This window comes from Pseudomonas sp. D5(2026), assembly GCF_057766845.1.
The window spans coordinates 1,936,246-1,993,916 of the sequence record NZ_CM173421.1; the positions used below are offsets into that span (position 1 = coordinate 1,936,246).

Consider the following 57,671-nt stretch of genomic DNA (forward strand, 5'->3'; position numbering starts at 1 on the left):
TGCCGGTTACCTGACCAAGGGTGCGGGCCTTGACGAAATGGTCCAAGCCATTCGTCTGGCCTTTGCCGGCCAGCGCTATATCAGCCCGCAGATCGCCCAGCAGCTGGCGCTGAAACCGTTCCAGCCGCAGGGCTCTCCGTTCGACGCGTTGTCCGAACGGGAAATCCAGATTGCCCTGATGATCGTCGGCTGCCAGAAGGTGCAGATCATCTCCGACAAGTTGTGCCTCTCGCCCAAGACCGTCAATACTTACCGTTATCGGATCTTTGAAAAACTCTCGGTCACCAGTGACGTCGAATTGACCTTGCTGGCCGTTCGCCACGGTATGGTTGACGCAAGCCTGTAAAACCTCATGTCCCAAGTCTTTGATGCCAGCGCATTCCTGGCGACCTGCAGCGGTCGCCCGGGCGTTTACCGGATGTTCGACGGCGAAGCCCGGCTGCTTTACGTGGGCAAGGCCAAGAACCTGAAGAAGCGCCTGGCCAGCTATTTCCGCAAGACTGGCCTTGCGCCCAAGACCGCCGCGCTGGTTGCGCGCATCGCCCAGGTTGAAACCACCATCACCGCCAACGAAACCGAGGCGTTGCTGCTGGAGCAGAACCTGATCAAGGAATGGCGGCCGCCGTACAACATCCTGCTGCGCGACGATAAGTCCTACCCCTACGTGTTTCTGTCCGATGGCGAGTTTCCGCGCCTGGGCATTCACCGAGGGGCAAAGAAGGCCAAGGGCCGTTATTTTGGCCCGTACCCCAGCGCCGGGGCCATTCGCGAAAGCCTCAGCCTGCTGCAAAAGGCTTTTTCAGTGCGTCAGTGCGAAGATAGCTATTACGCCAACCGCACCCGACCCTGCCTGCAATACCAGATAAAACGTTGCAAAGGGCCCTGCACCGACCTGGTGACTGCCGAGGAATACGCAGAGGACGTGCGCCATTCGGTGATGTTTCTGGAAGGGCGTAGCCAGCAACTGGGCAATGAGTTGAACGCCGAGATGGAGAAGGCCGCCATGGCCCTCGATTTCGAAAAAGCCGCCGAGCTGCGCGACCAGATCGCCCTGTTGCGCCGCGTGCAGGACCAGCAGTACATCGAGGGCGGCAGCGGTGATGTCGACGTCATCGCCGCCTTCGTCAACCCGGGTGGCGCCTGTGTGCACCTGATCAGCGTGCGCGGCGGGCGAGTACTGGGCAGCAAGAACTTCTTCCCGCAGGTGGGCATCGAGGAGGAGGTGGCCGAGGTCATGGCCGCATTCCTGTCCCAGTACTACTTGGGCAACGCAGAGCGCGAGCTGCCCGGCGAGTTGATCGTCAATGTTGTGCACGAAGACTTCAATGCCATCACCGAAGCACTGCACACGCTGCGTGGCCGCGAACTGACCATTAGCCACCGGGTGCGTGGTACCCGCGCCCGCTGGCAACAACTGGCAGTGACCAATGCCGAGCAGGCGCTGAATGCCCGCCTGGCCAACCGCCAGCACATGGCTGCGCGCTTCGAGGCCCTGGCCGAAGTGCTGGGCCTGGATGAAGTGCCGCAACGCCTGGAATGCTACGACATCAGCCACTCCAGTGGTGAAGCTACCGTGGCCAGTTGCGTGGTGTTCGGCCCTGAAGGGCCGATCAAGTCCGACTACCGCCGCTTCAACATCGAAGGCGTCACCGCAGGTGACGATTACGCGGCCATGCATCAGGCCCTGACCCGTCGCTATGGGCGCATCAAGGACGGTGAGGGCAAGTTGCCCGACGTGCTGCTGGTGGACGGTGGCAAGGGTCAGCTGAACATGGCCCGCGATGTGATGCAGGAGCTGGGCTTCACCGACCTGACCCTGCTCGGTGTGGCCAAGGGCGTCACACGCAAGGCGGGTTTCGAAACCCTGTACCTGAACGATGTGCATCACGAATTCACCCTCAAGGGCGATTCATCGGCCTTGCACCTGATCCAGCAGATCCGCGACGAAGCCCACCGCTTCGCTATCACCGGCCACCGTGCCCGCCGTGGCAAGGCCCGTCGAGTCTCCAGCCTTGAAGATGTGGCTGGGGTAGGGCCCAAGCGCCGCCGCGATCTGCTGAAACATTTCGGCGGCTTGCAGGAGCTCAACCGCGCCAGTATCGATGAAATCGCCAAAGCCCCCGGCATCAGTAAAAAGCTTGCCGAATCAATTTATGCCAGCCTGCATAGCGAGTAGAATGCCGGGCTCAACTTGCGGCCAGTCGTACCGATGAATATTCCAAACCTGCTCACCGTTCTACGCGTCCTGCTCATTCCGTGCTTCATTCTGCTCTTCTATATGCCCTATGAGTGGAGCTACATGGCTGCCAGCAGCGTATTCGCGGTTGCCGCCGCCACCGATTGGCTGGACGGCTACCTGGCGCGTCGACTGCAGCAGAGCACGCCGTTCGGCGCCTTCCTCGACCCGGTGGCTGACAAGCTGATGGTGGCAGTGGCTCTGGTGCTGCTGGTGCAGACCCACGCCAACTTCTGGCTGACCCTGCCGGCGGCGGTCATCATCGGTCGCGAGATCGTGGTGTCTGCGCTGCGCGAGTGGATGGCTGAGCTAGGGGCGCGAGCACATGTGGCGGTGTCCAACCTCGGTAAGTGGAAGACTGCGGCGCAGATGCTGGCGCTGGTGATCCTGCTGGGCAACCCGCCAGCGGTAACGTTCTGGGTGATCCTGGGCTACGGGCTGCTGCTGGTGGCAGCGGGGCTGACGCTTTGGTCGATGGTGCACTACCTGTTGGCCGCCTGGCCGCACCTGCGCGAAGGTTCGGAAAAAAAATAAAAGTTTTTTGAATCAAGGGGTTGACGCTGTTTTAGAAATCGCTAGAATGGCACCCATCACGACGCGGGAATAGCTCAGTTGGTAGAGCACGACCTTGCCAAGGTCGGGGTCGCGAGTTCGAGTCTCGTTTCCCGCTCCAAATTCGATCCTCAGTGTGTCGCTGGGATCAAAAAGAAGAGGCCTTCAAGGCCTCTTTTTTTATGCCTGAATTTTATATCTCGGCTATTGCCCCGGTTTCGACCAAACGGTCGCTGGGGGCGTAGCGAAATTGCAGGGTTTTCTGGGCAGGGTCGACGTAGCGCGTCAGTTGACCAGCGACATCAATTTCATAGCGGTCAATGCGACCGCCTGGACGTTCGCTTTCGACCAGATAACCACGTGCGTCGTAGCGGAAGTGGGTGTGTTTACCCCGGGCATTGATGCTTTTGAGGTCGTAGCCGTACCTGATCATCAGCTGCGTGCAGAACATCTCGAGGTTGCAACTGGTCACCGCCCAACCCGTCGATGCCAGCCGAGTGCAGGTACGGTTGCTAGGGGAGCGGGGCGCTACTGTACCCACACCGTGGCAAGTGATGGAAAACGGCCAAGTGCTCGACGCCGGCAGAGGCTTGCCGGGTATCGAGCAGATCAGGCAATTGATCGGGGCCCATCGCATTCACGTAGAGAGCGACAACCCTGCCGTTGATGGACTCGTTTTTGACGCTCAGGGGTTGGACCCGCTTATCGACGAGGCTCGCAAGACATGTCGCTGGTAGCTGAGGTCGAGGCGCAAGAAGTCACACGGTTGCTCGCACCCATCGATACCCAGGTGCCGGCGGGACTGTTCGATGTGGAAGACGAAACCTACCAGGCCATTGACCAGGAGATGGTCAAGCTGGGTGGGCTGCAGGAAGCGTCTATCGACTGGAACTACATCGAGGAGGCCTCTGCTCAGTACCTGGAGCGACAGTGCAAGCATCTGCGGATCGTCGCGCACTTGAGCGTTGCGTGGCTGCGCAGTGGCTGTTGGGAGCGCTGGGGGTTCACCTTGGCGTTGCTGGGCGGAATGATCGACAACTATTGGGAAACCGCTCATCCAACGCCTGGCCCGAAAGGCTTCCTGACCAAGCGCAAGATCGTTGGCCTGTTGTTCAATCGCTTGATCGATGCGCTGCCGCGCCTTGATCGTTTCACGTACACCGCGGCTCACGCCGCAGCGGCGAAGCGTGCATTGGCCCGTTTGATGTGTCAGCAGCAAGCTGCCCAGCTTGACCCGGCTGTTCTGGGTGAGCTGGAGCGCCTGTTGCACAAACACACGGCGCTTGCCAATGGTATTGGCGAGCGCGATGCGCCCAAGGCGCCGGTGGAGAGCCCGCAACCTGCGCCGCAGGCTGATGTCATCGCCACGCCAAAACCCCGCATGTCGATCGGTAACGAGCGCGAGACGCGCCGAGCCATGTTGAGCATGGCCGAGCTGATCAACCAGCAGGACCCGTACGACCCTACCGGCTATCAACTGCGCCGCTTCGGCCTGTGGGCCCACATTCAGGCCGCACCGCAAACCCGGCAGGGCAGCCGTACAGAGTTGATGGCAGTACCACGGGATATTGCCAGTGACTACGAGGATGCCATCGCCGGCACCGTAATCGACGCGGCGTTGCTCCAGCGAGTTGAAAAAAGTGTGACGGCTTCTCCCTTCTGGATTCGCGGCAGCTTTCTTGCCGCGACCGCCGCGTCGCGGCTGGCGATGGGCGAAGTGGCTGAGGCCATCCGTGCGGCGACCGCTCGTTTCGTGCTGCGCATGCCAGCGCTGCAGCAGCTGTGCTTCAGCGACGGTCAGGTGTTTGTCGACGACCAATGCCTGGCCTGGCTCAAAAGGGCAGACGGGCAGTCCGAGCAAGCGGCAGCCTCCCAAGAGTTCGCCAGCCTTCGCGAAGAACTGGTCAGCCAGCTGGAAAGCGGCGGCGTAGAACCGGTGTTGCTAAGGCTGCAGGGGATGCAGGCAGATTTTCGAGCCCCTCGCGAGCGCTGTCATACCACCGTCATCGCAGCTGATCTGTTGGCCGCACGAGGCGTGTCCTGGTTAGCCCAGGACCTGTGCGCCGGGGTCGCGCGAACGATGCAGCAAACCACCGCCAGCGACTGGGAGCCCGAGGTATTCCAGCGGCTTCAACAATACGCGTCCTCCCACGTGCTGGCCGATCGGAACAAGGAGCAGGAGCCTCGATGAATCAACTCTGGAAGTACCTCAAACGTTGGGGCTGGCCGCTCATGACCCGTATCGGTCTGGCAATGCCGCTGCTACTTGGGCTTGGTGCTGTGCTGATGCTGGTTGCCATCTGGTGGCTCGGCCCGCAATGGACGTGGCGCGATCAGCAGCCGTTGGCCAGTGTGGTGCATCGTAGTGTGGCCAGCCTGGTGCTCTTGTTGATGGTGCTGTTGTGCTGGTTGGTCGTGTTGAGAACGCGCTTTCGCCGCTTGCAAGCAGAGCGTCAGCAGGCAATGGACGCCGAGGCGGACCCGGCGCTACCGTTCGTTCACGCACAAGAGAAGGGGTTGAGCCAAGCGCTCGCACGCTATCTGGACAATGCCGGTGGGCGTCGCGCGCTGTACCGATTGCCGTGGTACCTCGTGCTGGGCGCCAGGCAGGCCGGCAAGAGCAGCTTTATTGACTGCACCGATCAAAGTTTCTCGTTGACCCGCATCGACAAGGCCCAGGCACGAGGCCGGCCTGCGCAGGCGCTCGCCTACCCCGTGGGATGGTGGATCAGCAATGATGCGGTGATCATCGACCCGCCCGGTGCCTTTATCAGCCAGAACGGTCCCGTAGATTCGCTGAGCAGTGGCTCCAGTGACGCTGAGTCCTCGGTACCGCCTGGAACCCAAGCCAACTTGTGGCAGCATCTGCTGGATTGGCTGCAGCGCAATCGAAGCCAGAGAGCCCTCAACGGCCTGGTGCTGGTTGTCGACCTGCCTGCGCTACTGCACGGTACCGTCGAGCAACGCACGGCCCTTGCCCACCTGCTGCGCACACGTCTTTACGAGGTGAGCAGCCAGTTGGGCTCGCGCTTGCCGCTTTATGTCGTGTTGAGCAAATTCGATCTGCTGGACGGCTTCGACCAATTCTACAGCAAGCTTTCGGCCGCCAAGCGCAACAGCCTGTTTGGATTCACGTTCAAGCTGGATGCGGTCGATACCTTCGACGCTTGGCTAGGCGAGTATGGCGAACATTACGATCGGTTGCTGGAGCAGCTGTTCGAGCAGGTGATCGATCAGCTGGACGTGCCGGGTAGCCCTGCGTTGCGTTCACGTCTCTACTCACTGCATAGGCAGTTGCTCGGGTTGCGCCCAGTACTGTTGGGCTTTCTGCGCGAGACCTTGGCAAGTGACCGTTTCACCACCCCGGCGCTGGTGCGCGGTGTGTATTGGTCGTCAGTCGTCCAGCACGGTGACGTGCGCAACGCCTTTGTCCGTGAGGCGGCGCAGCCTTACAAGACCAGCCTCCCCTTGGTTGAGGGCAAGACGCAGGGCAAGGCGTTGGCCTACTTCATTCAACAGGCCTTTGGACGGGTCATCTACAAAGAGGCCGGCCTTGCCGGCGATAACGTCAGGGTGGCTCGGCGCAAGCGCCAACTGCTGTGGGTGGGTTCTTCTGTAGGCGTTCTGGCCTTCTGCGTCGCCATCGCCAGCTGGCATCGTTACTTCGACATCAATGGCGTCAAGGCCGCCAGCGTGCTGGCCAAGAGCCGGGAGTACAGCCATCACGAAGTGGATCAGCGTCTGGACCCGACCGGGCGCAACTTGCTGGAGCCGCTGGACCAGATCCGCGATGCGGTAGCAGTGTTTGGCGACTACCGCGCTGCGTGGCCGGGTGTTGCTGATCTGGGGCTGTACCAGGGCCGTACCATCGGGCCGACCGTGGATGAGGCGTACCTCAGCTTGTTGTCCAGGCGCTTCTTGCCTGCGTTGGCCAGCGGCGTGATCGAGGCCATGGATGCGGCGCCCCCCGGCAGCGAGCAGCAAATGACCGCGCTCCGGGTTTACCGGATGCTTGAGGATCGCCGGAACCGTCGAGCGGAATGGGTCGAGGACTGGATGGCGCAACAATGGCAACAGGCCTTCCCCGGCCAGGGGCAGCTGCAACGAGACCTCATGCGGCACCTGAAGTATGCGCTGGCCTACGCGGATACCGACCTGCCGCAGTATCGCCAGCGTGTCAGCCACGTGCAGCAGACATTGCGTAAGGTGCCGTTGCCACAACGCGTGTATGCGGGCCTGAAGCAGCAGGCCCAGGAACAGTTGCATACCGGTCTGGACCTGCGTCATCAGGTGGGGCCTGCGTTCGATGTCGTTTACCAGCTGTCTTCCGGCTCGAGCCAGGGCGACAATGGTGTTTTGCTGGCGCCAATGCTCACCGCCAAAGGCTTCAAGGAGTACTTTGAACCGCGTAGTCAGCGCTTTACGGAAATGGCCATGATCGACCAGTGGGTACTGGGGGAACGTGCTCAACTGGATTACTCCGATGCCGACCAGGCTGCGCTGAACGAGCGCCTGCGCAACCTGTACAGCGCCGACTACATCGACAGCTGGCGCCGCGCCTTGAACGCATTCTCCGTGGCGGATTTTCGAGACCTGGATCATGGCGTCACGATCCTTGAACAGTTGGCTGGGCCAGCGGCGCCGTTGCACCGATTGCTGGAGACGGTTCGCGACAACAGTTCGCTGTTATCACCGGTTAATGTTGGCGTGGCGGATGAGGCCCCTTCGCCAGTTTCGGTCAACAGCAAGCCTGAGCAACAACAGGCGCTGGTCATCCAGCGGGCGTTTGCAGGCTTGAGCGCCATGTTGCACGCTGCAGGCGAAAAACCGAGCTACTACGATGAAACCCACGCAGCCATAGTCGCCGTCCACGACTATGCCAAGGCGGTACAGGGTAGCCCAGACCGAGGCAAGGCTGCGCTGCACGCAGTGCATCAACGCTTTTCAATGACCGGGCACGACCCCATCGGCACCTTGCAACGCGTTGCCACTGGCTTGCCGGAGCCAATCAATCATCACGTTAGAAAGGTGGCAGATCAAACGGCGCAGGTGCTGAACGTTGAAGCGTTGCGCGAGTTGGAGCGGCGATGGGATGCTGAAGTCTACAGCTTCTTCCAGCAGCGCCTGGCAGAGCGCTACCCTTTCGTAGTCAGGGCACCCGACGCTTCGCTGGAAGACTTTGAGGCGTTCTTCGGGCCGAAGGGGCGACTGCAGCAGTTCCAGGATCAATATCTGAAGCTTTTCCTCAAGGACAATCTGGAAGCCTTGCAGGATGGTTTGCAGGGGCGATCCCTGATCCGTACCGATGTGATCGAGCAGCTGGAACGGGCCGATCGCATCCGCGAAACGTTCTTTGATCAGCGCGGTAACCTCAGCGTGCAGTTCAGTATCGAGCCGTTGGGGCTTAGTGCAAATCAACGCACCAGCCTGCTGGATCTGGATGGCCAGCTGATTTCCTACACCCACGGCCCAAGCCAGATCACCGGTATTGTCTGGCCCAATACCTTGGGGCAACACGTGCGCAGCAACCTGACCCTGCTCAGGCAGAACGGCAATAGCAGCAGCCTGGAGTATCGAGGGCCTTGGTCGATGTTTCGCCTGCTGAGCCGCGGTGCGCTCAATGGGCGTACGGCAACCAGCGTGGACCTGAGCTTCAAAACAGGTGATGGTGTGATGCGCTACAGGCTGAACGCGGAAAAGGCCTTCAACCCAATTACTCAACAACCGTTCAAAGGTTTTCGGTTGCCCCGAGGGTTGTTGCAACAGCCAGTCAGGGTGGCGTTGGCCGAACAGGCGGATGTGCCTGTCATGTAGGCAGGAGGCGGTGCAAAACGAAGAGCGAGCCCAGGCACGGCATGTCTGTACCCAGGCTATCGAGCAACTGAAGTCGGGCATGCGCACGGTGCATGCTCAGGGGCAGGGACGTACAGGCATGCTGAAGCGCTGATCACGCCCAGAACCCAACCAGCACCAACGCCGCCACGCCCAGCCCGACCGCAACCGAGCAGCCGCCCAGCGACAGCGCCGCCCGGCCTTGCCGATACCAGCCGTCATGGCCCAATTGCCGTGCCGGCGCCAGCAGGCTGCGCCACCGCAGTTCCGTATCGTGAAACGCCTGCAAGTTCGCCGTATCGGCATCCAGCCAGCGGCGGAAGTCGATACGCTCGCACGCCGTCACTTGCGGACTCTGCAAGCGCACATACCATTGCCCGGCCACGCTCGTCAGCACATCCCGGCGCGAGCGGCCAGCCTGCAGCGCCTGGCCCATGTTGCGCTCGATACTCGCCAGTGGCAGGTCAAGGCGCACAGCGATGCTGGCGAAGTCCAGCCGATCGAGGCGGTTGAGCAGGAATACTTGCTGTACGCGCCGTGGTAGCCGCTTCAGTGCATGCAGCAGGGCGTCGTCGGCATCATGCTCGGCAGCAGGAGTGGGGTGTTCAAGGGGCAGCAGCAGACGGGTCATGGACAGCTCCTTGCTCTATAAAGGGGAGGAGGGGGCATCTTCCGTGATGCGTGATCAGCGTAGATTAAACGAGATTGATTCTCAAGTGCTGATTCCGCAAAGTTTTGTAACGAGCGTTCACGCCCTGAAACACCTTTGTTATCATGCGCGCCATCATGATCTTCATTAGCCTGAAGAGCCAAAAAAAAGACCCGGCAAAAAGCCGGGTCAAAAACCGTGATTAGCCTGATGAGGAGATAATCTGAGAGCGACCTAAGCTTTCAGGTTATCCAGCGGATCTCGCGATCAGCTGAGTGCAATAATAATCGTTATCATTTGCCAGTCAAATGAATTTTCGCTAATCCGGTAAAAAAGTTTTACCGGCGCGCTTCCTTGTCCCGGCAATCGGGGCCTTTGCCGTTACCTGGCTATCACGTTTTCTCCCTTCTCTCTTGTCTGTAAACCCGGTCACTCGGTGCGTTTGTGCTCCAGCAGTGCGCGAGCCATGTCCATCATGTGCATCAACGCGAAGGTCAGTTCGCGCTGGCTGCCGTGCTGGTGTGTAGCGGTTTCCTGGGCGGTGGCCGCAGCGCAGCGCAGCAGGGCGATGGCGTGTTCCTGGGCCTGGTCGCCGGTTACGCCCTCGTGCAGGGTCCAGATCCTGTTGTCCAGGGTAGGCCGCGGCGGGTTGGGGTTGAGGTAGTAGTCGAGCGCGCGGCGTGCGGCTTCGCTGTCGAGATCTGTTTCGTCGTTTTTCGATGGTTTCATGGCAATACCTGCTGATTTCCCTTCAAGCACACTGGAATCACAGAATAGGTCAAGCTGTACTATGTAGTTCCAAATAAATAATTCAGATTGTGTATTGCAGCGGTTAATACAGTCCGTATTGTTGCCGCTCATGGAAAACTGGAACGCATTTCTCAAGCGCTACAAGCGCGAACATAACCTCAGTCAGCTCCAACTGGCCGAGCGCCTGGGCATGACGCAGGGGGGCGTGGGGCATTGGCTGCGTGGCACGCGTCGGCCGACGCTGGAAACCATCAATGAAAAGCTGGAGAAGCTTGGGCTGGTGTTTCTGGAAGCCCAGGTCATGGTGGTCGAGCGCGACATCGTGCGTGAGGCGCAAGGGCTCTATACGGCCGAGCAGCCGGTTTCAGCCGAGGCGCTGCTCTATGCCAGCTTCCGCTTCCCGGTGCTGAGTTGGGCTGACCTGCAGGGGCCATTGCCTGAAACGAGCACGTCCCATGAGCAGACGGACTATATGCCCGCTGGCAATGCGTTCTGGCTGGTGGTTGAAAACGACTCGATGAATGCGGCCAGTGGTAAGAGCGTGCCCGAGGGCATGCGCGTGCTGGTGGATACCGGGCTGGAGGCACAGCCCGGCAGGTTGGTCATTGCACGGCAGCCGGGGCGCCCGGCGGTATTGCGGCAGTTGGTCGAAGAGGGTGGAGACAAGATGCTCAGGCCACTGAATACGCGCTATCCGACGGTTTTGTGTGAAGAAGGCTGCGCGTTTCTGGGAGTGGTGGTGCGGGTACATGGGGCCTTTTGAAAGGGTTTGAGTTGTTGGTGGGGCTGGTGGGGGCAAGTCTTGGTTTTTAGGGCACCCGCGCGATCGAGCGCCGCCCGCGCGGCGCATCGCGAGCTGCGCTCGCTCCTACGTTTGTTTTTGGCCAGTAACGCCTGTTGCAGGCGCGCGCGACCGCTTTGTTTGTACGACGCGATATCGAGCCATGCGCCAAGGCGTACGCGCGCAGATCCCACAGGAATGACTGGCCCGAAACAAACGTAGGAGCGAGCGCAGCTCGCGATGCGCCGCGCGGGCGGCGCTCGGTCTCCCAGGCGACGCACCTCTACCGCCATACCCTCAAGGCCACACCGCCTGGCATGACGTTGCGCAATGGCCGGGTGTGTTTGCCGTGGGTTTTAGGGGGTGGCAGAAATCGAGCGCCGCCCGCGCGGCGCATCGCGAGCTGCGCTCGCTCCTACGTTTGTTTTTGGCCAGTAACGCCTGTTGCAGGCGCGCGCGACCGCTTTGTTTGTACGACGCGATATCGAGCCATGCGCCAAGGCGTACGCGCGCAGATCCCACAGGAATGACTGGCCCGAAACAAACGTAGGAGCGAGCGCAGCTCGCGATGCGCCGCGCGGGCGGCGCTCGGTCTCCCAGGCGACGCACCTCTACCGCCATACCCTCAAGGCCACACCGCCTGGCATGACGTTGCGCAATGGCCGGGTGTGTTTGCCGTGGGTTTTAGGGGGTGGCAGAAATCGAGCGCCGCCCGCGCGGCGCATCGCGAGCTGCGCTCGCTCCTACGTTTGTTTCGGGCCAGTAACGCCTGTGGCAGACGCGCGCGACCGTTTTGTTTGTACGACGCGATATCAAGCCATGCGCCAAGGCGTACGCGCGCAAATCCCACAGGAATGACTGGCCCGAAACAAACGTAGGAGCGAGCGCAGCTCGCGATGCGCCGCGCGGGCGGCGCTCGATCTCGAAGGCACCCCAGAACTCAAGCCAAGCGCCCCCGCCTCACTCACCCAGCTCGACCAGCACAGTCCCTTCGCTGACCATGTCCCCCTCCAGGCAGAACAGCGCCTTCACCGTGCCGGCATGCGGCGCACGAATGCTGTGCTCCATCTTCATGGCCTCCAGTACCACCAGCGCAGTACCGGCTTCCACCACCTGCCCAGGTTCGACCAGCACCCGCACGATACTGCCGTTCATGGGCGCACCCAGCCCACCCTGATGGCTGTGGCTGGCTTCGGCCTCGGCAATCGGGTCGAAGGCTTCGATGGCATGCATTTCGCCATCCCAGTGCAGGTACAGCGTGCCACCCCGACGGGTTGCCAGATGCTGGCGACGCACGCCGTTCTGGTCATGCACCAACTGCTCACCTTGCAGCTGCCAGGTAGAAGCAGCGCTACGTTCCAAGGCCACTGCCTGATCTTGTCCGGCGCTTACCAGATGCAAGCTACTGCGTGCCGGCAGGCCCAAGCGCAGGCCGTTACGCCCGCTCCAAGGCGAATGGCAATCGTCATCGCGCTGATGCCCCGCCTGGCCCTGCAGCCAGGCTTCGGCTGCCGCCTCCCAAAAGCCAGCAGGCAGCGCACGTGGCGCCGGTAGCAGCACATCCTGGTGGCGGGGAATGAAGCCGGTGTCCAGCTCTGCCGCCGCGAACGCAGGGTGCGCGAGAATGCGGCGCAGGAAGGCGATGTTGGTCTTCAGCCCGCCAATGGCAAACTCGTCGAGCATGGCCAGCAAGCGCAGGCGTGCCTGTTCGCGGTTTTCACCCCAGGCAATCAGCTTGCCCAGCATCGGGTCGTAGAACGGCGACACCACATCGCCTTCGCTGACCCCGCTGTCCACCCGGCGGCCTTCGCCAGGCGCCGATTCACGGTACAGCGCCAATTTACCGGTCGCGGGTAAAAAATCGTTGGCCGGGTCTTCGGCATACAGGCGCACTTCGATGGCATGGCCGATCAGCGGCACCTGTTCCTGTGTGATCGGCAGGGCTTCGCCGCAGGCCACGCGAATTTGCCAGGCAACAAGGTCCAGGCCGGTGATGGCCTCGGTGACCGGGTGTTCCACCTGCAGGCGGGTGTTCATCTCCATGAAGAAGAACTCGCCACGTGCATCAAGCAGAAACTCCACGGTGCCAGCACCCACGTAACCGATAGCCTGGGCGGCACGCACCGCCGCTTCGCCCATGGCCTGGCGCAGTTCGGGCGACAGGCCGGGCGCAGGGGCCTCTTCCACCACCTTCTGATGGCGGCGCTGAATGGAACAGTCGCGTTCGTTAAGGTACAGGCAGTTGCCGTGCTGGTCGGCAAACACCTGGATTTCGACATGACGTGGCTTGAGCACGTACTTTTCCACCAGCATGCGCGCATCGCCGAACGACGACTGTGCCTCACGCTGGGCCGACGCCAGGGCGTCGGCCAGTTGGCTTTCTTCCTCGACCACTTTCATGCCCTTGCCACCGCCGCCAGCGCTGGCCTTGAGCAGCACCGGGTAGCCGATGCGTTCGGCCGCGGCGCGGAAGGTGTCCAGGTCTTGGGCCTCGCCATGGTAGCCCGGTACCAACGGCACGCCGGCGGCCTCCATCAGCGCCTTGGCTGCCGATTTGCTGCCCATGGCGTCGATGGCGCTGGCCGGTGGGCCGAGGAATATCAGCCCGGCCTGCTCGATGGCGCGGGCGAAACCTGCGTTCTCGGACAGAAAGCCATAGCCGGGGTGGATAGCCTGGGCGCCGCTGGCCTTGGCTGCGGCCAGCAGCTTGTCGACCAGCAGGTAGCTTTCGGCAGCCTTGGTGCCGCCCAGGTCGACGCGGATGTCGGCTTCGCGGCTGTGACGGGCGTCACGGTCGGTGGCGCTGTGCACGGCGACAGTGGTCAGGCCCATGGCCTTGGCGGTGCGCATCACCCGGCAAGCGATTTCGCCGCGGTTGGCGACCAGCAGGGTGGTCAAAGCGGGGCGGCTCATGGGCGCGGCTCCTTCTTGTCAACGGTTTGCCAGGCAGGGCGGCGTTTTTCCAGGAAAGCGCGCAGGCCCTCCTGGCCTTCGGCGCTGACGCGGATGCGGGCGATGGTGTTTTCGCAGTAACGGCGCAGGGCCGGGCTGAGTTCGCCGTCGTCCACTTCGCGCAGCAAGTCCTTGGTGGCGCGCAATGCTTGTGGGCTGTTCTGCAGCAGGTTGCCTACCCAGGCTTCGACGTGGTCGTCCAGTTCGCTGGCCGGGTATACCTCGGCCAGCAGGCCCAGTTCGCGGGCCCGTACGCCGCTGAAGCGCTCGGCGGTGAGGGCGTAGCGGCGCGCGGCGCGTTCGCCAATGGCCTTGACCACGAACGGGCTGATGACCGCCGGGGCCAGACCGATGCGTACTTCCGACAGGCACAGCTGGGCGTCTTCGGCGCCGATAGCCATGTCGCAGCAGCTGATCAGGCCCAGCGCGCCACCGAAGGCGGCGCCTTGCACCACGGCCAGGGTCGGGGCCTTGAGGCGGTGCAGGGCGTACATCAGCTCGCCCAGCTCGTGGGCATCATCCAGGTTGGTGTTGAAGTCCAGTTGTGCCGACTGCTGCATCCAGGCCAGGTCGGCACCGGCGCTGAAGTGCCGGCCACGGCCGCGCAGCAGCACAAAGCGCAGGCTGGTGTCTTCGGCCAACTGGTCGATGGCCACGATCAGCTCGCGGATCATCTGCGCGTTGAAGGCGTTGTTCTTGTCCTCGCGGCTTAGCCACAGGGTGGCAAAGCCGCGCGGGTCGCGGATCACTTCAAGGGTGCTGAAATCGCTCATGGGTCACATCCGGAAAATGCCGAAGCGGCTCTGTTCGATCGGCGCGTTCAGCGCGGCAGACAACGCCAGGCCGAGGACGTCGCGGGTCTGTGCCGGGTCGATGACGCCGTCGTCCCACAGGCGGGCGCTGGAATAATAGGGGTGGCCCTGACGCTCGTACTGGTCGAGGATCGGCTGCTTGAGCCTGGCTTCGTCTTCGGCACTGAATGGCTGGCCGCTGCGTTCGCTTTGCTCACGCTTGACCTGGGCCAGCACGCCGGCGGCCTGTTCGGCGCCCATTACGCCAATCCGCGCGTTAGGCCACATCCACAGGAAGCGCGGGTCGTAGGCGCGGCCGCACATGCCGTAGTTGCCGGCACCAAAGCTGCCGCCGATGATCACCGTGAACTTCGGCACCTGGGCGCAGGCCACAGCGGTGACCAGCTTGGCGCCGTGCTTGGCGATGCCGCCTTCTTCGTACTTCTTGCCCACCATGAACCCGGTGATGTTCTGCAGGAACAGCAGCGGGATGCCGCGCTGGCAGGCCAGTTCGATGAAGTGCGCACCTTTTTGCGCGGCTTCGGCAAAGAGGATGCCGTTGTTGGCCAGGATGGCCACCGGGTAGCCGTGCAGATGGGCGAAGCCGCACACCAGGGTGGTGCCGAACAGCGCCTTGAATTCATCGAACACCGAGCCATCGACCAGGCGGGCGATCACCTCGCGCACGTCGAACGGTTGTTTGGCATCGGCCGGCACCACGCCGTACAGCTCATCGGCCGCATACAGCGGTGCCACCGGTGCCAGGCGTTGTAGCTTGCCCAGCTTGTGCCAGTTGAGGTTGGCCACGCTGCGTCGCGCGATGGCCAGGGCGTGTTCGTCGTTGTCGGCATAATGGTCGGCGACGCCACTGGTGCGGCAGTGCACATCGGCGCCCCCCAAGTCTTCGGCACTGACCACTTCACCGGTGGCGGCTTTTACCAGCGGCGGTCCCGCGAGGAAGATGGTCGCCTGCTGCCGCACCATGATCGCTTCGTCGGCCATGGCCGGCACGTAAGCGCCGCCAGCGGTGCACGAGCCCATCACCACGGCGATCTGCGGGATGCCTTGTGCGCTCATGTTGGCCTGGTTGAAGAAGATGCGCCCGAAGTGCTCACGGTCGGGGAACACTTCGTCCTGGCGTGGCAGGTTGGCGCCGCCGGAGTCCACCAGGTAGATGCATGGCAGACGGTTCTGCAGGGCGATGGTTTGTGCACGCAGGTGTTTCTTTACGGTCAGCGGGTAGTACGAGCCGCCTTTTACCGTGGCGTCGTTGGCCACGATCATGCATTCGACGCCCTCGATACGGCCGATGCCGGCAATCACGCCCGCAGCCGGCACGTCCTCGCCGTATACCTCATGGGCGGCCAACTGGCCGATCTCGAGGAACGGCGAGCCCGGGTCCAGCAGGCGGTCGATACGCTCGCGCGGCAGCAGCTTGCCACGTGAGGTATGACGTTCCTGAGCCTTGGGCCCGCCGCCCTGGGCAACCTGGGCGAGCAGGCCGCGCAGGGCCTGGACCTGCTCGAGCATGGCCGCGCTGTTGATGGCGAATTCTGCCGAACGCGGGTTGATCTGGGTGTGCAAGGTAGCCATGTGCGCCCGTCCCTTATGTTCAGCGGGTTTCGTTGAACAGTTCGCGGCCAATCAGCATCCGGCGGATTTCGCTGGTGCCGGCACCGATTTCGTACAGCTTGGCGTCGCGCAACAGGCGGCCAGCCGGGAATTCGTTGATATAGCCGTTGCCGCCAAGAATCTGGATCGCCTCCAGGGCCATTTGCGTGGCACGCTCGGCGGTGTACAGGATCACGCCGGCAGCGTCCTTGCGGGTGGTCTCGCCACGGTCGCAGGCCTGGGCCACGGCATACAGGTAGGCGCGGCTGGCGTTCAGCTGGGTGTACATGTCGGCAATCTTGCCCTGGATCAGCTGGAACTCGCCGATGCTCTGGCCGAATTGCTTGCGGTCGTGGATATACGGCACCACCAGGTCCATGCAGCTTTGCATGATGCCGGTCGGGCCGCCGGACAGCACCACACGTTCGTAGTCCAGGCCGCTCATCAGGACGCGCACGCCGCCGTTAAGCTGGCCCAGAATGTTCTCTGCCGGCACTTCCACGCCATCGAAGAACAGCTCGCAGGTGTTGGACCCGCGCATTCCCAGCTTGTCGAACTTGTTGCTGCGGCTGAAGCCCTTCCAGTCACGCTCGACGATGAACGCGGTGATGCCGTGCGCACCCTTGTCCAGGTCGGTCTTGGCGTAAATCACGTAGGTGTTGGCGTCGGGACCGTTGGTGATCCAGGTCTTGCTGCCGTTGAGCACGTAGTGATCGCCGCGTTTTTCTGCGCGCAGTTTCATCGACACCACGTCGGAGCCGGCATTGGGCTCGCTCATGGCCAAGGCGCCGATGTGCTCGCCGCTGATCAGCTTGGGCAGGTACTTGAGCTTCTGCTCATGGGTGCCGTTGCGGTTGATCTGGTTGACGCACAGGTTGGAATGGGCGCCGTAGGACAGCGCCACCGAGGCGGAGCCACGGCTGATTTCTTCCATCGACACCACATGGGCCAGGTAGCCCAGGCCAGCGCCGCCGTACTCTTCCGGTACGGTGATGCCCAGCAGGCCCATGTCACCGAACTTGCGCCACATGTCGGCGGGGAACAGGTTGTCGTGGTCGATCTGCGCGGCGCGCGGGGCCAGTTCGGCGGCGACGAAGGTGCGCACCTGGTCGCGGAGCATGTCGATGGTTTCGCCCAGGGCGAAGTTCAGGGAGGGGTAATGCATGCTGGGGCACCTTCTTGTTCTTGGAAATTGGGTAACACCGTAGCTCAAAGCCTAATCGCTGACCCCTGTAGGAGCGGGCTTGCCCGCGAATGCGTCAGCAGGACCACCGTCATTGCCTGGGTGATCGCATTCGCGGGCAAGCCCGCTCCTGCAAGGGTCGGCGTCATGCCGGAGGTTCCGGTATCGTTCATCACCTTTACGTTAACGTAAACCTGCGGGGAGGCACTGTCAATCCACTCGTCACCTTTACGTAAACGTAAATCTGCGCCAGAGTATTCCCGCTTGCTTCAGCCGTGCCCAAAACAACCACAAGAAGGGACACCCATGAGTCAACCGAGCTATACCCGCGGTCGCCAGGACCGACCCTTGCTGACCCAGACCATCGGCCAGGCCTTCGATGCCACCGTAGCCCGCTGTTCCGACAGCGAGGCCTTGGTGTCCCGCCACCAGGGCCTGCGTTACAGCTGGCGGCAGCTGGCCGAACAGGTCGAAATACACGCCCGCGCGCTGATCGCACTGGGCGTGAACACCGGCGACCGTGTTGGCATCTGGTCGCCCAACTGCGCCCAGTGGAGCATCTTGCAGCTGGCCAGTGCCAAGGTCGGCGCCATCCTGGTCAACATCAACCCGGCCTACCGTGTGGGTGAGCTGGAGTACGTGTTGCGCCAGTCTGGCTGCCGCTGGCTGGTCTGCGCTGAAGCCTTCAAGACGTCTGATTACCACGCCATGCTGCAGGAGCTGGTGCCTGAACTGGCCAGCGCCCGGCCTGGTGAGCTGGCCAGTGAATGCCTGCCCGAGTTGCGTGGTGTCATCAGCCTGGCCGCCAACCCGCCTGCCGGCTTCCTGCCCTGGCACGCCTTGGCCGAGTGGGCAGGGCAGACGTCTGTCGAGGCTTGCACTGCCCGTCAGCAAAGCCTGCAATTCGACCAGCCGGTAAACATCCAGTACACCTCCGGCACCACCGGTGCACCCAAAGGTGCCACGCTCAGTCACTACAACATCCTCAACAACGGTTTCATGGTGGGTGAAAGCCTTGGCCTGACAGCCCGCGACCGTATGGTGATTCCGGTGCCGCTGTACCATTGCTTCGGCATGGTCATGGCCAACCTCGGCTGCATCACCCACGGCAGCACCATGATCTACCCTAACGATGCTTTCGACGCCGAACTTACCTTGCGCGCCGTGGCCGAAGAGCGCGCCAGCATCCTCTATGGCGTGCCGACCATGTTCATCGCCATGCTCGATCACCCATCGCGCGCCCACATGGACCTGTCGACCCTGCGCAGCGGCATCATGGCCGGTGCCACCTGCCCGATCGAGGTGATGCGCCGGGTCATCGACCAGATGCACATGGCAGAAGTGCAGATCGCCTACGGCATGACCGAAACCAGCCCGGTGTCACTGCAGACCGGCCCGGACGATGATCTGGAGCTGCGCGTGACCACCGTCGGCCGCACCCAGCCGCAGCTGGAAAACAAACTGGTGGACGCCGATGGCTGCATCGTCGCGCGCGGCGAGATTGGCGAACTGTGCACCCGCGGCTACAGCGTGATGCTTGGCTACTGGGACAACCCCCAGGCCACGGCGGATGCCATCGACCCGGCCGGCTGGATGCATTCGGGTGACCTGGCGGTGATGGACGAGCAGGGCTATGTGCGCATCGTCGGGCGCAACAAGGACATGATCATTCGCGGCGGCGAGAACATTTATCCGCGTGAGCTGGAAGAGTTTTTCTACACCCACCCGGCGGTGGCCGATGCGCAGGTGATCGGCATTCCGTGCAGCCGCTATGGCGAAGAGATCGTCGCCTGGATCAAGCTGCACCCTGGGCACAGCGCCACGGTCGAGGAACTGCAGGGCTGGTGCAAGACGCGCATCGCCCACTTCAAGGTGCCGCGATATATCCGCTTTGTCGACGAGTACCCGATGACCGTGACCGGCAAGGTGCAGAAGTTCCGCATGCGCGAGATCAGTGTGGCGGAGATTGCGGCTGCATCTGCGGGTTGATGTGCGAGTGCGGCCGGCCTCTTCGCGGGTAAACCCGCTCCTACAGGGACAGCGCCGCATTCAAGGCCGGCACGGTCGCTGCAGGAGCGGGTTTACCCGCGAAGAGGCCGGTCCGTTCAAGGCAAGACCTTCGCCTTGCCAAGCGTTTGATCATCCTCAACCATAACCTGCGACCAAACACGTTACTGGCAGAATTACCCGGTGCCGTGGTCTACCCTTAAGCCTTCACCGGTGGCTCCTGGCTCGGCGGGTCGCCCACTGTCGGCGGCACGGTCGGCTTGATCGGCAGCTCGTCCGGCTCTTCTTCCGGTACGGGTGGCGGCAAGCTCGGGTCGTCGATGTTGGGATCGGGTGTCTCCGGTGGAATGGGAATGTTCATGGCCTGACCTCGCGTGGGTGGGTGAAGAGGTGCTGTAGGCTCTGACCGCTGGCAGCTGCCGTTCGCTCAATTATTTTGAACCCCCCGCCTGTGCCCGGCTCTGAACCCTTACCGCCACCAGCCTGAGGGAGCAAGGTCGATGTCACGAAACGAGCCCTTTGAAAGCGTGCCCATGGCGAACGATCACCCGGACCAGCCCATCAGCCTGTCCCAGGCGCTGCTGGCGCCGCGTATCGTGATCGAAGACACCCAACCTGTGCTCGACGCCGGCAGCTTCGCCGCCAAGGCCGTCAGCGGCCAGCCCGTGACAGTCAGCACCAAGGCCTACAGCGACGGTCACGACCGCCTGGCGGTGATGCTCAACTGGCGCCAGGCGCACAGCCGGCGCTGGCATTGCGTGCCGATGCAGTCGGCGGGCAACGACCTGTGGCAGGCCGAGTTCACCCCCACCGAGCTGGGTCCGCACCGGTTCAGTATCGAGGCCTGGATCGACCCGTTTGCCACCTATTGCCACGATCTGGAGAAGAAGTACCACGCCGGCGTCGAGGTAAAACTGGAATTGGAAGAAGGCCGTTTGATGCTCGGCACAGGCATCGAACTGTGCAGCGGCGCCCTGCGCGAGGCGCTAGAGGCCTTGCAGCAGCGCCTGCCCACGCTCAGTATCGATGACCAGGTGGCTTTGTTTCTCGACCCGACCACCGCCCGCCTGATGGGCGAAGCCGAACACCGCAGCTACCTGACCCGCAGCCCTGATTTCCCCCTTGATGTCGACCGCCCGGCCGCACTGTTCGCCAGCTGGTACGAGCTGTTCCCGCGCTCCATTACCGACGACCCGCAGCGCCACGGCACCTTCAACGACGTGCACGAACGGCTGCCGATGATCCGCGACATGGGCTTCGACGTACTGTACTTCCCGCCCATCCACCCCATCGGCATGCAGCATCGCAAGGGCCGCAACAACGCCCTCAAGGCCGAGCCGGGCGACCCGGGCAGCCCTTATGCCATTGGCAGCCCGGAAGGCGGCCACGAGGCCATTCACCCGCAACTGGGCAGCCGCGATGACTTTCGCCGTCTGGTGGCCGCAGCGGCGGAACACGGCCTGGAAATCGCCCTCGATTTCGCCATCCAGTGCTCCCAGGACCACCCTTGGCTCAAGGAGCACCCGGGCTGGTTCAGCTGGCGCCCGGACGGCACCATCCGCTACGCCGAAAACCCGCCGAAAAAGTACCAGGACATCGTCAACGTCGATTTCTATGCGCCAGAGGCCGTGCCTTCGCTGTGGCTCGCCCTGCGCGATGTGGTGGTCGGCTGGGTCGAGGAGGGCGTGAAGACCTTCCGCGTCGACAACCCGCACACCAAGCCGTTGCCGTTCTGGCAATGGCTGATCGGCAATGTGCGCAGCCAGCACCCCGACGTCATCTTCCTCGCCGAAGCCTTTACCAAGCCGGCGATGATGGCGCGCCTGGGCAAGGTCGGCTACGCACAGAGCTATACCTATTTCACCTGGCGCAACCACAAGCAGGAGCTGCGCGAATATTTCGAGCAGCTCAACCAGCCGCCGTGGAGCCAGTGCTACCGGCCCAACTTCTTCGTCAATACACCGGACATCAACCCATTTTTCCTGCACACCTCAGGCCGCGCAGGGTTTCTTATCCGTGCGGCGCTGGCGACCATGGGCTCAGGCTTGTGGGGCATGTATTCGGGCTTCGAGCTGTGCGAGGGCACGCCGTTGCCGGGCAAGGAGGAATACCTGGATTCGGAGAAGTACGAAATCCGCCCACGTGATTTCACCCAGCCCGGCAACATCATTGCCGAGATCGCCCAGCTCAACCGCATCCGCCGGCAGAACCGTGCCTTGCAAACCCACCTAGGTGTGGCCTTCTTCAATTGCTGGAACGACAACATCCTGTACTTCGCCAAGCGTACGCCTGAGCGTGACAACTACATCCTGGTGGCCATCAGCCTCGACCCGCACAACGCCCAGGAGGCGCATTTCGAGTTGCCACTGTGGGAGCTGGGGCTGGACGACAACGCCGAAACCCAAGGTGAAGACCTGATGAACGGCCACCGCTGGTCGTGGTACGGCAAGACCCAATGGATGCGCATAGAGCCCTGGCACCTGCCGTTCGGCATCTGGCGCATCGAGAAAGCCGGGTAAAACCGGCCTGCAGCCTTTTCCCCCCCTGTGGGAGCGGGCATGCCCGCGAACACCGGCAGAGCCGGTGCCAAGCACCGCGGTGGCTGATTCGCGGGCACGCCCGCTCCCACAGCGATGGTGCAAGAAGGGGCAAACATGCAATTGAAAGGAGTCGCACATGGCCAAGCGTTCCCGCCCGGCAGCCTTCATCGACGACCCGCTGTGGTACAAGGACGCCGTCATCTACCAGCTGCACATCAAGTCGTTCTTCGACTCGAACAACGACGGCATCGGCGACTTCGCCGGCCTGATCAGCAAGCTCGACTACATTGCCGAGCTGGGCGTCAACACCCTGTGGCTGCTGCCGTTCTACCCATCGCCACGCCGTGACGACGGCTACGACATCGCCGAATACAAGGCCGTGCACCCCGACTATGGCAGCATGGCAGACGCCCGCCGTTTCATCGCCGAGGCCCACAAGCGCGGCCTGCGGGTGATCACCGAGCTGGTCATCAACCACACCAGCGACCAGCACCCGTGGTTCCAGCGTGCCCGCCACGCCAAGCGCGGCAGCAAGGCGCGCGAGTTCTACGTGTGGTCGGACGACGACCAGAAGTACGACGGTACGCGCATCATCTTCCTCGATACCGAAAAGTCCAACTGGACCTGGGACCCGGTCGCCGGCCAGTACTTCTGGCACCGGTTCTACTCGCACCAGCCGGACCTCAACTTCGATAACCCGCAGGTACTCAAGGCGGTGATCGGCGTCATGCGCTTCTGGCTCGACCTGGGTGTAGATGGCCTGCGCCTGGACGCGATCCCTTACCTGATCGAGCGCGACGGCACCAACAACGAGAACCTCGCCGAAACCCACGAGGTGCTCAAGGCGATCCGCGCCGAGATCGACGCCAACTACCCCGATCGCATGCTGCTGGCCGAAGCCAACCAGTGGCCGGAAGACACGCGCCCGTACTTCGGCGAAGGCGATGGCGACGAATGCCATATGGCTTTCCACTTTCCGTTGATGCCGCGCATGTACATGGCCCTGGCCATGGAAGACCGCTTCCCGATCACCGACATCCTGCGCCAGACCCCGGAAATTCCGGCCAACTGCCAGTGGGCGATCTTTTTGCGCAACCATGATGAACTGACGCTGGAAATGGTCACCGACCGCGAGCGCGACTACCTGTGGAACTACTATGCCGAAGACCGCCGCGCGCGCATCAACCTGGGCATTCGCCGGCGCCTGGCGCCCCTGCTGCAGCGTGACCGGCGGCGCATAGAGCTGCTGACCAGCCTGCTATTGTCGATGCCCGGCACGCCAACCCTGTATTACGGCGACGAACTGGGCATGGGCGACAATATCTATCTGGGTGACCGCGATGGCGTTCGCACTCCCATGCAGTGGTCGCCAGACCGCAACGGCGGTTTTTCCCGCGCCGACCCCCAGCGCCTGGTGCTGCCGCCGATCATGGACCCGCTCTACGGTTACCAGACGGTCAACGTGGAGGCGCAAAGCCACGACCCGCATTCGCTGCTGAACTGGACCCGGCGGATGCTGGCGGTACGCAAGCAGCAGAAGGCCTTTGGCCGCGGCAGCCTGCGCACCCTCACGCCCAGCAACCGGCGCATCCTTGCCTATATCCGCGAGTACACCGATGCCGACGGCAATACCGAGGTCATCCTCTGCGTGGCCAACGTGTCCCGTGCCGCCCAGGCTGCCGAACTCGAATTGTCACAATACGCCGACAAAGTACCGGTGGAGATGCTTGGCGGCAGCGCGTTCCCGCCAATCGGCCAACTGCCGTTTCTGCTGACATTGCCACCTTATGCCTTCTACTGGTTCCTGCTGGCCAGCCGCGATCGCATGCCCAGCTGGCACATTCAGGCCACCGAGGGGTTACCCGAATTGACCACATTGGTACTGCGCAAGCGCATGGAAGAACTGCTGCAAGCCCCCGCAAGCGATACACTGCAAAGCACCATCCTGCCGCAGTACCTGCCCAAACGCCGCTGGTTCGCCGGCAAGGAAGGGCCGATCGACGCCGTGCGCCTGTGTTACGGCGTGCGTTTCGGCACCGCCACCACGCCGGTGCTGCTCAGCGAAATCGAAGTACTCAGCGACGGCACGGCCACCCGCTACCAGCTACCGTTCGGCCTGCTGCGTGAGGAACAGATCCATACCGCGCTGCCGCAGCAGCTGGCGTTGTCGCGGGTGCGCCGTACCCACCAGGTTGGCTTGATCACCGACGCCTTCGTCCTGGAGCCGTTCATTCACGCCGTGATGCAAGCCTGCCAGGATGGGCTGCGCTTGCCGTGTGGCGACGCTGAGGGTGAATTGCGCTTTGAATGCACAGAGCAGCTGGCCGGCCTGGCGCTCGACGAGGAGAGCGAAGTGCGCTACCTCAGCGCCGAGCAGTCCAACAGTTCGGTGGTCATCGGCGATCGCGTGGTGCTCAAACTGATCCGCCGGGTCAACCCGGGTATCCATCCAGAGCTGGAAATGAGCGCCTACCTGACCGCCGCCGGCTTTGCCAATATCTCGCCGCTGCTGGCCTGGGTCAGCCGGGTGGACGAGCAACACGCGCCGCACCTGCTGATGATTGCCCAGGGTTACCTGAGTAACCAGGGCGATGCCTGGGGCTGGACCCAGAACACCCTTGAACGGGCCATCCGCGACCAGATGGAGCCCACCCGCAATGACGGCGAAGCGCACACTGACGCATTGGCCGAACTCAGCGGCTTTGCGGCCTTGCTTGGCCAGCGCCTGGGCGAGATGCACCTGCTGCTGGCCTCACCCACCGAAGACCCGGCCTTCCAGCCGCGCCCCAGCGATGCCCGGGACAGCGAGCGCTGGCGTGCACAGATCAGTACCGAACTGATCCACGCCCTCGACCTGCTGGCCCAGCACCGTGACACGCTGGACAGCGACAGCCAGGCCTTGGTCGACGACCTGCAGCAACAGCGCGAGGGCCTGGCCCAGCATATCGACAAGCTGACCGCGCAGGCCCAGGGTGGCCTGCTGATGCGTGTGCACGGCGACCTGCACCTGGGCCAGGTGCTGGTGGTGCAGGGTGATGCCTACCTCATCGATTTTGAAGGCGAGCCTGCCCGGCCACTTGAAGAGCGCCGGGCAAAACACAGCCCCTACAAGGATGTCAGCGGCGTGCTGCGATCCTTCGACTATGCTGCTGCGATGATCTTGCGCAGCGCGTCTGCGGTGGACCTTTCCGAGCCGGCGCGGCAAGCCCGGCAGCGGGTTGCCCGGCAGTACCTGCACCAGTCCCGGCATGCCTTTGTCGAAGCCTATGGCCTGGCCACCGCCGCCATGCCCCACGCCTGGCAGCACGCCGAGGGCGAGCGCGCGGCACTGGAGCTGTTCTGCCTGGAAAAAGCCGCCTACGAGATTACATACGAAGCCGAAAACCGTCCGAGCTGGCTGGCCGTGCCTTTGCATGGTCTGCATGGACTGATCAGTACCTGGGGAGAGTCAGAATGAACGTTACAACGCGTGAAAACGGTGGCCTTCGGCAACGGGACCTCGACGCCCTGGCCCGCGCCGAACACGCCGATCCTTTTGCGGTACTCGGCCCCCACGGCGACGGCGCGGGCGGGCAGGTGGTCCGCGCCTTTCTGCCCAATGCCCTGAAAGTGCGCGTCCAGGCCCGGGATGACGGGCGGGTACTTGCCGAAATGGAGCAGGGCAGCCTGCCCGGGTTGTTCAGCGCGCACCTCAATGAGGCACAGCCCTACCAGCTTCATATCGTCTGGGCCGGTGGCGAACAGGTTACCGAAGACCCCTACAGCTTCGGCCCGCAACTGGGTGACATGGACCTTCACCTGTTCGCTGAAGGCAATCACCGCGATTTGTCCGGGCGCTTCGGTGCCCAGCCGACTCAGGTCGATGGCATCGACGGCGTGTGTTTCTCGGTCTGGGCGCCGAATGCCCGACGGGTGTCGGTGGTGGGTGATTTCAACAACTGGGATGGCCGCCGCCACCCCATGCGCCTGCGCCACAGTGCCGGGGTATGGGAGCTGTTCATTCCGCGTCTGGGCGTGGGCGAAACCTACAAGTTCGAAGTGCTCGGCAAGGACGGCATACTGCCGCTGAAGGCCGACCCGCTGGCCCGTGCCACCGAGCTGCCGCCGAGCACGGCGTCCAAGGTAGCCGGTGAACTCAGCCACGCCTGGCAGGACCATGACTGGATGGCGCAACGCGCCCAGCGCCACGCCTACAACGCGCCATTGTCGATCTACGAACTGCACCCCGGGTCATGGCGCTGCGAGCTGGACGAAGCGGGGGAAATCGGGCGTTTCTTCAATTGGCGCGAACTGGCCGAGCGGCTGGTGCCCTATGTGCAGGAACTGGGCTTTACCCACATCGAGCTGCTGCCGATCATGGAACACCCGTTCGGCGGCTCCTGGGGCTATCAACCACTGTCGATGTTCGCGCCCACCTCGCGCTACGGCAGTGCTGAGGATTTCGCCGCGTTCATCGACGCCTGCCACCAGGGAGGCATTGGTGTGCTGCTGGACTGGGTGCCGGCGCATTTCCCCACCGATGAACACGGTCTGGCTCGCTTTGACGGCACTGCCCTTTACGAATACGACAACCCCCTGGAGGGCTACCACCAGGACTGGAACACGCTGATCTACAACCTCGGGCGCAATGAAGTGCGCGGCTTCATGATGGCTTCGGCGCTTCACTGGTTGAAGCATTTCCACATCGACGGCCTGCGCGTCGATGCGGTGGCCTCGATGCTGTACCGCGACTACTCGCGCAAGGCTGGCGAATGGGTACCCAACCGTCACGGCGGGCGCGAGAACCTGGAAGCCATCGACTTCATCCGCCACCTTAACGGCGTCGCTGCCCACGAGGCCCCGGGTGCGCTGATCATCGCCGAAGAGTCCACCGCCTGGCCTGGGGTCAGCCAGCCGACCCAACAGGGCGGCCTGGGTTTTGCCTACAAGTGGAACATGGGCTGGATGCACGACACCCTGCACTACATCCAGAACGACCCGGTGCACCGCACCTACCACCACAACGAGATGAGTTTCGGGCTGATCTATGCCTATTCCGAGCACTTCATCCTGCCCATTTCCCATGATGAGGTGGTGCACGGCAAGCATTCGCTGATCGACAAGATGCCCGGCGACCGCTGGCAGAAATTCGCCAACCTGCGCGCCTACCTCACCTTCATGTGGGCACACCCGGGCAAGAAGCTGCTGTTCATGGGCTGCGAGTTCGGCCAGTGGCGTGAGTGGAACCACGACAGCGAACTGGACTGGTACCTGCTGCAGTACCCCGAGCACCAGGGTGTGCAGCGGTTGGTGGGCGACCTCAACCGCCTGTACCGCGAAGAACCGGCGTTGCACGAGCAGGATTGCCAGCCGCAGGGCTTCCAGTGGCTGATCGGTGACGACGCGCAGAACAGCGTGTACGCCTGGCTGCGCTGGAGCAGCAGCGGCGAGCCGGTGCTGGTGGTGGCCAACTTCACCCCGGTACCCCGTGAGGGCTATCGCATTGGCGTGCCGTTCGGCGAGCGTTGGCAGGAGCTGCTGAACAGTGATGCCGAGCTGTATGCCGGGTCGAACGTGGGTAATCTGGGGGCGGTGGCCAGTGAAGCAGTGGCCAGCCACGGGCAGCCATTATCGCTGGCCCTGAACCTGCCGCCGCTGGGGGTGTTGATCATGAAGCCCGCCTGATCGGTTGACCGCACTGGCCTTTTCGCCTGTGGGAGCGGGTTTACCCGCGAATCCGGTAGCGGCGGCAACCGTGAATGGCCTTTGGAAATTGGCCGGCAGGCCCGGCCCTTTCGCGGGTGAACCCGCTCCTACAACGGCCTGTGCCGAGCCACCGATGCGTGTGGCCCCGATCAGTGTGTAGGCGCGGGTTTACCCGCGAAGAGGCCGGCCCTGCCTACCACCGCATCCGTACCCCAAGGCTGCCAATCAACCCGTTCAGGTCATTCTCATCCACATCACTGCTGTAATCGGCGCTGACGAACATGGCCACCGAAGGTGTCACCCGCGCCACCAGGCCCAACCCCAACTCCACCGTGGTCGAGTAGCGCGAGCTGGAAATCTTGTCGACCTGGTCCAGCTTCACCTCATCGGCATTGCTGAAGTCATACCACACGTTGGTCCGCACATAGGGCTCGATCGGCATGCCGCGCACCTCGTAGCGTCCGGACAGCTTGGCGCCAACCCGGCCGCTCCAGCTCGGCTGGCTGTCGAAGGCCCGCAAGGTCTCCTCCTGTACCTGGTTGCCAGGGAAGAATTGCTGGTTGATCAACTGTGCCTGGGGCTCGATCACCCAGTTGCCACTCAGGCGGATCGGGTACCCGCCCTCTACCGAGAAGGTCATTGCGTGGCCACTGTCGTCCAGGCGCTGGCCGTTTTCGCCACGGCCCATTACGTCGATCCGCGAACCCATGGCCACGGCATTCAGGTGCCAGCCCTGTTCATGGGTCATGCTCCAGTACACCCCCAGGCTTTCCCCGCTCAAGTTCACCGCTTTGCGCTGCTTGTCGCCCAGCAGTGAGCGCGTGCCCTTGAAGCTGCTTTGCAGGTTGTTGTGCCCCACGAATATCCCCGCGCGGTGCACATTGCCCGCCGCCGTTTCACGCACGAACAGGTCCGGGCCGATCATCAGTTGCTGGCTGGGCGCCTCCAGCTGTGCCGGGGGCAGCGCTCGGCTGCGCGCACTGGTGGGGAAGAATTGCGCCCACTGACTGGCAATCAGGTCGGGTGCCGCCTGCCGGTGCCGTTCGCTCATCTGCTGCGAAAACGTATTGAGGGTGCCTAGGCTCAACCCATTGGCACTGACCGGGTCGAGCGACAGTGGCGTCGTTACGGGTTGCTGCAGAAAGCCGGGGGAGATGGGGTCACCCTGCAGTTCGTACGCGATCGTTTCCACCGGGGTTGCCAGAAGCAGCGACGTGGAAACCGCGTAGAAAATGCTGTCGAAGCGCAAGGGGTTCGAGGTGCTTTTCATGGCGGATCTCCTTTGTTTTTGTGGTGCAGCCCGAGAACCTGGCCTGTTGTCACGAGCTGTACGGCAAAAACAGTGGGCGACCCAAACCAGCGCGCCAGTTATCGCAAACGCGCACGAAGGCGCGAGCTAGAGGCCCGGCGCAAGATTTTTACAGCTTGGTATTGTTCAGCTAAGGAGAGGTCACCGCTTGCGTCAAGAAAACGTGAACGAAGTGTTCAAGGCGCGTCTTAACGATTAACTCATTGTTTTTTCGAACTAAGATGCAGGGTATAGCGGGGTTCGCTATTTGCCGTGCCGTGGCTATGAAGAATGATTGCTAAAGCCGCACTTCAACGGCCAGTGGCAGGTGGTCTGACAAGTGCGACCAAGGTTTGTGCCCCAGAATCCTCGGCCCATGGCTTTCGGCGTTACGCAGGTAGATGCGGTCCAGGCGCAACAGTGGCAGGCGGGCAGGGTAGGTGCGGGCGAGATGGCCGTGGTGGCGCTCGAAGGCTTCGTGCAAGTCGCGTTGCAGGCCAAGGGTGCGGTTGCCGTGACTTTTCCAGTCGTTGAAGTCGCCGGCGATGATCACCGGCGCGTTGGCCGGCAGAGAGTCCAGCAACTTACGCAGCAACTGCAGCTGCTTTTGCCGGTGGCTTTCCAGCAGCGACAGGTGCACGCAGACCGCATGCACCTGGCCTTGCCCAGGCACCTCCAGCACACAGTGCAACAGGCCGCGGCGTTCGGGGCCGGTGATCGACACGTCCAGGTTGCGGTGCTCGATGATCGGGTACTTGGACAGCAGCGCATTGCCGTGGTGGCCGTCGGGATAGACCGCGTTGCGGCCATAGGCGAAGTCGCTCCACATGCTGTCGGCGAGGAATTCGTACTGCGAGGTCTGTGGCCAGCCGGGGTGGCGCGCAGCGTGGCGGTCGTGGCTACCCAGCACTTCCTGAAGGAAGACAATGTCGGCCTGTGTGCTGCGCACAGCCTCGCGCAGCTCTGGCAAGATAAAGCGCCGGTTGAAGGCGGTGAAGCCCTTGTGGGTGTTCACCGTCAGTACCCGCAGGCGTTTCACGGCTGGGGCCTGGCTGACACTGGCGAAACCATTACTGCCGGCTTCGAGGCTCACAATTCCTCCTGAAGTTAACCCTGCCTCATTGCCGCCGCTAAAACCTGTGGGAGCGGGCATGCACGCTCCCACAGGTATGCCGTGGCAATTACAACGTATGACCGGCGTTGCCTGTCACTGTTCACTCCTCGTCGTACTGCAATACCATCAGTAGCATCGACCGCCCCTTGACCTCGAATGTACTGTCAAACTGCAAATGCTGCCCCTTGCGCAACTCCGGCCGGTCGGTATCGATCAGGCAGCTCCAGTAATCGCCTTCAGGCACGGCCGGCAGCTTGAATGGCACGATGTCATGGTGGGCATTGACGATCAGCAGCACGGTGGCCTCGGCACCTGGCCGGGCGATACCACTGACCTGCGCTCGGCCATCTATCAGCATGCCCAGGCAGCGCCCGTGCGGGTCTTCCCATTGTTCAACGCTCATCTCGCTGCCATCGGGTGCCAGCCAGGTCACGTCCTTGACCCCAATTGCCTCATTGTAGTCCCCCACCAGAAAGCGTGAGCGGCGCAGCACCGGGTAGGCCAGGCGCAGACGCGTCAGACGCTTGACGAAGGCCAGCAGCTCTTCGCCTTCCTGGTCCAGGTCCCAGTTCACCCAACCGATCTCGCTGTCCTGGCAGTAGGCGTTGTTGTTGCCGTGCTGGGTGCGGCTGAACTCGTCGCCGGCAACGATCATTGGCGTGCCCTGGGCCAGCAGCAGGGTGGCGAAGTAGTTGCGCATCTGGCGCATGCGCAGGGCATTGATCGCCGGGTCGTCGGTCGGCCCTTCGACGCCGCAGTTCCACGACAGGTTGTTGTCGGTGCCGTCCTGGTTGTTTTCGTCGTTGTCTTCGTTGTGCTTGTGGTTGTAGGACACCAGGTCGCGCAGGGTGAAACCATCGTGGGCGGTGATGAAGTTGACCGAGGAATAGGGCCGGCGCCCGCGGTTGTTGAACATGTCGCCCGAGGCGGTCAAGCGCGCGGCGAAATCGGCCAACTGGCCTTCGTCGCCTTTCCAGAAGGCGCGTGCGGTATCGCGGAAGCGGTCGTTCCATTCCGCCCAGCCCGGGGCGAAGTTGCCCACCTGGTAGCCGCCGGGGCCGCAGTCCCACGGTTCGGCAATCAGCTTGACCTGGCTCAGCATCGGGTCCTGACGGCAGGCGACGAGGAAGCCATGACGCTCGCTGTAGCCATCGTGGTAACGGCCAAGGATGGTCGCCAGGTCGAAGCGAAAACCATCCACGTGCATTTCGCCGGCCCAGTAGCGAAGCGAATCGGTGACCAACTGCAGCACGCAGGGGTGGCTCAGGTCCAGGGTGTTGCCGGTGCCCGAGTCGTTGATGTAGTAGCGCTTGTCGTCCGGCATCAGGCGGTAGTACGAGGCATTGTCGATACCGCGCATCGACAGGGTCGGGCCGCGCTCGTTGCCTTCTGCGGTGTGGTTGTAGACCACGTCCAGGATCACCTCCAGCCCGGCGTCGTGCAGGTGCGCGACCATCTCCTTGAACTCGGCGATCTTGCCGCTGGCGAGGTAGCGCGGGTGCGGGGCGAAAAAGGCGATGCTGTTGTAGCCCCAGTAGTTGTTCAGGCCCTTGTCCAGCAGGTGCTGGTCGTTGACAAAGGCGTGGATCGGCAGCAGCTCGATGCTCGACACGCCAAGGTCCTTGATGTGCTTGAGCAGCTCGTCGTTGGCCAGGCCGGCGAAGGTGCCACGCAGTTCTTCAGGCACACCCGGGTGGCGCATGCTGATGCCGCGGGCATGCGCTTCATAGATGATCGTGCGCTCCCACGGGATCTGCACACGCTGGTCGCGGCCCCAGGTGAACGCAGGGTCGATGACCTTGCATTTGGGTACGAAAGGCGCGCTGTCGCGCTCGTCGAATGACAGGTCACCGTCGGGATGGCCGATGGTGTAGCCGAACAGGGCCTCGGACCATTTCAGGCTGCCGACCAGTTGCTTGGCATACGGGTCGATCAGCAGTTTGTTGGGGTTGAAGCGGTGGCCGTTTTCCGGCTCGTAGGGGCCGTACACCCGGTAGCCATAGACCAGGCCGGGGTGAGCGTCGGGGAGGTAGCCGTGGTAGATCTCATCGGTGTATTCGGGCAGCTCTATGCGCTCGATTTCCTGCTCGCCAGTGGAGTCGAACAGGCACAGCTCGACCTTGGTGGCGTTGGCCGAGAACAGGGCGAAGTTGACCCCTAGGCCATCCCAGGTGGCGCCGAGGGGGAAGGGTAGGCCTTCGCGGATGCGTGATGGTGCGACCGAGCGGGTTTTCTTCGGGGTGCGGGGGCTCATGACGATCCTCAAGTGGCCGTGACGGAAGGGAAGTTGTGCTGTCCTGCATTGGCCTCTTCGCGGGTAAACCCGCTCCTACATGCGCCTGTGATGAACCTGTAGGAGCGGGCTTGCCCGCAAAGAGGCCGGGACAGGCTCAACCGGCAGTAGGCTTTTTCGCCGCCCGGGGCTTTTTCGCCGCAGCAGGTTTGAGCCCCGGCAGGGCCGCCGCCTTGGGTTCTGCAGGCGCCTTCGGCTTGGCCGCTGCTTTCTTGCGCGGGGCTGCCTTGGGCGCCAGCGCTTCGGCCTCGGCCAGCTTGCGGGCCATTTCCCAGTGGCGTTCTTCCTCTCCTACAGGCTTACCTTCGGATTCCCAGATCTGGTAGGCAAATTCGCGAATACGCTTTTCATCGACACTCATCATGACGCTCCTGATGCTCAAGATTGTTGTATCAACACGTTGACCGGAAACTCCGCCAGCACGGCGCTCAACAGCAACTCCTTTGAAGAGCTGACCGCCGCACAGGAGAAAAGTCCCGTCGAGTTGGCAGGTGACAAGGCAAACGGCAGTACCAGCCGGGTGTCGTCCCAGTTCTTTGCCGGGATCAACGGTGTAGTGGCACCTCCGAGCAGGCTGCTGGCCAGGCGCGGAGCGACGACGATGGCGTGCTCGCCTTCCCCCAGGCGAGCAAAGGCTATGACCCTGTCAGCGTGCCGGCCCTGTACGGTCAGTGGCAGGTAGGCACCACGGCGGAACAGCTCGGCGTGGGCCTGGCGGCAGTCCAGCACCCGCGCGATCAAGGCCTGTTTGACGCGGCCGTCGCGCCAGTGGGCCAACAGCTCGGCGACCGGCGTGGCGTCGTCCAGCGTGCGACGCCTCGAAGCGTAGTCCACGGCGCGGCGGTTGTCCGGGTCGACCAGGCTGAAGTCCCAGTATTCGTTACCCTGGTACAGGTCGGGCACACCGGGTGTGGTCATGCGCAACAGGGCCTGGACCAAGCCATTGAGAGCGCCGGGGCAGGCCAGCAGCTGCGCCGCGTCGGCCAGCGACTTGCGCAGTTGCTGGTTCTCGCTGTCCAGCAGCAGGCCGTCGAGGTAATGAGCACAGGCGCCTTCGTAGGCCTCGTTCGGTGCGCTCCAGCTACTGCGCAGCTTGCCCTCGCGCAGGGCCTTCTGCTGCCACTGGCGAACACGCTCGGCGTATTGGCGCAGGGCATTGTCGTCGTTCAGGTCGAGGTCCAAGGGCCAACTGCCGAGCAGGGTTTGTAGCAGCATCAACTCGTCGCCGGGGCTGGGTGCCAGCCCGTCGTCCAACTGCGCGCGCAGGGGGGCGGCCAGCTCACGCCAGTGCTCCACCCGGCTGGCCAGCCACGTGCCGCGCTCGCTGAGTACGGCCAGGCGTGCACGCGTGTCTTCGCCGCGCTTGTGGTCGTGGGTGGCGGTGGTCAGCAGGTTGTCGGGGAAATCGCGCAGGCGCCGCTGGGCCTCGTTGTGGAAATGCATGGGTGGGGCGCTGAAGCGCTCGGCGTCGAAACCCACGTCGTTGCGCGACAGCAGCCGCGCGCTGCGGTAGAAGGCGGTGTCTTCCACGGCTTTGGCGGCGCTGGGCGCAGTCAGTTGCTGGAAGCGCACGCAGGCGTGGCGCAGTTGCTTGCGGGCGCGCCCGGGTGGCAGGTGCCGCCAGGCTTGCCCGCCCAACCACCGTTCAAGTTGGTCCAGTAGCGGCCAGTCGGCTTCGGCAAGGTCTTGCCGGGCGTTGGTCAGGGCCTGCTGGAAGAACGTTTCGTCCTGCGCCGGGCGCCCGCAGGCATTGAAGTAGGTTCGGTAAACCGGGTAATGCGCCACCAACGCCTGCAAGGCCCGGCGAATCGCGCCCAGGGTCAGGTCACGGGTCATCAGGTCATTGCGCGCCACCTGCAACAGTGCCTGGGCCACCGACTCGCAGTCACCGGCCAGGCTGGCGTTGAGCACCAGGTGACGGGCCTGGCGCACTTCTTCGGTGAACGCCGGGCGCTCGCTGACGTTGCTCCACAGTTCGCTCAGCGGCGCTTCGCCGGCCGGATCATGTTGCAGCAGCGACACCTGGTTCATGAACTCGTAGCCGGTGGTGCCGTCGGTAAGCCAGTCGCGGTGCAGGTGCTCGTCGGCACCCAGGATCTTTTCCACGTACAGGGGGAAGTGCTCCAGCCCTGCATTCAGCGGCCGCCGCGCCAGCAGGCCATCAACCCGCCGGCGCAGTTTGCGGCAGTAGCCACGCGGGTCGGCAAGGCCGTCGATATGGTCGATGCGCAGGCCGTCCACCAGGCCACGTTCGATCAGTTCGAACAGCTTGGCATGGGTGGCTTCGAACACCACGGCGCGCTCCACGCGCAGGCCGCCCAGCTCGTTGATGTCGAAGAAGCGCCGCCAGTTGATGTCGTCGGCGGCGGTGCGCCAGCTGGCCAGGCGGTAGGTCTGGCGCTCCAGCAGCAGGTGCAGGCGCTTGAAACCGGCCTCGCTGCGGCTGTCGAAGGCCACCAGGGCCGATTCGAGGTCGGCACCTTCGCGCACCAGGCGTGCCAGTTCGGCTTGGAGCGGCAGGCTATCGGCCAGCGGGTTGGCCGAGTCGCCCAATGCCGTGAAGCGCTCGGCCAGCACCTTGAGCGCAGGCTCTGGGCTGAGCGCGAGAATCCAGCCGTAATCGACCGGGCAGATCGGGAAACGATGCGCGTAATGGGCCACCTGCAGCAGCCCCTGCTGTTTGTCGAACTGCAGCGGTATCTCACCCTTCTTGAGCGCCACGCCGTAGTCGCTGCCGAGGAACGGCAACAGCAGTTGCCCGGCCAGCAGTGGGTCGCTGGAGTGCCACTGGATGTCGAAGAACGCTGCATACGGGCTGCGCCGTCCCCAGGCCAGCAGGCTTTGCCACCAAGGGTTGTCGGCACCGCCCACGGCCATGTGGTTGGACACCGTGTCGAGGATCAGCCCCATGCCATGCTGGCGCAGGGCGGCAACCAGGCGCTCCAGCGCGGCCTCGCCGCCCAGCTCCGGGTTGACGCAGGTAGGATCGACCACGTCGTAGCCATGGCGCGAGCCAGCGCGGGCCTTGAGGATGGGCGAGGCATACAGGTGGCTGATGCCCAGCTGGGCGAAATACGGCACCAGCGGTACAGCGTGATCGAGGGTGAAGTCGCTGTGGAATTGCAGGCGCAGGGTCGCGGTCAGTGGCTTCATCGGTCACGCTCCCACGCCTGTTCGCGGGCCTGGGCCAGCAGCTCCAGGCGCCGTGCGGCGTCCTCATCGTCGAGCAGTTCGCGAACCGGACGGGCAAACCGCCGCCGCCAGTTGGGATGGCCGTTGGTGGTGCCCGGCAAATTGGGTTGCTCGTCGCAGCCCAGCAGGTCTTCCAACGGCACCAGCACCAGCGGCGCACGGGTATGGCCAACGAAGCGGATGGCCGCATCGATCAGCGCGTCATTGTCCTTCAGTTCGCCGTAGTTGGCTTCCAGGATGCGGTGCAGGCCGTCGCGTTCTTTCTGACGCTCGTGTCGCCAGTGCAACTCGGTAGCGGCGTCGATCAGTTGCAAGCGGTGTCTCCAGTCGATGTCGCGGTTTGCCAGCCAGCCGGCCAGTGGCGCCAGATCGTGGGTGCCGGTTGTGGCCAGGGCATTGTCCGGCCAGTCGAGAATCGGCTTGAACTGGCCCGGCTGGGTTTGCTCGAACGGCAGCACGCGCATGCCCAGCACGGCCTTTTCGGCCAGCTTTTCGCGCAGGCTGTCGGGCACGGTGCCCAGGTCTTCGCCAAGGATGATCGCCTGGTGACGCACCGACTCCAGCGCCAGCAGGCGCAGCAGGTCGTCTAGCGGGTAGTCGAGGTAGGCGCCTTCGCTGGGTTTGGCCCCTTGCGGGATCAGCCATAGCCGGCGCAGGCCCATCACATGGTCGATGCGCAGGCCGCCAGCGTGGGCGAGGTTGGCCCGCAGCATCTCGATGAAGGCGCGATAGCCATTGCGCTTGAGGCCCTCGGGCGAGAAGGCGCAAATGCCCCAATCCTGCCCTACGTGGTTGAGGATGTCGGGCGGCGCACCCACGCTCAGGCCGGCCAGCAGTTCGTCCTGGCGGCTCCAGGCCTGGCTGCCGGCACCGTCAGCGCCCACCGCCAGGTCGGCGATCAGGCCTACGGCCATGCCATTGCTGCGGGCCGCTTCCTGGACACGTTGCAGGCCACGCTCGGTCAGCCACTGGCAGAATGCATGGAACTCGACCTTGGCCGGGTAGGCGTTGGCCAAAGCCTCCACTTCCGGGTGGTAGGGGTCATGCCAGGCTTTGGGCCAGTTGCGCCAGTCGGCACCGAGGCCATGCTCCACCGCCTGGGCCTGCAGCACCTCGAAGCGGCAGTGGTGCTCCAGGGTCTGGCCGCCGGCTTCGCGGAAGCTGTCAAAATCAGTGCGTAGTGGGTGGTCGCCTTGGCTGAAGCCTTGATAAAGCGCTTCAAGCAAACGCAGCCGGGCGCTGGCGGCGCGTGGCCAGTCGACCAGAGGGCGTTGCTCCAGCTCTTCGAGTTGTTGCTCCAGCCCGCACGCTTCGATGGCCAAGCGCACCTCCCGTTCACCCAGCAGGGCCGCAGGGCTGGTGTACAGGGTGTTGAGCAGCAGGCGACTGGAAGGTGAGTAGGGGCTGTAGTGTTCCTGGTCGATGGCCGACAGGGCGTGAATCGGGCTGATAGCCAAGGCATCGGCGCCGCGCTCGGCGGCCGAACGGGCTAACTGCTCCAGCGCCAGGCAGTCGCCGAAGCCACCGTCGCCGGGGCGGCGCAGGCTGTACAGCTGCACTGCCAGGCCCCAGCAGCGTGGTGGCGGCTGTTGCACCTTGTCTTCCAGGCTGTGGCAGCGTGTTGGCGCCACCGCTACGGTGAAGCGGCGGCTGTCGATTTCCACCTGGTGATAGCCGATGGGCAGCTCGCCGGGCAGGCGCGCCTGGTCATCGAGGCTGAGGGTGACCGAGGTGTGATCTTCCAGGGTGCAGTGGGCCACGCTGGCGGCACTGAAGTAGCGCGACAGCGCTAGCGGCTGGCCTAGGTCGGCGGTCAGCAAGGGCGGCAGGTGTTCGCTGTCTTCGGCGGTTTCCACCGCACGCAGGCTGTCGGCAACGGCCGCGTCGTCGCCGGCCGGGTGGCCAAGGCCTTCTAGGATGTTGCGCAGCACTTCGTCGCTGACACGCTGGGGCCTGGCATTGGCGTCAATCCAGTCGCGGCTCAGCCCGACGCTGGTTGCCAGACGGTGCAGGGCGGTTTCGCTCATGGGCGCTCCTGGGCAGGGGGAAGCAGGCTGACCACGCAGCTGTACGCAGCCAGGTGGGTATCCGGGTGGCGGGTGTCGCTGCTGTCGAACAGCCGTGTGGATGGCGCGGGCAGTTCGATGGCCTGCGGGGTGTCGGCCAGGTTCAGGTCGATGCGCAGCGTGTTGCCATTGCCCAGCCGCCAGCGCGCGGTCAGCGCTTTGTCAGCGTGCACCTCGGCGCCGAGGGCACGGCTGCCGGGCAAGTGCGGGATGACATGGCGGCGGCGCAGGTCGAGCAGTTGCTGGTAAAGGCCATGCCAGCCGGCGATCACCGCCTTGTTCTGCGGACGTGAAGAGGCGAACGTCTGTTCGGCGTTGGGGTCGGGAATGTGCTCACGCTGCTTGGGGTCGGCGAACGCGGTGAAGTGGGCGAATTCGCCACGACGGCCTTCGCGTACCGCGTCGGCCAGCGCGTCATGGAAGTCGGTAAAAAACAGGAACGGCTGGCAACTGCCGGCTTCGTCGCCCATGAACAGCAGCGGGATCATGGGTGCCAGCAGCAACAGGCCGGTGGCTGCCCGCAAGGCTGGCGCGGGGCACAGGCGGGTCAGGCGCTCACCCAGGGCGCGGTTGCCGATCTGGTCGTGGTTCTGCAGGAACAACACGAAGGCGCTGGGCGGCAAATGCCCGCTGGGTTCGCCGCGTGGTTTGCCATGCCGGTTGGCCTGGCCCTGGAACACGAAACCTTCGCCAAGGCACCGTGCCAGCTGGTCGATGGGGCGATGCTGGTAGTCGGCATAGTAACCTTCGGTTTCACCGGTCAGCAGCACGTGCAGGGCATTGTGGCCGTCGTCGTTCCACTGGGCGTCGTAACCCTGTTCCAGCAGGCCCGCCTGGTTGTGCTCGTTCTCCAGCACCAGCCACACGTGCCGGCCTGGTTCTATGGCGGCGCGCACCCGTTGGGCCAGCTCGATCAAAAAATCGGGCTGGTCGATGGCATGCACGGCATCCAGGCGCAGGCCGTCGCAGCGGTAGTCGCACAGCCACATCAGTGCATTCTGGATAAAGTACTCGCGCACCTGCGGGCGGCGAAAGTCGATGGCCGCGCCCCAGGGGGTCTGCCGGTCTTCACGGAAGAACGGGCTGGCGTACTGGTGCAGGTAATTGCCGTCGGGCCCGAAGTGGTTGTACACCACATCGACCAGCACCATCAGCCCGTGGCCGTGGGCCTGGTCGACCAGTGCGCACAGTTGCTCGGGGCTGCCGTAGGTGTTCTGTGGGGCGTATGGCAGTACGCCGTCGTAACCCCAGTTGCGTTCGCCAGGGAACTGCCCCAGCGGCATCAATTCGATCGCGCTGATGCCCAGTTCGGCCAGGCGCGGCAATTGCCGGGCAACCCCGGCGTAACCCCCGAGCAGGCCAACATGCACCTCCTGGATCACGGCCTCATGCCAAGGTCGGCCTTGCCACGGGTGTTGCCAGGCGTATCCGGCCACATCCACGACCTGGCTCGGCCCGTGTACGCCGTCGGGTTGGTAGCGCGAGGCCGGGTCGGCCACCTGCAGCTCACCGTCGATACGGTAGTGGTAACGGTCACCGGCCTGGCATGGCGCCACGCCGCTGTACCAGCCCTCATCATCCGGCAGCAGTTCGATGGCCGGCTGCCGCTCCAGTTCCACGCTCACGCTGCGCGCATCCGGCGCCCAGAGGGCGAAGCGCGCCGACGTGGCGTCCAGCAAGTGTGCGCCATGTCTGTGCATCTTCTGACCCCCGCTCAGTAGTGGCTCAGCTGTGCCTGCTTGACCAGGTCCTCGTACAGGCGGGCGTAGGGTTCAACCGCCTGGCACCAGTTGAACGGCTGGGTCATCGACAGGCAGCGCATGGCGTTCAGCAGGTCCTTCTTACCATATACATAAAAGGCGCGGCTGAGTGCCTGGCGATAGCTCTCAACGGTAGACTCGTTGAACAGGAAGCCTGTCACGCCGCACTCGATGGTGTCGGCCAGGCCGCCGGTATTGCGTGCCACCGGCAGCGAGCCGAAGCGTTGCGCGTACATCTGGCTGAGGCCGCACGGCTCGTAGCGCGACGGCATCAGCAGGAAATCGCTGCCGGCGAACATGCGCCGGGCGTCGGTTTCATTGAAGCCGATACGCACACCGATGCGGCCCGGGTGACGCAGCGCCAGCTCGCGCATGGCCTGTTCCTCTTCCGGTTCGCCGCGGCCGATGATCGCAATCTGCCCGCCCTGCTCGACGATGTAGTCGGCCACGCCCAGGGTCAGGTCCAGGCCCTTTTGATAGACCAGCCGCGACACCACGGCGAATAACGGGCCTTCGGAATCTTCCAGGCCGAACAGCTCACGTACCTCCTGGGTGTTACGCGCTTTGCCCTCCCAGTCGTTGATGCTGAAGTTGTGCTGCAGGTGCTTGTCGGTGGCTGAGTCCCAGCTTTCGTCGATGCCGTTGGGGATGCCACCGAGCAGGCCTTGCTGGGCCTTGCTGGCGAGGAAGCCGTCCAGGCCGCAACCGAATTCCGGGGTGGTGATTTCCCGGGCATAGGTGGCGCTGACTGTGGTGATGTGGCTGGAGTAGGCCAGCCCGGCCTTGAGGAACGACAGCTTGCCGTAGAACTCCATGCCTTCCTGCTGCATGGCATGTTCGGGTATCGCCAGCTCCGGGCTGCAGCCGCGGCTGTACACACCTTGGTACGCCAGGTTGTGGATGGTGAACAACGTGGGCGTATTCAGGCCGCGCCAGTGCATGTAGGCCGGGGCCAGGCCGGCGGGCCAGTCATGCGCGTGCACCACTTCCGGCGTCCAGTGGATCTTGCCTTCGCCAGCAGCGATTTCGGCAGCAGCCAGGCCCAGGCGGGCAAAGCGGATGTGGTTGTCGGGCCAGTCGCGGCCATTGTTGGCACCATAGGGTGTTCCGTCGCGCTGGTACAGTTCGGGGCAGATCAATACATAGATGACCAGGCCGTCGGCCATGTCCATGCGCCCGATCTTGCATGGCGGCAGGGCCGCATGGCCGCCCAGCTCACCCACGATATGTATCGGGTTGTCGCTTTCCATTACCTGGCGGTAGCCGGGGATAAGTACCCGCACATCGTGCAGGTGCGCCAGGGCACGGGGCAGGGCAGCGGACACGTCACCCAGGCCGCCGGTTTTCACCAGGTCGGCGATTTCCGAAGTCACGAACAGAATCTTGCGCATGTTCGGGTTGTACTGGCGCTGGGCGCCGGGTGCCTTGCCTGTCGTTGCGAAGTCCGGGGTGAGCGGCTCGCGGTTATCCGGTTTGAAAGCGTCTACGTGAGGCTCGACAGCGGCACTGATCATACTTCTCTCCGTCCCTATGCTTGGTCGGGTGCTGGCACCCATGGCGATGTTTCGTGCTGGTTCTCTCTAGTTTGAATCTGCTTAGTGCGTTCCATGCCCCAGGGTCGTGCGCGCAGGCACTACGCGATCAGCATTCCGGCCGAAGGCGCTTGGACTGGTTGGGGTGTGTGGGCCGAGGATCGGGAATAGCCCGATGCGTCTGGCCTACTTATGTTGATGACCTGCCGGGTTTCCTGAAAGTTCGACTTTTTTGGGGTCACTCTTCCATTGAGCAAATGGCGGGCCGAAAACTGAGTGTAGGAGAGAAAGTGCTAAAAAGGTGACCCACTGGTCACTATTGTTATGTGCGCAATAGACGCAAACGTTGGCGTTTGTGACGGGTTGCGAAAAGGGGTGGGCGAGTGTGGGGCAGAGGGATTTCGAGCTGCGCCAAATTGTGGCTCGTTACGCGCAATGCACCTTTTGGGTGCGCAGGCGTAAGCGTGGCTTTAGGTTGCGAAGAGGTGGGTATGGGCGGAGGATTCTGCTTTCAGTGCTGGCCCTTTTTGGGCACAAGGCCGCTTCGGTTGCCCGATAGGGTTCAAAGACGGTGACTGGCTTCAGGATCGGGTGGGAGCTATGCAGCTCCCACAGGCGGCATGGGAATCGATCAGAGGCTGACAGCTTTATCGTCAGTGCGCTGTTGCGCCAACAGCAGGTTCAGTTGGGCAACCTGCTGACGCAGCTGGTCACGTTCGTCCTTCAGTTTACGCAGCTCATCACGGCGCACGGAGACATAGAGGGTCTGGGGTGGGGTTGCTGGCATCAATGTACCCATGAGCACACCTCGCGGTTTTGGCTGGTGACAAGTCAAAGCGTAGACGCTTCACGCGGGGCGCATTCTGAATTCTTTCACCGGGCTTGGGAACTTTTTTGTTTATCGTGGTCTTGCCGTTCGTCGCTGAACCCTCGGGCGGCATGCTGGACTAATCTGAAAAGCTGGACCGTGTCGTCATCCATTTCGAAAGGGAGCATTGGCTCATGCAACTGGGAATCATCGGGCTGGGCCGTATGGGCGGCAATATCGCAAGGCGCCTGATGCGCGCCGGCCACCGCACCGTAGTGCACGACCGCAACCGTGAAGCCATCACCGGCCTGGAGGGCGAAGGCGCCCAGGGCGCGCACGACCTCGGTGCACTGGTGCAAAAGCTGAAAGCGCCGCGCGCGGTATGGGTGATGCTGCCGGCTGGCGACCCCACCGAGCAGACCATCGCCCAGCTGGCCGAATTGCTGGAGCCGGGCGATGCGATCATCGACGGCGGCAACACCTTCTACAAGGACGACATGCGCCGCGCTGCAGAGCTGGCCAAGCGCGGCCTGCATTATCTGGACGTTGGGACTTCCGGCGGCGTGTGGGGCCTTGACCGCGGCTACTGCATGATGATCGGTGGCGAAAAGGACGTTTTCGAGCGCCTGGAACCGCTGTTCAAGGCGCTGGCGCCGGGCGTGGGCGACATCCCGCGTACCCATGGCCGCAACGGCGAGCACCAGCGTGCCGAGCACGGCTACATCCACGCCGGCCCACCCGGCGCCGGGCACTACGTGAAAATGGTGCATAACGGCATCGAGTACGGCCTGATGCAGGCCTATGCCGAAGGCTTCGACCTGCTGCGCAGCAAAGGCGGCAACGAGCTGCCGGAAGACCAGCGCTTCGACCTGAACGTGGCCGAAATTGCCGAAGTGTGGCGACGCGGCAGCGTGGTGACCTCGTGGCTGCTCGACCTCACCGCCGATGCGCTGGTGGCTGACCCGCAGCTGTCGCAATTCAGTGGCTCGGTGTCCGACAGTGGCGAAGGCCGTTGGACCATCGACGCCGCCGTCGAGCAGGCGGTGCCGGTGCCAGTGTTGTCCAGCGCCCTGTTCGCGCGCTTCCGTTCGCGCCAGCAACAGGGCACCTATGGTGACAAGATCCTCTCGGCCATGCGCCTGGGCTTCGGTGGCCACATCGAGAAGAAAGGCGAATGACTAAACAGACCATTGCGGCCGCCCCCCCTTGTACCCTGTTCCTGTTCGGCGCCAATGGCGACCTGGTCAAGCGCCTGCTGATGCCAGCGCTGTACAACCTCAGCCGCGACGGTTTACTGGACCGTAACCTGCGCATCGTCGGCGTCGACCATAACCCGGCCAGCGCCGAAACGTTCGCCGCGCGCCTGCACGCGTTCATGGTCGAGCGTGACAAAGGCGGCGAGGGCAGCGCCAAGTGCCTGGACGAGAAGCTATGGGCCCGTCTGGCCAAGCGCCTGGATTACCAGACGGGCGACTTTCTCGATCCGGCAACCTACCAGGCCCTGGCCAGGCGCATCGACAAGACCAGTCACGGCAATGCTATTTTCTACCTGGCCACGTCGCCGCGCTTTTTTCCCGAGGTGGCGCAGCGCCTGGGGCAGGAAGGCCTGTTGGACGAGTCGGCCGGCGGCTTTCGTCGGGTGGTGGTTGAAAAACCGTTCGGCACCGACCTGGCTAGCGCCGAGGCACTCAACGCCTGCCTGCTGAAGGTGATGGGCGAGCGGCAGATCTATCGCATCGACCATTACCTGGGCAAGGAAACGGTGCAGAACATTCTGGTCAGCCGCTTTTCCAACGGCCTGTTCGAATCGTTCTGGAACAATCACTACATCGATCACGTGCAGATCACCGCAGCGGAAACTGTCGGTGTCGAGACTCGGGGTGCGTTCTATGACAGCACCGGCGCTCTGCGCGACATGGTGCCCAACCACCTGTTCCAGTTGCTGGCGATGGTGGCCATGGAGCCGCCGGCCGCGTTCGGCGCCGATGCGGTGCGCGGTGAAAAGGCCAAGGTGGTCGGCGCTATCCGCCCATGGTCGGCAAAAATGGCCCTGAAAAACTCCGTGCGAGGCCAGTACAGCGCCGGCAAGCAGGGGCGCAAGTCGTTGCCAGGCTACCGCCAGGAGCCCAACGTCGCGCCGGACAGCCAGACCGAGACTTACGTGGCGCTGAAGGTGATGATCGACAACTGGCGCTGGGCCGGCGTGCCGTTCTACCTGCGCACCGGCAAGCGCATGAGCGTGCGTGACACCGAGATTGCCATCTGCTTCAAGCCCGCACCGTATGCGCAGTTTCGCGAGTCGGAGCTGGAACGGCCCAAACCCAACTACCTCAAAATCCAGATCCAGCCCAATGAAGGCATGTGGTTCGACCTGCAAGCCAAACGGCCCGGGCCGGAACTGGTGATGGAGAATGTCGAGTTGGGCTTTGCCTACAAGGACTTCTTCAAGATGACCCCGGCCACTGGCTACGAGACGCTGATCTATGACTGCCTGACCGGTGACCAGACCCTGTTCCAGCGGGCAGACAACATCGAGAACGGCTGGCGGGCGGTGCAGCCGTTTCTCGATGCCTGGGCCCAGGGCGGCGAGGTGCATGAGTATTCGGCTGGCGAGGACGGACCTGAGGCCGGCAATGAATTGCTGTCCCGCGACAAGCGGGAGTGGCACCGTTTGGGGTGAGAGGTTTGCAAGCCTGTGCCGGCCCTGTCGCGGGCCAGCACAGGCAACCACACAAAGGAGACCCAATGCCTGCCCACATCGAAGACTATGCCCTGCTGGGCAACTGCCGCAGTGCGGCGCTGGTCAGCCGCGATGGCTCGCTGGACTGGCTGTGCCTGCCACGCTTCGACGCCCCCGCCGTGTTCGCGGCCCTGCTGGGCAACGAAGAAAACGGCCGCTGGCGCCTGGCCCCTTGCGACCCGGTAGTGCACAGCAGCCGCCAATACCTGGGCGACACCCTGGTTTTGGAAACCACCTGGGTGACCGCAAGCGGTCGTGCCCGGGTGCTCGACTTCATGCCCTTGGGCGAGGTCAACTCGGTGGTGCGCATTGTCGAAGGCTTGTCTGGCGAAACCCATTTCGAAATGGACCTGGTCATGCGCTTCGACTACGGCCGCAGCGTGCCCTGGGTGGAACGACTCGACCCACTGACCCTCAGCGCCGTCGCCGGCCCTGATCGGCTGATCCTGTGCAGCACCGTGCCTCCGCAAGCCCGCGACCACCATACCGGCTGCCGCTTTCGCGTCAGCACGGGCCAGCGCCAGGTCTTCAGCCTGCGTCACCAGCCCTCGCACTTGCCGATGCAGCCCGACTGTGAAATCGACGAAGCCCTGGCCAACACCCGCGAGCAATGGCAGGCCTTCGCCGACCGCTGCCCGCAGGTCGGGCCATATTCCGCCCTGGTGCGCCGCTCGCTTCTCACCCTCAAGGCCATGACCTACGCCCCCACCGGCGGTATGGTCGCTGCCGTCACCACTTCGCTGCCCGAGCGTGTGGGTGGCGAGCGCAACTGGGACTACCGCTTCTGTTGGTTGCGCGACGCGACCATGACCCTGCTGGCCTTCATGAACCTTGGCTACTTCGACGAGGCCCAGGCCTGGCGCGAGTGGCTGCTGCGCTCGGTGGCCGGCAACCCCGAGCAGATGCAGATCATGTATGGCCTGGCTGGCGAGCGGGACCTGCAGGAGTTCACCTTGCCGTGGCTGGCCGGTTATGAGCATTCACAGCCGGTGCGGGTGGGCAACGCGGCCTCTGCGCAGACACAGCTGGACATCTATGGCGAACTGGCCGATGCGATGACCCAGGCGATCAAGGGCGGGTTGCCCCGCCACCCGCGCAGCGCCGCCATTTCGCGCTTGATCTTGCCTTATGTCGAGGGTATCTGGCGCGAGCCGGACGAAGGCATCTGGGAAGTGCGTGGCGGCCGGCAGCAGTTCGTGCACTCCAAGGTGATGGCCTGGGTCGCCTTCGACCGCGCCGCAGGGCTGGCCGACACCACGGAAGAAGGCCGCGAGCGCGGGCAGCATTATCGCCAGGTGGCTGACGAGATTCACCGCGACGTGTGCGAGCACGGCCTGGACGCCAGCGGCCGGTTCTTTGTCCAGGCCTATGGTTCGACCGAAATGGACGCCAGCCTGTTGCAGATCGCTCTGACCGGCTTCCTGCCGGCAGATGACCCACGCTTCATGCGTACTCTGGAGCAGATCGAACAGCGCCTGATGAAGAACGGCCTGTTGCTGCGCTATGACAGTGACAGTTGCAGCGACGGCTTGACGCCGGGGGAGGGCACTTTCCTGGTGTGTTCGTTCTGGCTGGCTGACGTTTATGTATTGCTGGGGCGCCAGGCCAAAGCCGAAGCGCTGTACCAACACCTGACCAGCCTGTGCAACGACCTCGGCCTGCTGGCCGAACAGTACGACCCGGCCGGCCGCCGCATGCTCGGCAACTTCCCCCAGGCCTTCAGCCACATAGGCATCATCAACACCGCGCTCAATCTGCACCGCGCACAGTGCCCGGCGCGCGACCGGGCGCGTTGTGGGTAGCGAATGAGTGGGGCGACTGCCTTGACCGGAGTAGACTAGGCCAAACACCCTTCGGCACGGAGCACACATGGGCATTCGCGGTACTGACCGGCAGATCGACAACATCGAGTTCAATGTCAGCGACATTTCACGGAGCAAGGCCTTCTATGGCAGCGTGTTTGGTTGGGCGTTCACCGACTACGGGCCTACCTATACCGAGTTCAGTGATGGCCGGTTGACGGGTGGCTTCACCACGGGTGAGCCGGTGCGTCCGGGTGGGCCCCTGGTTATCTTGTACACCGACGACCTGGCGGCCACGCAGCAGCGGATCGAAGCCGCCGGGGCGAAAATCAGCCGGGCGACCTTTGCCTTTCCCGGCGGGCGGCGCTTTCATTTCATTGACCCGGACGGTTATGAGCTGGCGGTGTGGACGGCCCAAGCCTGATGGCCAATCACAAGATCGAAATCCGCCGACGCAATATCGAAAAAATCCTGCAAGCGGCGGAGAAGGTGTTTGCTGAAAAGGGCTATGGCGCCACCTCCATGGGGGATATCGCCGAGCAGGCTGAGCTGCCACGCTCCAACCTGCATTATTACTTCAGCACCAAGGATGAGCTGTTCCGCGCAGTGCTGCAGGACCTGCTGGATGTGTGGAAGCAGGACGCCCTGTGCTTCGAGAACTTCGACGACCCGCGTGTGGTGCTGACCAGCTACATCCGGGCGAAGATGGGCCATTCGCGCTCGCGGCCGCTGGGCTCGAAAATCTGGGCCGAAGAGATGCTGCATGGGGCGCCGGTGCTGGGGGTTAACCTCGACGAAAGCCTGGTGCCCTGGGCGAAGATGAAAGAAGCCAAGATCCGCTGCTGGGTGGAAGAGGGGCGCATCTTGCCGGTGGAGCCGTCGGCGCTGCTGTACATGATCTGGGCCTCGACCCAGCATTACGCCGACTTCGGTTACCAGGTGCAGTTGCTGAACGGCGGCGAGATGCTGTCGGACATGGCGTTCGAGAGTGCCGTGCAAACGGTGACCAGCGTGATCTTGCGGGGGATCGGGCTGGAGCCGTGAACCGGCGATTGAGGCCGCTGCGCGGCCTTCAAGGGCTTGCCCGCTCCCACAGGTTCTGCGCTGTCCTCAGAAACGGCGCAGTCCTGTGGGAGCGGGCAAGCCCGCGAAGGGCTGCATGGCAGCCCCTATTGCTTCAACTGGCCTCACGGTAGGGGTTACGCGGATCCTGCGTCCAGTTCAGGTACGGCTTGCTGGTATCCTGTGCCTCCATTTCGATGCAGTTTTCCACCGGGCAGGTGATCTGGCACAGGTTGCAGCCTACGCATTCCTCCTCGATCACACTGTAGGCATGCGTGCCGTCAGCCTTCAGCGTGCTGGCAATCGCCTGGTGCGAGGTGTCCTCACACGCAATGTGGCAGCGCCCGCAGCCGATGCACGCCTCCTGGTCAATGTGCGCCACCGACTTGTAGTTGATGTCCAGGTATTTCCAGTCGGTGGTATGCCCCACCGCCTGCCCGCGGAACGCCTCAATGTTGCGGTGCCCATGCTGATCCATCCAGCGCGCCAGGCCGTCCTGCATGTCCTCGACGATACGGAAGCCATGCAGCATCGCCGCCGTGCACACCTGCACGGCACCACTGCCCAGGGCCATGAACTCGGCTGCGTCACGCCAGTTGCCGATGCCGCCAATGCCACAAATCGGCAAGCCACGCGTTTCCGGGTCGCGGGCGATTTCCGCCACCATGTTCAAGGCAATCGGCTTCACTGCCGAACCGCAGTAACCGCCATGGGTGCTCTGGTCTCCGACAATCGGGTGGGCCACCATGCGGTCCAGGTCGACGCTGGTGATCGAGTTGATGGTGTTGATCAACGACACGGCATCGGCCCCGCCCCGGTGCGCGGCGCGGGCCGACTGGCGGATATCGGTGATGTTCGGCGTAAGCTTCACGATCACCGGCAGCGCGCAGTACGTCTTGCACCAGCGGGTGACCATTTCCACATATTCCGGCACCTGGCCGACGGCCGCCCCCATGCCGCGTTCCGGCATACCGTGCGGGCAACCGAAGTTCAGCTCGATGCCATCGGCCCCGGTGGCTTCCACCAGCGGCAGGATGAACTTCCACGATTCCTCTATGCACGGCACCATCAGCGACACGATCAATGCGCGGTCGGGCCAGTCCTTCTTCACCTGGGTGATTTCACGCAGGTTGATGTCCAGTGAGCGGTCGGTGATCAACTCGATATTGTTGATCCCCTGTACCTGACGGTTGGGGCCATAGTGCGCCGAGTAGCGCGACGACACGTTGACCGCTGCAGGGTCTTCGCCCAGGGTCTTCCAGACCACGCCGCCCCAGCCGGCCTCGAAGGCGCGGACCACGTTGTAGGCCTTGTCGGTTGGCGGTGCGGAGGCCAGCCAGAAGGGGTTGGGTGCCTTGATGCCGGCAAATACGATAGACAAGTCGGCCATTTACGCTGCCTCCACGTTGAGCATGAGTTGGGCATGGATGGCTTCGGCGGCCAGCTTGCCGTGTTGCACGGCCTGCACGGTAAGGTCCTGGCCCAGCGCGGTGCAGTCGCCGCCTGCGTACACGCCCGGCAGGCTGGTCTGCAGGTTTTCGTCAACGCGGATGCGCTCACCCTCGCGGGCCAGTTGCGCAGCCACCGGGTCATGGAGGCTGGCGTCGTCGAAGCGCTGGCCAATGGCCTTGAAGATCGCGTCCGCAGCCAGCTCAAAGGTTTCGCCGGTATCGCGCAGGCGGCCTTCCGCCAGTTCGGTGCGGGCAAAACGCATGCCGCGGACCTTACCGGCGTCATCCAGCAGCACGGCATCAGGGCGGGCCCAAGTGTGCAGGCGCACCTGGTTGGCCTTGGCGATGTCCTGCTCGTGGCCGGTAGCGCCCATGTCTGCCTGACCACGGCGGTAAACCAGGTTGACGTCGCGGGCACCCAGACGGCTCATCTGCACGGCCATGTCGATGGCCGTGTTGCCAGCACCGATCACCAGGCAGCGGTCGGCCAGCGGTAGCTGGCTCAGGTCATCGGCCTGGCGTAGCTCACGGATGTATTCGGTGGCGGCGAGCACGCCGGGGGCTTCCTCGTCGGGCAGGCCTAGCTGGCGCACGGCATTCAGGCCGAGGCCCAGGAACACCGCGTCGTACTGATCGCGCAGTTCGCCCAGGCTGAGGTTGCTACCCAGGCGCTGGCCATGGCGGACTTCGATACCGCCAATGCCCAACAAGAAATCCACTTCACGCTGGGCATAGTCGTCTACCAGCTTGTAGCGGGCGATGCCGTACTCGTTGAGGCCGCCGGCTTTGTCGCAGGCCTCGAACACCACCACGTCATGCCCGTGCATGGCCAGGCGGTGGGCGCAGGACAGCCCTGCCGGGCCGGCGCCGACCACGGCGATACGCTTGCCGGTGGCTGCCGAGCGCTTGAACGGGTGTGCGCTGAACTGGGCGTTGTCCAGGGCGTAACGCTGCAGCTGGCCGATCAGCACCGGTGCGCATTCCTGGGCGTTATTGCGCACGCAGGCTTGCTGGCAGAGGATTTCGGTGGGGCACACGCGGGCGCAACTACCGCCAAGAATGTTGGCCGAAAGAATGCGCTCGGCAGCACCTTGCAGGTTCTCGTCACTGATGCGGTGTATGAACGAGGGGATGTCAATCTCGCTAGGGCAAGCGTTGACGCAAGGGGCGTCGTAGCAGTACAGGCAGCGTGCACTTTCCAGGGCGGCCTGGCGCGCGGTGAGGGGTGGGGCCAGATCGCTGAAGCGCTCGGCCAACTGGTCGGCGCCGGCCCGGGGGCGCGGCAAATGGTTCAGGGCGTCGATCACGGTTGTAGCCTCTCTATTTTTATGGTGCAGGCGACAGGTATTGCGGTGGATTCTGGGGGTGCTGCGCGGCCCATCTCGACGCGAGGCCGCTCTCACAGGCGATCGCGGTCCTTGTGGGAGCGGCCTTGTGTCGCGATGGACTGCACAGCAGCCCCAATGGCTTCAGCGCTGAACTGGCATCGGCCGCTGATGCTCGGCCCGGCGCCCCAGCACCTCATACACTGACGGGTACGCCGGCCGTTCCACATAGCGCCCCGCGCCCGGTTCGGCACGCAGGTCGCCATCGGCCCAGAGCACCTTGCCCTGGCTGATGGTGTGGCTTGGGATGCCGCGCACGGTGCGGCCTTCGAAAATGTTGAAGTCCACCTGCTGGTGGTGGGTTTGGGCGGAGATGGTGCGGGTGCCCTGCGGGTCCCACAGCACCAGGTCGGCATCGGCACCCACGCGGATAGCGCCCTTGCGCGGGAACAGGTTGAAGATTTTCGCCGTATTGGTAGAGGTCAGCGCGACGAATTCGTGCATCGACAGGCGCCCACTGTTGACCCCAGCATCCCACAGTACCGCCATGCGGTCCTCGATGCCGGCGGTGCCGTTGGGGATGCGGCTGAAGTCGTCGCGGCCCATGGCTTTCTGTTCGGCGCAGAAGCAGCAGTGGTCGGTGGCGGTGGTGTGCAGGTTGCCCGACTGCAAGCCGCGCCACAGCGCCTCCTGGTGTTCGCGTGGGCGGAACGGCGGGCTCATCACATAACCGGCGGCGGTGGCCCAGTCCGGGTCACGGTAGACACTGTCGTCCAGCAGCAGATGGCCGGGCAGCACCTCGCCATACACCGGCTGGCCCTTGCCTCGGGCATAGGCGATTTCATCCAGTGCCTCGCGGCTGGAAATGTGCACCAGGTACAACGGCGTGCCGAGGGTTTCAGCAATGCGGATGGCGCGGCTGGCCGCTTCGCCTTCAACCTGCGAGGGGCGCGACAGCGGGTGGGCTTCCGGCCCGGTCATGCCCTGGGCGAGCAGTTTTTTCTGCAGGTGGTACACCAGCTCGCCGTTCTCGGCATGCACGGTGGGCACCGCGCCCAGTTGCAGGCAACGCTCGAAGCTGGCCACCAAGGTATCGTCGGCGGCCATGATCGCATTCTTGTAGGCCATGAAATGCTTGAAGCTGTTCACCCCGTGCTTGGCCACCAGCTCGCCCATCTCTTCGGCCACCTGCTCGCTCCACCAGGTGATGGCGACGTGGAAGCCATAGTCGCTGGCGCTTTTCTGCGCCCAGCCACGCCAGGTGTGGAAGGCCTCCAGCAACGACTGCTGCGGGTTGGGTATGACGAAGTCGATGATCGAAGTGGTGCCGCCTGCCAGGCCCGCAGCGGTGCCGCTGAAGAAGTCCTCGCTGGCTACAGTGCCCATGAACGGCAACTGCATGTGGGTGTGCGGGTCGATGCCGCCGGGCATCAGGTACTGGCCGCTGCCGTCGAGGATCTCACAGTCGGTGGGTGGTTCGAGGTTTTGCCCGATGGCACGGATCAGGCCATCGGCACACAGGACATCGGCGGGGTAACTCTCTTCGTGGGTAACCACGGTGGCGCCACGGATCAACAGGGACATGCCGTTTTCCTCGCAGGCTGACCGGTTTTGGCCGGTTCTTTGCATTGTCATGGATGCCAGGGAGGGCAGGGCGGTCAATCCTGTCAGTCCTGACAAGATTCGAGGCTAGATGCTGATTCTGGATTCAGCAAGAAAATTTTCCCATTAATTTTGTGGTTTTTAACTAATTGATATTAAAGGGATTAATTAAGTGTGCATGCGGAGGCAGGGGCTTTAAGGGTAATTGACTGGCTTGACAAGATGAAAATCTGGTCGAGATTTCTATGCACATTCCGCGTGCGAACTCCGGTCATCGAATCAGCCTGATGAGCGAAAAATAGAAGAAAAAACTGGAGAAGGGCCTATGCAACAGAGCAGATCGGAAGTGGTCGAGCAAGATGGCCTGTTCGAGCTGTCCGAGGGCAGCGATGTCCTCGACAGCCCGCGCTACAACCCCGACATAGCACCGACCAAGGTGCACCAGCGCACTTGGAACAAATGGCACATCACCGCCCTGTGGGTGGGCATGTCCATCTGCGTACCCACCTACACCCTCGGCGGCGTGCTCACCGCCTACTTCGGCCTCAGCGTTGGCGAAGCGCTGCTGGCGATTCTGCTGGCCAACGTTATCGTGCTGATACCGCTTACCCTCAATGCCTTTCCCGGTACCAAGTACGGCATCCCGTTTCCGGTGCTGCTGCGTTCGTCGTTCGGCATTCTCGGCTCCAACGTACCGTGCCTGATCCGCGCGGTGGTGGCCTGTGGTTGGTTCGGTATTCAGACCATGTTCGGCGGGCTGGCCATTCACCTGTTCCTGGGTTCGGTGTTCGACGGCTGGAAGGCGCTGGGCGGGACGGGCGAGGTGATTGGCTTCATGATCTTCTGGTGCCTGAACCTGTGGGTGGTACTGCGCGGCGCCGAGTCGATCAAGTGGCTGGAAACGCTGTCGGCACCGCTGCTGGTGGCGGTGGGCATCGGTCTGCTGTTCTGGGCCTTGCCACACATGTCGATGACCGAACTGCTGGCCCAGCCGCCCAAGCGCCCGGAAGGGGCGAGCATGGTCAGTTACTTCTGCGCAGGGCTCACGGCCATGGTCGGCTTCTGGGCCACATTGTCACTGAACATTCCCGACTTCAGCCGCTACGCCCGCAGCCAGAAGGACCAGATTCTCGGGCAGATCTTCGGCCTGCCGCTGACCATGTTCCTGTTCGCTGCGCTGGGTGTGGTACTGACCGCCGCGTCGGCATCACTGGTGGGTGAGACGGTGTCCGACCCGGTCAGCTTGATCGGCAAGATTCAAAGCCCCTTCTGGGTGGCCCTGGCCATGGCGCTGATCGTGATCGCCACGCTGTCGACCAACACTGCGGCGAACATCGTGTCGCCGACCAATGACTTCCAGAACATTGCCCCACGCCTGATCGGGCGAAGCCGCGCGATATGGCTGACCGGCTTTATCGGCCTGGCGCTGATGGGGCATGAGCTGCTGAAGAAGCTAGGCCTGATTGTCTCCGACCTTAGCCTGGAGAGCGTGTACTCCAACTGGCTGCTGGGCTATTCCAGCTTGTTGGGGCCCATTGCCGGGATCATGGCGGTGGACTACTTCCTGATCCGCCGGCAGAAGCTGGACCTGGCCGGGCTATACCGCGACGACGTGTATCCCGCGTGGAACTGGGCCGGTTTTGCCGCCTTCGCCTTGCCAGTAGGGCTGACGGTAATGGCGATTGGCAACAGCAGTTTCAGCTGGTTCTACGACTACGGCTGGTTCACCGGCTCGTTGCTGGGCGGTGCACTGTACTACGTGCTTGGCGGTATGGCGGTACGCAGTCCTGTGGTAGCGGGCGTGCCCGCCAAGCGCCCTGAACAGACAACAAAAAAAGCCTGAAGGAGAAACCCGTGACCCCCGTCAAAGAGATCCTGAAGACCAACGCCCATCACGTCGACAGTACCCGCCTGTGGCAATCGCTGATGGACCTGGCCCGGCTCGGCGCCACCGCCAAGGGCGGTGTCTGCCGCCTGGCCTTGACCGACCTCGACCGCCAGGCCCGCGATCTGTTCGTGCAGTGGTGCGAGGCGGCCGGTTGCTCGGTCAGCATCGACGCCGTCGGCAACATATTCGCCCGCCGCCCGGGCCGTAACCCCAAGCTGCCGCCGGTGATGACCGGCAGCCATATCGACACCCAGCCCACCGGCGGCAAGTTTGATGGCTGCTTCGGGGTGATGGCCGGGTTGGAGGTGATCCGCACCCTCAACGACCTGGGCGTGGAAACCGAAGCGCCGCTCGAAGTGGTGGTGTGGACCAACGAAGAAGGTTCACGTTTTGCGCCGTGCATGATGGGTTCAGGGGTGTTCGCCAGCAAGTTCACCCTGGAAGAAACCCTGGCCAAGCGCGATGCCCAGGGAGTCAGCGTTGGCGAAGCGTTGAACACCATTGGTTACGCCGGTTCGCGCGCGGTGTCGGGGCACCCGGTGGGGGCGTATTTCGAAGCGCATATCGAGCAGGGGCCTATCCTTGAGGACCAGGCCAAGACCATCGGCGTGGTCCTCGGCGCCCTGGGCCAGAAGTGGTTCGACCTGACCCTGCGCGGTGTTGAAGCCCATGCCGGCCCTACGCCCATGCACCTGCGCAAGGACGCCCTGGTGGGCGCAGCCGCTGTGGTGGAGGCGGTCAACCGCACGGCGCTTGCCCACCAGCCCCACGCCTGCGGCACGGTGGGTTGCCTTCAGGCGTACCCGGGCTCGCGTAACGTGATCCCGGGCGAAGTGCGCATGACCCTGGACTTCCGCCACCTCGAGGGCGAGCAGTTGAATGCGATGATTGCCGATGTGCGCGAGGTGATCGAGGCGACCTGTACCAAGCATGGCATGAGCCATGAGCTGGTGCCCACGGCCGACTTCCCGGCGCTTTACTTCGACAAAGGCTGTGTCGACGCCGTGCGCGAATCGGCCAAGGCGTTGGGCCTGCCGCACATGGACATCGTCAGTGGAGCGGGGCATGACGCCATCTTCCTGGCCGAGCTGGGGCCGGCGGGGATGATTTTCGTGCCGTGCGAAAACGGCATCAGCCATAACGAAATCGAGAACGCCACGCCTGATGACCTGGCGGCAGGCTGTGCGGTGCTGTTACGGGCGATGCTGGCGGCGTCGGAGGCAATTGCCAGCGGGCGGCTGGCGGCCTAACCACTGGCCTCAAGACAGCCGTTACGGCCAAGGTAATAGCGCTGCAGGTCCTGCGCCAGGGTCAACTGCCCGCTGTAATGGGCGAGGGCCTCGTCGCGCACGTTGTCGATGTGCGGGCTGCGCCGTGGATCGTTCTGGTAGCGGGCGCTGAAATGCGTCAGTACCAGGTTGCGCACGCCAGCGGCCTCGGCAAGGCGTGCCACCTCCGCGGCGGTGCTGTGGCCGAACGTGCCCCCGGTGCGTTCGGCTACCGCCTGGGTGAAGGTGGCTTCGTGCACCAGTACATCCGCACCCTTGGCAACGGCTGCCAGCAGTTCTGGTTTGTCGTTGTCCCCGCACACGATCACCCGCCGTGGCGGGCGCGAAGGCCGCAGGTAGTCATTGCCGTTCAGCAGCTGCCCGTTGCACGTCACGGTCAACCCCTTGGCCAGCTCACCCCACAGCGGACCACGCGGTATGCCCTCGGCTTCCAGGCGCTGGATGTCCAGGCGGGGCTCCGGGTTGGTTTCGGTGAATACGAAACCCACGCTGGGCACCCGGTGCGACAGTTGCACGGTGGTCACCTGCAGGGTCTCGCTGCGCCATGCGCTCAACGTTTCCACGGGCAACAGGCGCAGCTCGAACGGCAGGAAGGTGTCGCTGGCAAGCAGGCCCTGGCGTACCCAGTCGTGCAGTGCGGCGGGCAGGATCACTTCCAGCGGCTGGGTGCGCCCGCTCATGCCCGCGCTGGCCAACAGGCCGGGCAGGCCGAAGCAATGGTCACCATGCACGTGGGTGATGAAGATCGCGCGCAGGTCACGGACCGAAAGCGGGGTGTGTAGCAGCCGGTGCTGGGTGCCTTCGCCACAATCGACCAGATACCAGTGGCTGCCACTGGCTTCGATCACGGCTGTGGCGCTGACATTGCGTGCCTTGGTGGGCACCCCGGCGGAGGTGCCGAGGAACAGCAGGTCCATGCTCAGGGTCCTGTTTCAGGCCAGAAGTGGCCAAGGTGATACGGGGCGCACACCTTAGCCGGATTGCCGCCCGCCGTCGACGGTCTGCTAGTTGGCCTGTCGCCAGATGAGCTTGCTGGTGTCATAACCTTGCTCCCGGGCGATTGTCAGCAGTTGCTCGCGCTGCTGGTCGGTGACTGCTGGCGTGCGCGAAAGCAGCCACAGGTACTCGCGGTTGGGGTGGCCGACCAGTGCCACGCGGTAGTCCTTGTCGTGGTACAGCACCCAGTACTCGCCCTTGGTCAGGCCCGGTGCCAGGCGGCTGAACCAGTTGTCGAAGCGCACCCACAGCTTGTCGGTGCTGCCTGGCTGCTGGAGCTCGGCAATACCCTTGGCTTCATTCCACTGGCCGTCCTTTTCCTGGCAGCGGTTGGTGACGTCGATACGGCCGTCCTCGCGCAAGCCGTAGCGCGCCTCGGACTTCACGCAGTTGCGTTGGAAGAACATCGGCAGCCGCGCCAGTTCGTACCAGGTACCCTGATAGCGCTGCAGGTCCACCTGCTGGGTGCGCGGCGGTGCCGGGTGATCGTTGCCGGCGCAGCCGAGCAGGGCCAGGGTCATGCAGGAAAGCAGCAGTGTCGTGCGCAGCGCCATGGGTGACCTCCTTGGAGTGGATGGGGCTTACTTGGGGTTTGATGCGTTCGCGGGGCAAAAGTTGTGTGGGAGTGGGGCATGTCATTAAATTGCATTGTGGCTGCGGGGGCATGTCTCAAGAGTCATTTCGACCGTGAGATCGAGCGCCGCCCGCGCGGCGCATCGCGAGCTGCGCTCGCTCCTACGTTCGTTTCGGGCCAATTATTCCTGGGGCAGAGGCGCGCGCCCGCCTCGATATTGTGTGGAACAAACAAGGCGGTCGCGCGCGCTGGTGCAGGCAATACTGGCCCGAAACAAACGTAGGAGCGAGCGCAGCTCGCGATGCGCCGCGCGGGCGGCGCTCGATCTCCCAAACAACATCCTCCTAAAGGCATGCACCTCCAAACTGATGCACCTCGCGCCAAACAGAGCACCTCACAGCCAGTACGTCACCGCCCACCACCCCAACCCGCCCATCACCACGGTATAGGGCAGCGCCATCCACACCATCCGCCCGTACGACAGCCGAATCAGCGGCGCAATGGCCGAGGTCAGCAGGAACAGGAACGCCGCCTGGCCGTTCGGCGTCGCCACGCTTGGCAGGTTGGTGCCGGTGTTGATCGCCACTGCCAGTGTTTCGAAATGCTCGCGGCTCATGCTGCCATCGAGAAATGCCTGCTTCACTTCGGTGATGTAGATGGTGGCAACGAACACATTGTCGCTGATCGCCGACAGCAAGCCGTTGGCCAGATACAGCATGCCCGGTTGCTGTTCGGTCGGCAGCGTCAGTACCCAGCTGATCAATGGGCTGAACAGCTGCTGCTGATGAATCACCGCGACCACGGCGAAGAACACCACCAACAGCGACGTGAACGGCATGGCGTCCTGGAAGGCACGGCCCAGGCGGTGCTCGTCGGTGATGCCGGTGAAGGCCGTGATCAGCACGATCACCATCAGGCCGATCAGGCCGACCTCGGCCACATGCAGGCCCAGGCAGATGATCAGGACCAGTGCGGCGAGCCCTTGTACCCACAGCGCGATGCGCTGGGCCTGGGTACGCGCGGCATCGTCTTCGGCCGCATAGGCGGTCAGCACCTGGCGCACCGGTTCGGGCATCAGCGTGCCGTAGCCGAACAGGCGCACTTTTTCCAGCAGCACGCAAGTCACCAGACCTGCACCCAGCACTGGTAGCGATACGGGCGCCACCTTGAAGAAGAAGTCGACGAAGTGCCAACTCATCTCGTGGCCGATCAGCAGGTTCTGCGGCTCGCCCACCAACGTGCAGACGCCGCCCAGGGCGGTACCCACAGCGCCATGCATCAGCAGGCTGCGCAGGAAGGCGCGGAACTGGTCGAGGTCTT

Annotated in this window: 41 protein-coding genes, 1 tRNA gene and 1 pseudogene (2 of these 43 only partly in view); 20 read left to right on the top strand and 23 right to left on the bottom strand. The window is 63.5% G+C overall.

Going from position 1 to position 57,671, the window contains the following annotated elements:
* From gacA to AC3B5Q_RS08840, 4 genes are all read left to right on the top strand, one after another.
* On the top strand, positions 1-346 hold the 3' portion of the coding sequence (gacA, locus tag AC3B5Q_RS08825) for a response regulator transcription factor GacA (RefSeq protein ID WP_003251380.1). The gene continues 293 nt to the left of window position 1, outside the view; 346 of the gene's 639 nt are visible here — the last part of the coding sequence; its start codon lies off the left edge, out of view; its stop codon occupies positions 344-346.
* Between the two features lie 6 nt (positions 347-352).
* Positions 353-2,176, top strand: coding sequence for an excinuclease ABC subunit UvrC (uvrC, locus tag AC3B5Q_RS08830; RefSeq protein ID WP_064493178.1), 1,824 nt, complete (start codon positions 353-355; stop codon positions 2,174-2,176).
* 33 nt (positions 2,177-2,209) lie between these two features.
* Positions 2,210-2,770, top strand: coding sequence for a CDP-diacylglycerol--glycerol-3-phosphate 3-phosphatidyltransferase (gene pgsA, locus AC3B5Q_RS08835; RefSeq protein WP_021783204.1), 561 nt, complete (start codon positions 2,210-2,212; stop codon positions 2,768-2,770).
* A gap of 63 nt (positions 2,771-2,833) precedes the next feature.
* Positions 2,834-2,909, top strand: a tRNA-Gly gene (locus tag AC3B5Q_RS08840).
* A 72-nt stretch (positions 2,910-2,981) separates the two neighbouring features.
* Here the strand turns inward: AC3B5Q_RS08840 and AC3B5Q_RS08845 are convergent.
* The gene (locus tag AC3B5Q_RS08845; protein WP_488392986.1) at positions 2,982-3,260 is read right to left on the bottom strand and encodes a hypothetical protein; all 279 of its coding nucleotides are present in this window, start codon (positions 3,258-3,260) and stop codon (positions 2,982-2,984) included.
* Here AC3B5Q_RS08845 and vasI point away from each other — a divergent pair.
* The 4 genes and pseudogenes from vasI to AC3B5Q_RS08865 all read left to right on the top strand — a co-directional run.
* Positions 3,208-3,525 (top strand): annotated as a pseudogene (vasI, locus tag AC3B5Q_RS08850) (type VI secretion system-associated protein VasI); the annotation flags it as partial. The gene AC3B5Q_RS08845 and the pseudogene vasI sit on opposite strands and share 53 nt — an antisense overlap.
* Positions 3,513-4,979 carry a type VI secretion system protein TssA gene (tssA, locus tag AC3B5Q_RS08855; RefSeq protein WP_103444686.1) on the top strand — a complete coding sequence of 489 codons (1,467 nt, stop codon included), beginning with the start codon at positions 3,513-3,515 and terminating at the stop codon, positions 4,977-4,979. The pseudogene vasI and the gene tssA, both read left to right, overlap by 13 nt.
* A complete protein-coding gene (gene tssM / locus AC3B5Q_RS08860; RefSeq protein WP_274101848.1) occupies positions 4,976-8,602 on the top strand; it encodes a type VI secretion system membrane subunit TssM in 3,627 nt (1,208 codons plus the stop codon). The genes tssA and tssM overlap by 4 nt, the downstream gene beginning before the upstream one ends.
* Before the next feature lie 10 nt (positions 8,603-8,612).
* Complete coding sequence (locus tag AC3B5Q_RS08865; RefSeq protein WP_258035630.1) at positions 8,613-8,735, top strand: hypothetical protein; 123 nt, start codon at positions 8,613-8,615, stop codon at positions 8,733-8,735.
* On the opposite strand, the gene AC3B5Q_RS08870 is transcribed toward AC3B5Q_RS08865, so the two are convergent.
* Together AC3B5Q_RS08870 and AC3B5Q_RS08875 are read right to left on the bottom strand one after the other, a co-directional pair.
* Positions 8,736-9,251 carry a DUF4880 domain-containing protein gene (locus AC3B5Q_RS08870; protein ID WP_101196177.1) on the bottom strand — a complete coding sequence of 172 codons (516 nt, stop codon included), beginning with the start codon at positions 9,249-9,251 and terminating at the stop codon, positions 8,736-8,738.
* A 447-nt stretch (positions 9,252-9,698) separates the two neighbouring features.
* Positions 9,699-9,998: a DUF6124 family protein gene (locus tag AC3B5Q_RS08875; RefSeq protein ID WP_003251328.1), complete on the bottom strand. Its 300-nt coding sequence runs from the start codon at positions 9,996-9,998 to the stop codon at positions 9,699-9,701.
* A gap of 130 nt (positions 9,999-10,128) precedes the next feature.
* On the opposite strand from AC3B5Q_RS08875, the gene AC3B5Q_RS08880 reads away from it, so the two are divergent.
* Positions 10,129-10,782 (top strand): LexA family protein, encoded by a 654-nt coding sequence (locus tag AC3B5Q_RS08880; RefSeq protein ID WP_003251326.1) that lies wholly within the window; start codon positions 10,129-10,131, stop codon positions 10,780-10,782.
* 978 nt (positions 10,783-11,760) lie between these two features.
* On the opposite strand, the gene AC3B5Q_RS08885 is transcribed toward AC3B5Q_RS08880, so the two are convergent.
* From AC3B5Q_RS08885 to AC3B5Q_RS08900, 4 genes are read right to left on the bottom strand one after another with little or no spacing between them, the layout of a single operon-like run.
* On the bottom strand, positions 11,761-13,713 hold the full coding sequence (locus tag AC3B5Q_RS08885) for an acetyl/propionyl/methylcrotonyl-CoA carboxylase subunit alpha (RefSeq protein WP_021782111.1): 1,953 nt from the start codon (positions 13,711-13,713) through the stop codon (positions 11,761-11,763).
* Positions 13,710-14,525, bottom strand: coding sequence for a gamma-carboxygeranoyl-CoA hydratase (locus AC3B5Q_RS08890; RefSeq protein ID WP_021782112.1), 816 nt, complete (start codon positions 14,523-14,525; stop codon positions 13,710-13,712). Before AC3B5Q_RS08890 ends, AC3B5Q_RS08885 begins: the two co-directional genes overlap by 4 nt.
* Before the next feature lie 3 nt (positions 14,526-14,528).
* Positions 14,529-16,136 (bottom strand): carboxyl transferase domain-containing protein, encoded by a 1,608-nt coding sequence (locus AC3B5Q_RS08895; protein ID WP_021782113.1) that lies wholly within the window; start codon positions 16,134-16,136, stop codon positions 14,529-14,531.
* 19 nt (positions 16,137-16,155) lie between these two features.
* Entirely contained in the window at positions 16,156-17,319 is a 1,164-nt protein-coding gene (locus tag AC3B5Q_RS08900) for an isovaleryl-CoA dehydrogenase (protein WP_003251317.1), read from the bottom strand.
* Positions 17,320-17,643: 324 nt separating this feature from the next.
* Here AC3B5Q_RS08900 and AC3B5Q_RS08905 point away from each other — a divergent pair, with 324 nt between their 5' ends.
* Entirely contained in the window at positions 17,644-19,326 is a 1,683-nt protein-coding gene (locus AC3B5Q_RS08905; RefSeq protein WP_275967170.1) for an AMP-binding protein, read from the top strand.
* A 217-nt stretch (positions 19,327-19,543) separates the two neighbouring features.
* On the opposite strand, the gene AC3B5Q_RS08910 is transcribed toward AC3B5Q_RS08905, so the two are convergent.
* Positions 19,544-19,705, bottom strand: a complete 162-nt coding sequence (locus AC3B5Q_RS08910) for a hypothetical protein (protein ID WP_015271006.1) — start codon at positions 19,703-19,705, stop codon at positions 19,544-19,546.
* 139 nt (positions 19,706-19,844) lie between these two features.
* Here AC3B5Q_RS08910 and AC3B5Q_RS08915 point away from each other — a divergent pair, with 139 nt between their 5' ends.
* From AC3B5Q_RS08915 to glgB, 3 genes are all read left to right on the top strand, one after another.
* Positions 19,845-21,863, top strand: coding sequence for an alpha-1,4-glucan--maltose-1-phosphate maltosyltransferase (locus AC3B5Q_RS08915; RefSeq protein WP_021782115.1), 2,019 nt, complete (start codon positions 19,845-19,847; stop codon positions 21,861-21,863).
* Between the two features lie 157 nt (positions 21,864-22,020).
* The gene (gene treS, locus AC3B5Q_RS08920) at positions 22,021-25,341 is read left to right on the top strand and encodes a maltose alpha-D-glucosyltransferase (protein WP_103462309.1); all 3,321 of its coding nucleotides are present in this window, start codon (positions 22,021-22,023) and stop codon (positions 25,339-25,341) included.
* Positions 25,338-27,548, top strand: a complete 2,211-nt coding sequence (glgB, locus tag AC3B5Q_RS08925; protein WP_021782117.1) for a 1,4-alpha-glucan branching protein GlgB — start codon at positions 25,338-25,340, stop codon at positions 27,546-27,548. The genes treS and glgB overlap by 4 nt, the downstream gene beginning before the upstream one ends.
* Before the next feature lie 214 nt (positions 27,549-27,762).
* Here the strand turns inward: glgB and AC3B5Q_RS08930 are convergent, their stop codons facing one another.
* The 9 genes from AC3B5Q_RS08930 to AC3B5Q_RS08970 all read right to left on the bottom strand — a co-directional run bounded on the left by AC3B5Q_RS08930 (position 27,763) and on the right by AC3B5Q_RS08970 (position 41,613).
* Complete coding sequence (locus AC3B5Q_RS08930; RefSeq protein ID WP_021782118.1) at positions 27,763-28,839, bottom strand: autotransporter domain-containing protein; 1,077 nt, start codon at positions 28,837-28,839, stop codon at positions 27,763-27,765.
* A gap of 316 nt (positions 28,840-29,155) precedes the next feature.
* Entirely contained in the window at positions 29,156-29,950 is a 795-nt protein-coding gene (locus AC3B5Q_RS08935) for an endonuclease/exonuclease/phosphatase family protein (RefSeq protein WP_488392987.1), read from the bottom strand.
* A 121-nt stretch (positions 29,951-30,071) separates the two neighbouring features.
* On the bottom strand, positions 30,072-32,225 hold the full coding sequence (gene glgX, locus AC3B5Q_RS08940) for a glycogen debranching protein GlgX (protein ID WP_274148342.1): 2,154 nt from the start codon (positions 32,223-32,225) through the stop codon (positions 30,072-30,074).
* Between the two features lie 136 nt (positions 32,226-32,361).
* Positions 32,362-32,628, bottom strand: a complete 267-nt coding sequence (locus AC3B5Q_RS08945; RefSeq protein ID WP_021782121.1) for a DUF2934 domain-containing protein — start codon at positions 32,626-32,628, stop codon at positions 32,362-32,364.
* 14 nt (positions 32,629-32,642) lie between these two features.
* The gene (locus AC3B5Q_RS08950; protein WP_330509153.1) at positions 32,643-35,417 is read right to left on the bottom strand and encodes a malto-oligosyltrehalose synthase; all 2,775 of its coding nucleotides are present in this window, start codon (positions 35,415-35,417) and stop codon (positions 32,643-32,645) included.
* The gene (gene malQ, locus AC3B5Q_RS08955) at positions 35,414-37,483 is read right to left on the bottom strand and encodes a 4-alpha-glucanotransferase (protein ID WP_392520789.1); all 2,070 of its coding nucleotides are present in this window, start codon (positions 37,481-37,483) and stop codon (positions 35,414-35,416) included. Before malQ ends, AC3B5Q_RS08950 begins: the two co-directional genes overlap by 4 nt.
* Positions 37,480-39,222: a malto-oligosyltrehalose trehalohydrolase gene (treZ, locus tag AC3B5Q_RS08960; RefSeq protein WP_028697676.1), complete on the bottom strand. Its 1,743-nt coding sequence runs from the start codon at positions 39,220-39,222 to the stop codon at positions 37,480-37,482. The genes malQ and treZ overlap by 4 nt, the downstream gene beginning before the upstream one ends.
* A 14-nt stretch (positions 39,223-39,236) precedes the next feature.
* Positions 39,237-40,796: a glycogen synthase GlgA gene (gene glgA / locus AC3B5Q_RS08965; RefSeq protein ID WP_021782125.1), complete on the bottom strand. Its 1,560-nt coding sequence runs from the start codon at positions 40,794-40,796 to the stop codon at positions 39,237-39,239.
* A gap of 649 nt (positions 40,797-41,445) precedes the next feature.
* Positions 41,446-41,613 (bottom strand): DUF6026 family protein, encoded by a 168-nt coding sequence (locus tag AC3B5Q_RS08970; RefSeq protein ID WP_014755950.1) that lies wholly within the window; start codon positions 41,611-41,613, stop codon positions 41,446-41,448.
* 203 nt (positions 41,614-41,816) lie between these two features.
* On the opposite strand from AC3B5Q_RS08970, the gene gnd reads away from it, so the two are divergent.
* The 5 genes from gnd (at position 41,817) to AC3B5Q_RS08995 (ending at position 47,208) form a co-directional block, all read left to right on the top strand.
* A complete protein-coding gene (gene gnd, locus AC3B5Q_RS08975; protein WP_021782127.1) occupies positions 41,817-42,800 on the top strand; it encodes a phosphogluconate dehydrogenase (NAD(+)-dependent, decarboxylating) in 984 nt (327 codons plus the stop codon).
* Entirely contained in the window at positions 42,797-44,302 is a 1,506-nt protein-coding gene (gene zwf, locus AC3B5Q_RS08980; RefSeq protein WP_488392988.1) for a glucose-6-phosphate dehydrogenase, read from the top strand. The genes gnd and zwf overlap by 4 nt, the downstream gene beginning before the upstream one ends.
* 65 nt (positions 44,303-44,367) lie before the next feature.
* Complete coding sequence (locus AC3B5Q_RS08985) at positions 44,368-46,164, top strand: glycoside hydrolase family 15 protein (protein ID WP_053870469.1); 1,797 nt, start codon at positions 44,368-44,370, stop codon at positions 46,162-46,164.
* Between the two features lie 67 nt (positions 46,165-46,231).
* Positions 46,232-46,588: a VOC family protein gene (locus AC3B5Q_RS08990; protein ID WP_021782130.1), complete on the top strand. Its 357-nt coding sequence runs from the start codon at positions 46,232-46,234 to the stop codon at positions 46,586-46,588.
* Complete coding sequence (locus AC3B5Q_RS08995) at positions 46,588-47,208, top strand: TetR/AcrR family transcriptional regulator (RefSeq protein WP_028697673.1); 621 nt, start codon at positions 46,588-46,590, stop codon at positions 47,206-47,208. The genes AC3B5Q_RS08990 and AC3B5Q_RS08995 overlap by 1 nt, the downstream gene beginning before the upstream one ends.
* Positions 47,209-47,341: 133 nt before the next feature.
* Here the strand turns inward: AC3B5Q_RS08995 and preA are convergent, their stop codons facing one another.
* From preA to hydA, 3 genes are all read right to left on the bottom strand, one after another.
* Positions 47,342-48,616, bottom strand: a complete 1,275-nt coding sequence (preA, locus tag AC3B5Q_RS09000) for an NAD-dependent dihydropyrimidine dehydrogenase subunit PreA (RefSeq protein ID WP_488392989.1) — start codon at positions 48,614-48,616, stop codon at positions 47,342-47,344.
* Positions 48,617-49,984, bottom strand: a complete 1,368-nt coding sequence (locus AC3B5Q_RS09005) for an NAD(P)-dependent oxidoreductase (RefSeq protein ID WP_319298519.1) — start codon at positions 49,982-49,984, stop codon at positions 48,617-48,619. It abuts the gene before it with no gap.
* A gap of 162 nt (positions 49,985-50,146) precedes the next feature.
* Complete coding sequence (gene hydA / locus AC3B5Q_RS09010) at positions 50,147-51,586, bottom strand: dihydropyrimidinase (RefSeq protein ID WP_103462312.1); 1,440 nt, start codon at positions 51,584-51,586, stop codon at positions 50,147-50,149.
* A gap of 343 nt (positions 51,587-51,929) precedes the next feature.
* Here hydA and AC3B5Q_RS09015 point away from each other — a divergent pair, with 343 nt between their 5' ends.
* Together AC3B5Q_RS09015 and AC3B5Q_RS09020 are read left to right on the top strand one after the other, a co-directional pair.
* Positions 51,930-53,447 (top strand): NCS1 family nucleobase:cation symporter-1, encoded by a 1,518-nt coding sequence (locus AC3B5Q_RS09015; protein ID WP_021782134.1) that lies wholly within the window; start codon positions 51,930-51,932, stop codon positions 53,445-53,447.
* Positions 53,448-53,458: 11 nt separating this feature from the next.
* Positions 53,459-54,742 carry a Zn-dependent hydrolase gene (locus tag AC3B5Q_RS09020; protein WP_488392990.1) on the top strand — a complete coding sequence of 428 codons (1,284 nt, stop codon included), beginning with the start codon at positions 53,459-53,461 and terminating at the stop codon, positions 54,740-54,742.
* Here the strand turns inward: AC3B5Q_RS09020 and AC3B5Q_RS09025 are convergent.
* From AC3B5Q_RS09025 to nhaB, 3 genes are all read right to left on the bottom strand, one after another.
* Complete coding sequence (locus tag AC3B5Q_RS09025; RefSeq protein WP_021782136.1) at positions 54,739-55,698, bottom strand: ribonuclease Z; 960 nt, start codon at positions 55,696-55,698, stop codon at positions 54,739-54,741. The two genes, AC3B5Q_RS09020 and AC3B5Q_RS09025, sit on opposite strands and share 4 nt — an antisense overlap.
* Positions 55,699-55,785: 87 nt before the next feature.
* Positions 55,786-56,331, bottom strand: coding sequence for a lipocalin family protein (locus AC3B5Q_RS09030; RefSeq protein ID WP_021782137.1), 546 nt, complete (start codon positions 56,329-56,331; stop codon positions 55,786-55,788).
* A gap of 414 nt (positions 56,332-56,745) precedes the next feature.
* Positions 56,746-57,671, bottom strand: partial view of a sodium/proton antiporter NhaB gene (nhaB, locus tag AC3B5Q_RS09035; RefSeq protein ID WP_021782138.1) — the 3' portion only. Its footprint extends 577 nt past the window's final position; only the last 926 of its 1,503 coding nucleotides appear in the window; its start codon lies beyond the right edge, outside the window; its stop codon occupies positions 56,746-56,748.

Coding starts and splice junctions, on each gene's coding strand:
- gnd (WP_021782127.1), top strand. CDS start 41,817: ATGCAACTGGGAATCATCGGGCTGGGCCGTATGGGCGGCAATATCGCA.
- AC3B5Q_RS08905 (WP_275967170.1), top strand. CDS start 17,644: ATGAGTCAACCGAGCTATACCCGCGGTCGCCAGGACCGACCCTTGCTG.
- glgA (WP_021782125.1), bottom strand. CDS start 40,796: ATGATCAGTGCCGCTGTCGAGCCTCACGTAGACGCTTTCAAACCGGAT.
- malQ (WP_392520789.1), bottom strand. CDS start 37,483: ATGAGCGAAACCGCCCTGCACCGTCTGGCAACCAGCGTCGGGCTGAGC.
- glgX (WP_274148342.1), bottom strand. CDS start 32,225: ATGAGCCCCCGCACCCCGAAGAAAACCCGCTCGGTCGCACCATCACGC.
- AC3B5Q_RS09030 (WP_021782137.1), bottom strand. CDS start 56,331: ATGGCGCTGCGCACGACACTGCTGCTTTCCTGCATGACCCTGGCCCTG.
- AC3B5Q_RS08945 (WP_021782121.1), bottom strand. CDS start 32,628: ATGATGAGTGTCGATGAAAAGCGTATTCGCGAATTTGCCTACCAGATC.
- zwf (WP_488392988.1), top strand. CDS start 42,797: ATGACTAAACAGACCATTGCGGCCGCCCCCCCTTGTACCCTGTTCCTG.
- AC3B5Q_RS08970 (WP_014755950.1), bottom strand. CDS start 41,613: ATGGGTACATTGATGCCAGCAACCCCACCCCAGACCCTCTATGTCTCC.
- AC3B5Q_RS08990 (WP_021782130.1), top strand. CDS start 46,232: ATGGGCATTCGCGGTACTGACCGGCAGATCGACAACATCGAGTTCAAT.
- AC3B5Q_RS08870 (WP_101196177.1), bottom strand. CDS start 9,251: ATGACCCGTCTGCTGCTGCCCCTTGAACACCCCACTCCTGCTGCCGAG.
- AC3B5Q_RS08985 (WP_053870469.1), top strand. CDS start 44,368: ATGCCTGCCCACATCGAAGACTATGCCCTGCTGGGCAACTGCCGCAGT.
- tssA (WP_103444686.1), top strand. CDS start 3,513: ATGTCGCTGGTAGCTGAGGTCGAGGCGCAAGAAGTCACACGGTTGCTC.
- treS (WP_103462309.1), top strand. CDS start 22,021: ATGGCCAAGCGTTCCCGCCCGGCAGCCTTCATCGACGACCCGCTGTGG.
- AC3B5Q_RS08950 (WP_330509153.1), bottom strand. CDS start 35,417: ATGAAGCCACTGACCGCGACCCTGCGCCTGCAATTCCACAGCGACTTC.
- pgsA (WP_021783204.1), top strand. CDS start 2,210: ATGAATATTCCAAACCTGCTCACCGTTCTACGCGTCCTGCTCATTCCG.
- AC3B5Q_RS08910 (WP_015271006.1), bottom strand. CDS start 19,705: ATGAACATTCCCATTCCACCGGAGACACCCGATCCCAACATCGACGAC.
- AC3B5Q_RS08885 (WP_021782111.1), bottom strand. CDS start 13,713: ATGAGCCGCCCCGCTTTGACCACCCTGCTGGTCGCCAACCGCGGCGAA.
- AC3B5Q_RS08880 (WP_003251326.1), top strand. CDS start 10,129: ATGGAAAACTGGAACGCATTTCTCAAGCGCTACAAGCGCGAACATAAC.
- AC3B5Q_RS08930 (WP_021782118.1), bottom strand. CDS start 28,839: ATGAAAAGCACCTCGAACCCCTTGCGCTTCGACAGCATTTTCTACGCG.
- hydA (WP_103462312.1), bottom strand. CDS start 51,586: ATGTCCCTGTTGATCCGTGGCGCCACCGTGGTTACCCACGAAGAGAGT.
- AC3B5Q_RS08895 (WP_021782113.1), bottom strand. CDS start 16,136: ATGGCTACCTTGCACACCCAGATCAACCCGCGTTCGGCAGAATTCGCC.
- tssM (WP_274101848.1), top strand. CDS start 4,976: ATGAATCAACTCTGGAAGTACCTCAAACGTTGGGGCTGGCCGCTCATG.
- AC3B5Q_RS09025 (WP_021782136.1), bottom strand. CDS start 55,698: ATGGACCTGCTGTTCCTCGGCACCTCCGCCGGGGTGCCCACCAAGGCA.
- AC3B5Q_RS08915 (WP_021782115.1), top strand. CDS start 19,845: ATGTCACGAAACGAGCCCTTTGAAAGCGTGCCCATGGCGAACGATCAC.
- AC3B5Q_RS08995 (WP_028697673.1), top strand. CDS start 46,588: ATGGCCAATCACAAGATCGAAATCCGCCGACGCAATATCGAAAAAATC.
- treZ (WP_028697676.1), bottom strand. CDS start 39,222: ATGCACAGACATGGCGCACACTTGCTGGACGCCACGTCGGCGCGCTTC.
- glgB (WP_021782117.1), top strand. CDS start 25,338: ATGAACGTTACAACGCGTGAAAACGGTGGCCTTCGGCAACGGGACCTC.
- AC3B5Q_RS08890 (WP_021782112.1), bottom strand. CDS start 14,525: ATGAGCGATTTCAGCACCCTTGAAGTGATCCGCGACCCGCGCGGCTTT.
- AC3B5Q_RS08900 (WP_003251317.1), bottom strand. CDS start 17,319: ATGCATTACCCCTCCCTGAACTTCGCCCTGGGCGAAACCATCGACATG.
- AC3B5Q_RS08875 (WP_003251328.1), bottom strand. CDS start 9,998: ATGAAACCATCGAAAAACGACGAAACAGATCTCGACAGCGAAGCCGCA.
- preA (WP_488392989.1), bottom strand. CDS start 48,616: ATGGCCGACTTGTCTATCGTATTTGCCGGCATCAAGGCACCCAACCCC.
- uvrC (WP_064493178.1), top strand. CDS start 353: ATGTCCCAAGTCTTTGATGCCAGCGCATTCCTGGCGACCTGCAGCGGT.
- AC3B5Q_RS09015 (WP_021782134.1), top strand. CDS start 51,930: ATGCAACAGAGCAGATCGGAAGTGGTCGAGCAAGATGGCCTGTTCGAG.